Consider the following 57671-nt stretch of genomic DNA (forward strand, 5'->3'; position numbering starts at 1 on the left):
ATTTGCTGGGACGCGCTGGTCTGTTTGGTCTTGTAGCCGAGGCCATCGAGCAACACTTGGGTCATGGCGCTGGTGGCGATCACGTCGGTCCAGTTCACCACGCCCATACGCACGTTCTGGCAGGATGGCGCGTCGGCCGCGAAGACGCTGGTACTCAAGATGGCGCTGGCGCTGAAGGCGAGCACGCAGCGGCTGATCAGTCGGTTCATGGTGGTTCCCTCGGCAGGTCGTTATTGTGGGGGCCGGCGTCTTTGTGCGCCGTGGGGTCACGTTACGCAGCTTGAGGGGCGACAAAACGCACGGCGGCGACCCGCTCTTGCACTGCAGCGACCTGTGCTCTTGAATGGGCCGTTGAACTGGCGTATCACAGTGACCACGCTGCCGGTCCTACGAGAGCGCACCATGTCCCAGGATTTCTACTTTCTGCTGATGCCAGGGTTCTCGGCCATCGGCTTTATCTCCGCGCTCGAACCGCTGCGCGTGGCCAACCGCTTTCGTGGCGAGTTGTACCGCTGGCATGTGTTGAGCGCCGACGGCGGCGCGGTGCTGGCGAGCAATGGCATGTCGGTCAACGCCGACGCGGCGCTGGAGCCGCTGAAAAAAGGCGCGACGCTGATGGTGGTCGCCGGTTTCGAACCGCTTGAATTCGCCACCCCGGCCCTCGAACATTGGCTGCGCCGCCTCGACCATGACGGTGTGACCCTCGGCGCCATCGACACCGGAGCCTGCATCCTGGCCGAGGCCGGGCTGCTCGACGGCCACCGCCTGACCCTGCACTGGGAAGCCATCGACGCCTTCAAGGAAGCCTATCCGCACCTGAGCGTGACCCAGGAACTGTTCGAGATCGACCGCCGCCGCATTACCTGCGCCGGCGGTACCGCTTCCATCGACCTGATGCTCGACCTGATCGCCCAGGCCCATGGCCCCGACCTGGCGATCCAGGTCTCCGAGCAATTCGTGCTCGGGCGCATCCGCCCGCGCAAAGACCACCAGCGCATGCAGATCGCCACGCGCTACGGCATCAACAACAAGAAGTTGGTGCAGGTGATCGGCGAGATGGAACAACACACCGAACCGCCGCTGAGCACCCTGGCCCTGGCCGAGGCGATCAAAGTCACGCGGCGTCAGTTGGAGCGGCTGTTTCGCCTGCATCTGAACGACACGCCGAGCAACTTCTACCTCGGCCTGCGCCTGGAAAAAGCGCGGCAGTTGTTGCGCCAGAGCGACATGAGCGTGCTGGAGGTGAGCCTTGCCTGCGGCTTTGAGTCGCCGTCGTATTTCACCCGCAGCTATCGGGCGCGATTTGCCAAGTGTCCGCGGGAGGATCGGCGACGGGAGGTGGTTTGATCGGCGATTATAGTCAATTATACTCACGACTATAATTTATAGTTAGTTCAATAATTGAGTATAAAAGCATGTCCAAGCCCAGCGGTTTTGTGTTCCGCCGCCCCACCCTGGCAAGCAGTATTGCCGATGGCCTGGTGGGCGTGGGTATCCAGGATTTCACCTCTGGCCTGTTTCTCGCGGCGCCGCGTCGTACCGGCAAAAGTACTTTTCTGCGCGAAGACCTTCTCCCCGAGTGCCAGGCTCGGGGTTGGCTGACGGTGTATGTGGACCTGTGGGCCGACAAGGAGAAAGATCCCGCCGAGCTGATTTCCAGCGCCATTGCCGGTGCGTTGGTGCCTTTCGAAAAGGGCATCCGCAAACTGGCGAAGAACATCGGCATCGAAAAACTCAGCTTCCTGCGCACCTTGTCCTGGGACTTCACCAAGCCTCAACTGCCCGTGGGCGCGACCCTTACGCAAGCACTGGAATTACTTCACCGCGCCGCCGAGAAAACCGTGGTGCTGGTGATTGATGAAGCCCAGCACGCGCTCACCACCGAAGCGGGCATCAACGCCATGTTCGCCCTCAAGGCCGCACGCGACCAGCTCAACCAGGGCCGCGAAGGCGAGGGCAGTGGCTTACACCTGGTGTTCACCGGCTCCAACCGCGACAAGCTCGCTCATTTGGTGCTGGGCAAAAGCCAGCCGTTCTTCGGCTCCAGCATCACGCCGTTTCCGTTGCTGGGTAAGGCGTTCACTCAGGCTTACACCGCGCATCTCAACGCGCACCTGGCCAAGACCAACCAATTCAACGCGGCGGATATCGACGAAGCATTTGAGTTGGTAGGCCGGCGCCCCGAGATGCTGCGCACCATCATCGGTGAAGTGGCCCTGGAGTTGGGCGAGGCAAGCAACCTGGGCCAGTTGCTGCACAGCCGCGCGGAAGTGCTGCGCGCTGGCGTCTGGAACGAATTCGAAAGCGCCTGGAACGCCCTCACCCTTGCGCAACGTGCCGTGCTGCAAGTGATGGTGGAGCGTTCGCAACACAATCAACCCTTCGCCCCGTTCACCGACAGCACCCTCATTGCGGTCAGCAAGGCGCTGGAGGAGATGGGCAGCGACGTGGTGCCCGGCACTCAGACCATCCAGGCGTGTATCGATGCCCTGCGTGACAAGGAACTGGTATGGAAGTCCAGCCGCGGCGGTTATGCCCTGGAAGACAAGTCCTTCGGCGACTGGCTGCTGCACAAGCACCGTACACCCGGCTAAACACACCACAAAGCCAATGTGGGAGGGGGCTTGCCCCCGATGACGGTGGATCAGCGGCACCTGAGTGGCTGACACACCGCCATCGGGGGCAAGCCCCCTCCCACAGTGAATTGTCGGTGTGCTTATTGCTTTATCAGGGCCGAACACGCCGCCTTGAAGGCTTCCTGCTGGTACTACACCCCTTCACCTGTAAGCGACAAAGATCAAATGTGGGAGGGGGCTTGCCCCCGATGACGGTGGGTCAGCGGTACCTGAGTGGCTGACACACCGCCATCGGGGGCAAGCCCCCTCCCACAGTAAATTGTCGGTGTGCTTATTGCTGTATCAGGGCCGAACACGCTGCCTTGAAGGCTTCATGCTGGTACTACACCCCTTCACCTGTAAGCGACCAAGATCAAATGTGGGAGGGGGCTTGCCCCCGATGACGGTGGATCAGCGGCATCTGAGTGGCTGACACACCGCCATCGGGGGCAAGCCCCCTCCCACAGTAAATTGTCGGTGTGCCTATTGCTTTATCAGGGCCGAACACGCCGCCTTGAAGGCTTCATGTTGGTACTTGTTCAGCGTCGCCGGCAGATCGAAATTGTGCTTCTTGTTCTGCGCATTGATGGTCTGCGGCGACAGCAGCGTCACTTCAACCCCCTCCAGCAGTTGAAACACCCCTTCAATCTTGAACGTGGTCGGGCCGCCGGCGAATTCGCCTTTTTTGCTGCGCTTTTTGATGGCGATGCGTTCGATGGCGTTGTCCCGCACGAACGCCTTCACCTGGGCGGCGAAGGCTTTGACGTTGGCCGCTTCATCGTCGTCTTCGAGGGCGATTTTCTTGGTGGCCAGGGCGACGTGGGTCAGCGTCTGATTGTTCAGGGAGGCAACGGCGATGATGGCTTCGCTGCCTTTGATTTCGATGCCGCAGAGAGTCATTGGGTCGCCTTGGGGCAAAAAAGAGAGGCCGCAATAGTATCAGGGTCGAGGGCTGAGACGGCCGCCGTCCACCCGTCGGGAACGTGCTTGACCTGTTATTTTTGACAGTAGACCGCCGCGTGCCCGGTCTCATAGATTCCCTGAAGGAGCCTGCCGAGGGTTCCGGCCTGTTCCATGGCTATTCCGACAAGGGAGTTATGCAATGAATATTCGCAAGGAAATTCGCGCACTGACCGCAACGGAACAACTGGAGTTTATCAACACGTTATTGGCGATGAAGCGTTCCGGTGTCTACGACAAGTATGTTCATTGGCATCACGCCGTCATGAAGGCCACGGTCTACCCGAACGAACCCCAAGATCCCAACTACCGTAACGGTGCTCACCGGGGGCCGGCATTTCTGCCGTGGCACCGTGAAATGTTGATGCAGTTCGAGGCGGATCTACAAGCGATCAACGTCGGCGTGACGTTGCCTTATTGGGACTGGACGCAGGATGCGGCCGCCCCTGAACAATCGCCGGTCTGGCGCCAGGGTTTCCTGGGAGGTGATGGCGACCCAGCCGATCAGTTTCGCGTGCAGGATGGGGTCTTTGCCCACAAATACGGGAACTGGCCCGTGCCGTCCTATGACGAAGAGGGTTTGCCCGGGCCAGGCCTCAAACGCCAGTTCGGGCAAGTGATCAGCTCACTGCCAACCGAGGACGACCTGCGAGTGGCGATGAACGAAAGCCTGTATGACGAACCCAATTACAACTCGAGCCCTTTCATCCGCGGTTTCAGAAACCGCCTGGAAGGCTGGATCACCCAGCGCGGCGATCCTGCTGTCAAAACCTCCGGTTCGCAGCTGCATAACCGTGTGCATTTGTGGATTGGCGGCAATATGTTGCCCATGACCTCACCGGATGACCCGGTGTTCTTCCTGCATCACTGTTTCATCGACAAGATCTGGGCGGACTGGCAGGCGCAGAAGCGCCTGGATGAGCCGGACCTGGCCCCGCACTATTGCCCCATGCAGGACGGTCCGCCGGGCCACAACTATGATGATGTGATTAATCCCTGGACCCGCCGGATCAGTGAGGTGATGGATATCGCCGCGCTGGGCTACAGCTATGCGCCCAGCCGCCCATTGACGAAAAGCCCGTTCAAGTCGCCCTTCATGGCCTGACGCCTGTGAAGCGTTCCTGCGTTCAATGCGCGGGGATGCTTCACTCCTGGCCGATCGACTCCAAAAACTCCGACCGCTCATCACTCATCCGCGCCAGGCAATCGTTCAGTTCGATCGCATAGGGCTTGGTGCCGGTCGCCGCCGGGAAGGTGTCCACCGCGCAATCGGCGTCACGTAATTTTTCCCACTTCTGCTGGGCATCCTTCAGACGAGCGGTAATGTCTGCCAGCTGTGACTTGTTGCTGCCATAGGTCGAACCCATGCGCTCCAGCAACCCTTGATAGTTATCCTTGAGCAATTGCTCGGCGGTGGTTTTGTTGTAGGTGGCGCATTCCAGGGTTTGCTTGTCGTTTTCGATGCCGTCGCACGGCGTGCTGTCGGTGTCTTCGGCCGCGTGGACGCCGGTTGCGATGAGTGCCAAAGCCAGGAAAATCGATTTCATTGCGCCGTCTCATATCGGTTGATGCGGGAATTCTGGCCCAAGCGTAAGACAAAGAACAGCCGCCAGACAGACCTGTCTTAGCGACCTTCGTCGCGGATTGACGCTTTCGGCAATTCCCCTGTCGTTTTTGCACCCGGTCCGCTCGGCCCCTCGGCATATGCTGGCCCCAAAGCGCCGGCAGACGATTCGGCGCACGAATCGCCAATAAGGGGACGCCTGATGAGCCCAGCGCAATTACACGCCGACAGCATCGTTATCGACGGGCTGATCATTGCCAAGTGGAACCGCGAGCTGTTCGAGGACATGCGCAAAGGCGGCCTGACCGCCGCCAACTGCACCGTGTCGGTGTGGGAAGGGTTCCAGGCGACGATCAATAACATCGTCGCCAGCCAGACCCTGATCCGCGAGAACAGCGACCTGGTGATCCCGGTGAAAACCACCGCCGACATCCGCAAGGCCAAGGAACAGGGCAAGACCGGCATCATCTTCGGCTTCCAGAACGCCCACGCGTTTGAAGACCAGCTCGGCTACGTCGAGATCTTCAAGCAGCTCGGCGTCGGTGTGGTGCAGATGTGCTACAACACCCAGAACCTGGTCGGCACCGGTTGCTACGAACGCGACGGCGGGCTGTCGGGCTTCGGTCGCGAGATCGTCGGCGAGATGAACCGCGTCGGCATCATGTGCGACCTGTCCCACGTCGGCTCCAAGACCAGCGAAGAAGTCATCCTCGAATCGAAAAAACCGGTGTGCTACTCCCACTGCCTGCCCTCCGGGCTCAAGGAACACCCGCGCAACAAGTCCGATGAAGAGCTGAAGTTCATCGCCGACCACGGCGGCTTTGTCGGCGTGACCATGTTCGCGCCGTTCCTGGCCAAGGGTATCGATTCGACCATCGACGACTACGCCGAAGCCATCGAGTACACCATGAACATCGTCGGCGAAGACGCCATCGGCATCGGCACCGACTTCACCCAGGGTCATGGCCAGGATTTCTTCGAAATGCTGACCCATGACAAGGGCTACGCCCGCCGTCTGACCAGCTTCGGCAAGATCATCAACCCGCTGGGCATCCGCACCGTGGGCGAGTTCCCCAACCTCACCGAGACCCTGCTCAAGCGCGGCCACAGCGAACGCGTGGTGCGCAAGATCATGGGCGAGAACTGGGTCAACGTCTTGAAGGACGTGTGGGGCGAATAAGCCAAACACCCACGGGCAACACCACTACGAATTTTCTGGAGTTAAGTTTCCATGGCCAAGATCGCCCCGCAATTGCCTATCGAAGTCGACAGCGAAACCGGTGTCTGGACCTCCGACGCCCTGCCGATGCTGTACGTACCGCGTCATTTCTTCGTCAACAATCACATGGGCATCGAAGAGGTACTCGGTGCCGAGGCCTACGCCGCGATCCTCTACAAGGCCGGCTACAAATCCGCCTGGCACTGGTGTGAAAAAGAAGCCGAATGCCATGGCCTTGAAGGCGTGGCGGTGTTCGAGCACTACATGAAGCGCCTGTCGCAACGCGGCTGGGGCCTGTTCAAGATCCAGGACATCGACCTCGACAAAGGCACCGCCAGCGTCAAGCTCGAACACTCGGCGTTCGTCTACGTGTACGGCAAGGTCGGGCGCAAGGTCGACTACATGTTCACCGGCTGGTTTGCCGGGGCCATGGACCAGATCCTGCAAGCGCGCGGCAGCACTATTCGCACCGTGGCCGAACAAGTCTACGGCGGCTCCGAAGAGGGCCATGACGACGGCCTGTTCACCGTCAAGCCGTTGTAAGTCGAGGAACCCTGCCATGGCTTTCGAAGCAATGTTCGCGCCGATCCAGATCGGCAAACTGACCATCCGCAACCGCGTGCTCAGTACCGCCCACGCCGAGGTGTATGCCACCGACGGCGGCATGACCACCGACCGCTATGTGAAGTACTACGAAGAGAAAGCCAAGGGCGGGATCGGCCTGGCCATCTGCGGCGGGTCTTCCAGCGTGGCGATCGACAGCCCGCAAGGCTGGTGGAAATCGGTGAACCTGGCCGACGACCGGATCATCCCGCACTTCCAGAACCTGGCCGATGCCATGCACAAGCATGGCGCCAAGATCATGATCCAGATTACCCACATGGGCCGCCGCTCGCGCTGGGACGGCGAGCATTGGCCGACCCTGCTGTCGCCCTCGGGCATCCGCGAGCCGGTACACCGTGCGACCTGCAAGACCATCGAGCCGGAAGAGATCTGGCGCGTGATCGGCAACTACGCCAGCGCGGCAGCGCGGGCGAAAGCCGGTGGCCTGGATGGCGTGGAGCTGTCGGCGGTGCATCAGCACATGATCGACCAGTTCTGGAGCCCGCGGGTCAACAAGCGCACCGACGAATGGGGCGGCAGCTTTGAAAACCGCATGCGTTTCGGCCTGGAAGTGCTCAAGGCGGTGCGGGCTGAAGTCGGCCCGGATTTCTGCGTCGGCATCCGCCTGTGCGGCGATGAGTTCCACCCGGACGGCTTGTCCCACGAGGACATGAAGCAGATCGCCAAGTATTACGACGACACCGGCATGCTCGATTTTATCGGTGTGGTCGGCTCAGGTTGCGATACCCACAACACCCTGGCCAACGTCATCCCGAACATGAGTTATCCACCGGAGCCGTTCCTGCATCTGGCGGCCGGGATCAAGGAAGTGGTCAAGGCCCCGGTGCTGCACGCGCAGAACATCAAGGACCCGAACCAGGCCACGCGCATCCTCGAAGGCGGCTATGTGGACATGGTCGGCATGACCCGCGCCCACATCGCCGACCCGCACCTGATCGCCAAGATCAAGATGGGCCAGATCGACCAGATCAAACAGTGCGTCGGCGCCAACTATTGCATCGACCGCCAGTACCAGGGCCTGGATGTGCTGTGCATTCAGAACGCCGCGACCTCCCGCGAATACATGGGCGTGCCGCACATCATCGAAAAATCCACCGGGCCCAAGCGCAAGGTGGTGGTGGTCGGCGCCGGGCCAGCGGGGATGGAGGCTGCGCGCGTCGCCGCCGAGCGTGGCCACGACGTGACCCTGTTCGAGAAAAAAGCCTTTATCGGCGGGCAAATCACTACCGCCTCCAAAGCCCCGCAGCGCGACCAGATCGCCGGGATCACCCGTTGGTTCCAGTTGGAATTGGCGCGGTTGAACGTCGACCTGCGCCTGGGCGTGGCGGCGGACGCGGCGGCCATCCTCGACCTGCGCCCGGATGTGGTGGTGCTGGCGGTGGGCGGGCATCCGTTCCTGGAGCAGAACGAACACTGGGGCGCGGCCGAAGGCCTTGTGGTCAGCAGTTGGGACGTGCTCGACGGCAAAGTCGCGCCGGGCAAGAACGTGCTGGTCTACGACACCATCTGCGAATTCACCGGCATGTCGGTGGCCGATTTCCTCGCGGACAAGGGCAGCCAGGTCGAGATCGTCACCGACGACATCAAGCCCGGCGTGGCCATCGGCGGTACGTCGTTCCCGACCTACTACCGCAGCATGTACCCCAAGGAAGTGATCATGACCGGCGACATGATGCTGGAAAAGGTCTACCGCGAAGGCGACAAGCTGGTGGCGGTGCTGGAGAACGAATACACCGGCGCCAAAGAGGAGCGGGTGGTCGATCAGGTGGTGGTGGAAAACGGCGTGCGTCCCGATGAGGAGATCTACTACGCCCTCAAGCCCGGCTCGCGCAACAAGGGGCAGATGGACATCGAAGCGCTGTTCGCGATCAAGCCGCAACCGTGCCTGAGCGAAGCGGGCGAGGGCTACTTGCTGTTCCGTATCGGTGACTGTGTGGCGCAGCGCAATACCCACGCCGCGATCTATGACGCCCTGCGCTTGTGCAAGGATTTCTGACCCGACACCGAACCAATGTGTACTCGGTCTGAAAATGTGGGAGGGGGGCTTGCCCCCGATGGCGGTGGGTCAGCTACAGCTGTATCAACTGACAGTCCGCCATCGGGAGCAAGCTCCCTCCCACATTCAGACCCGGTTTCACAGTAGATCCGTGTGGTCTGTGGGAGCTTCACCATGTTGAATACTCTTCTTCCGATTCTGCTGTTCGCGGCGCTGGGCCTTGCTGTTCTGGGCGCACTGCGGCGGGCAGCCATGTGGCGCCGTGGGCGGGCGTCGAAGGTCGACTTGATCAAAGGCCTGCTGGCCATGCCCAAGCGCTACATGGTCGACCTGCACCACGTGGTCGCCCGCGACAAATACATCGCCAACACCCACGTCGCTACGGCGCTGGGTTTTGTGCTGTCGGCGCTGCTGGCGGTCCTGGTGCATGGTTTCGGCCTGCATAACCGCATCCTCGGCGTTGCCTTGCTGCTGGCGTCGGTACTGATGTTTGTCGGCGCCACGTTTGTCTATCTGCGCCGGCGCAATCCGCCGTCGCGCCTGTCGAAAGGCCCGTGGATGCGCCTGCCGAAAAGCCTGATGGCGTTTTCTGTGAGCTTCTTCCTGGTGACGCTGCCGGTGGCCGGGGTGCTGCCCGCCGACTTCGGCGGCTGGTTGCTGGCCGCGTTGTTGAGCGTGGGTGTGCTGTGGGGCGTGTCGGAAATGTTCTTCGGCATGACCTGGGGCGGGCCGATGAAGCACGCCTTCGCCGGTGCCTTGCACCTGGCCTGGCACCGCCGCGCCGAGCGCTTCGGCGGGGGCCGTTCCACCGGTTTGAAACCGTTGGACCTGAACGATAAAAGCGCGCCCCTGGGCGTGGAAAAACCCAAGGACTTCACCTGGAACCAACTGCTCGGCTTCGACGCCTGCGTGCAGTGCGGCAAATGCGAAGCGGCGTGCCCGGCGTTCGCCGCCGGCCAGCCGCTGAACCCGAAAAAGCTGATTCAGGACATGGTGGTCGGCCTGGCCGGCGGCACCGATGCCAAGTTCGCCGGCAGCGCTTATCCTGGAAAACCGATCGGTGAACACCGCGGCAACCCGCACCAACCGATCGTCAACGGCCTGGTGGACGCCGACACGTTGTGGTCCTGCACCACCTGCCGCGCCTGTGTGGAAGAGTGCCCGATGATGATCGAGCACGTGGACGCCATCGTCGACATGCGCCGCCACCTCACCCTGGAAAAAGGCGCCACGCCGAACAAGGGCGCCGAAGTCCTCGAAAACCTGATCGCCACCGACAACCCCGGCGGCTTCGCACCGGGCGGCCGGCTGAACTGGGCGGCGGATCTGAACCTGCCGTTGCTCAGCGAAAAAGGTCGCTGCGAGGTGCTGTTCTGGGTCGGCGACGCTGCCTTCGACATGCGCAACCAGCGCACCCTGCGCGCCTTCGTCAAAGTGCTGAAAGCGGCCAAGGTCGACTTTGCCGTGCTCGGCCTGGAAGAGCGCGACAGCGGCGACGTCGCCCGCCGTTTGGGCGATGAAGCGACCTTCCAACTGCTGGCCACGCGCAATATCCAGACCTTGGCCAAGTACAACTTCACGCGCATCGTCACCTGCGACCCGCACAGTTTCCATGTGCTGAAAAACGAATACGGCGCCTTCAACGGTGACTATGTCGTACAGCACCACAGCACCTTCATGGCCGAGCTGATCGGCGACGGCGCGCTGAACCTGGGCCAGCACAAAGGCAGCAGCGTGACCTATCACGACCCGTGCTACCTGGGCCGCTACAACGGCGAATACGAGGCGCCGCGCCAGGTGCTGCGCGCGTTGGGGATCGAGGTCAAGGAGATGCAACGCTCGGGCTACCGCTCACGCTGCTGCGGTGGCGGTGGCGGCGCACCGATCACCGACATTCCGGGCAAGCAACGCATCCCCGATATGCGGATGGACGACATCCGCACAACCGGCGCCGAACTGGTGGCCGTGGGCTGCCCGCAATGCACTGCGATGCTCGAAGGCGTGGTCGAACCGCGTCCACTGATCAAGGACATCGCCGAGTTGGTGGCCGATGCCTTGCTCGACGAGCCGGCGCCGGCCAAAGCCCCGATCACGCGTGAACCCGCGGAGGTACACTGATGAGCGACATTATCCGCCGCGACCCACGCGCCGAATGGATCGCCCGTAACCGCCTGCACCCGCTGCATGCGGCGATGCAGCCGGTGCAACACAGTTGGATGGGGCCCAACGGCGTCATCCGCAAGAACGTCCATGGTGTCGGTTTTATCGGCCCCAACGGCATCAAGCGCATCGACCGCAGCGGTGCCCAGCAGGGCGGGGCGGCCAAGCGCACGGCGGCGGTGGCGGTGCAGTTGCCGCTGCATCAGGTGGCGGCGCCCGCGTTCTACATCAACGTGGTGCCGGACATGGTCGGCGGCCGCCTGAGCAGCCACGACCGTGACCTGCTCGGCCTGGCCCGGCAACTCGCCGGCAGCGACGGTGCGGTGCTGGCCGTGGTGTTTGGCGAACACAAGGAAAACACATTTGCCACGGCCGGCGTCGACCGCCTGCTGGTGCTCGAAGGTCATGCCTTCGACGGTTATTCACCGGAGCAACGCGTGCAGGGCCTGCGGGCTGTGGATAACCAGTTCAACCCGCGTCATTGGTTGCTGCCGGACAGTCGCAGCGGTGGCGGCGAACTCGGTCGGCGTTTTGCCGCCAGCCTCAACGAGCGCCCGGCCACGCGGGTCTGGCAGATCAAGGGCGAGCAGTGCATCGGCCGTGCCGGTGCCGGTCAGCAAGACGTGGCCCGGCCGCTGCCGCGCCTGATCCTGGCCGCCGCCGAATGCGCCGATCCGGTCAGCGACACTCGGCATGAAGTGCTGCCCGTGGAGTTATCCACAGCCCTGGCGCGCAGCCTGCCGCGTATCGAAGACCTCGGCGCGGTGGCGGTGGACCCGGCGGCGATTCCGATGGCTGAAGCCGAGTTTATTTTCTCCGGCGGCAACGGCGTGAAGGACTGGGCGCTGTTCCACCAGACCGCCGCCGCCCTGGGCGCCACCGAAGGCGCCTCGCGCGTCGCGGTGGACGATGGCTTCATGGCCCGCGATCGCCAGGTCGGCGCCAGCGGCACCTGGGTCACGGCGCGGGTGTATGTGGCCGTCGGTATCTCCGGGGCGATCCAGCACCTGCAAGGCATCGGCGCCTGCGACAAGGTGGTGGCGATCAACCTCGACCCCGGCTGCGACATGATCAAGCGTGCCGACCTGTCGGTGATCGGCGACAGCGCCGCGATTCTGCAAGCCTTGATCGCCGCGGTCGAGGCCTACCGCCACGGCGCCAAGCGCGATGCGGCTTAAGCAAAGGATAAGGGCATGAACACGCAGGTAATCAGTCTGGTCTCCATCGGCGCCCACCCCACCTCCGGGCGCCCGCGCCGCGCCGAGCAGGATGCGCGCGCGGTCGAGTTGGGCCTGCAAATGGCTGGGGATAAGTTGCAGGTGCTGCATGCCGGCGACATCGCCGAACCCACGCTACGCAGCTACCTGGGCATGGGGCTGGCGCAGTTGCATGTGCTCGAACAACCGCCTGGCGCCGATGCCTTGCCGGTGCTCAGTGAGTATCTGCGCGACGCCGGTGCCCAGGTGGTGCTCACCGGTAGCCAGGCCGAAACCGGCGAAGGTTCGGGGATGTTGCCGTTCCTGCTCGCCGAACACCTCGGCTGGCCGCTGATTGTCGGGCTGGCGCAGGTGGAGTCCATCGAGAGCGGCGTGGCCCTGGTGCTGCAAGCCTTGCCCCGTGGGCAGCGGCGGCGCTTGAAGGTGCGCCTGCCGTTTCTGGCCACGGTGGATAACGCCGCACCCAAGCCTCGGCAGAGCGCCTATGGCCCGGCGCAACGCGGCGAACTGGCGGCCCACGAGGTCGAGGTTGAAGCGGACGAGTTATTCACAGGCGCCGTGCTGCAACCGGCCAAGCCACGACCCAAGCGGCTCAAGGTGATCAAGGCCAAGAGCGGCGCGGACCGGATGAAGGCGGCCACGGCCAAGGCCAGTGGCGGCGGCGGGCAGGTACTCAAGGGCCTCAGCCCTGAAGCGGGTGCTGAAGCGATTCTCAAGTTGTTGCTTGAGGAAGGTGTGGTTCGCTGAGTCGCAACGGGGAGAGTGGCTTACCCACAATCCCTGTTGACCCGTCTGTGGATAACCTGTTCGCGGTTGTCCACACCCCCTGTAAATCAAGCCCTGCAGCCCTCCGTACAAAAAACGACCAGGCTAACCCTCGGTTTTTCCTTGGGTTTCTGTGTGATTACAGCGATTACCCCGCGCAGAGTTTCCCCCAAAGTCTGTTGGCGCTTCTGTGGATAAGATGTTCGCTTACCGCTGCAGCCCTTATAAATAAAGGCTTACGCTAGGTTGATCGAAATTTGATCAATTGCGCGCATTTGCCCGCTGAAACGCGTGGATAGCCCGGTTTATGAAGGTTTGAAGGGGTTTTCCACAGCCGCGTCAAAGTTGCCCCCAAAGTCTGTTGGTGCTTCTGTGGATAAGGTGTTCGCGTACCGCTACAGGGCACGGTTCATATGGCTTACACGGAGTTGTTCAAAAATTGATCAGTGGCGCTTTAAAACGGCCAAGTCGAATAAGTCACGGATTTTCTTGATTTAATTTCGACGGGCAGGCGCACTTGCGCACAATTGCTGTGGGTGGCTCTGTGGATAAGTTGTTGGGCAAAGGCTGGAGGGCAGGCGGCGAGAGGGGTTCAGTGTGCTTGAACAAATTTTGATCAGTGCGCAACCCAATGTGGGAGCGAGCAAGCCCGCTCCCACAGGGATGGTTACTGGGCGGCCACGCCTTTGAGGTAGGGCGCCGGCGCCGCGCCGAGGTTGCTCAGCATGCGCTCGCTGTACCAGTCGATGAAGTTCACCACGCCGAACTCATAGGTCTTGGAGTAGGGGCCCGGCTGGTAGGCGGTGGAGTTGATCCCGCGCTGGTTTTCTTCGGCCAGGCGACGGTCCTGGTCGTTGGTGGCGTCCCATACCTGGCGCATGCGCTCCACGTCGTAGTCCACGCCTTCGACCGCGTCCTTGTGGACCAGCCACTTGGTGGTGACCATGGTTTCCTGGGCGCTGATCGGCCACACGGTGAACACGATCACGTGGTCGCCCATGCAGTGGTTCCACGAGTGCGGCAGGTGCAGGATACGCATCGAGCCCAGGTCCGGGTTCTTGATGCGGCCCATCAACTTCTTGCAGCCCTGTTTGCCGTCCAGGGTCATCGACACGGTGCCTTTGAGCAGCGGCATACGCACGATGCGGTTGCGCAGGCCGAAGCTGGCGTGGGCGTAAGGGATTTTTTCGGCTTCCCAGGCCGCGGCGCTGGCGGCCACGTGGTCCTTGAAGGCCTGGTCGGCGCGCGGGTCGGTGACGTCGTCCCACTCGAGCAGGGTTTTCAACAGCTCGGGGTGCGAGGCGTTGCAGTGGTAGCACTCGCGGTTGTTTTCCAGCACCAGTTTCCAGTTGGCCTTTTCCATCAAGGTGGTTTGCACCGCCACCTTGGTGTTTTCCATGTCGTAGGGTTCCATGTAGTGGTTCAGGGTCGACAGGAAGTCATCGATGGCCGGCGGGTTCTGCGCCAGGCTGATGAAGATGTAGCCGCCGGCGGTCTTCACGTTGATCGGCTTGAGGCCGTACTGCTTCATGTCGAAGTCGGCGCCCATCTCGGTGCCGGCGAACAGCAGGCGGCCGTCCAGTTCGTAGGTCCACTGGTGGTACGGGCAGACCAGCTTGGCGACCTTGCCTTTGTCGCTGGTACACAAGCGCGAACCGCGGTGGCGGCAGACGTTGTGGAACGCATGCACCACGCCATCGGCGCCACGGATCACGATGATCGGGTTCTTGCCCACTTGCAGGGTCAGGAAGTTGCCCTTGGTGGGGATCTCGCAGGTCATGCCGGCGATCAACCATTCTTTCTGGAAGATCTCCTGCATATCGATATCAAACAACCGCTCATCAGAGTAGAACGGCTGTGGCAGCGAGAACGTGCGTTCGCGCTCTTGCAGCATCTGCGCGGTGGCCTTGCGTGCGGGTTCCAGCGGATCGCCCAAGCTTAAGGTTGCGGTGACGTCCATCGTGTGTGTCCTCATGGCCATTCTGTGTGGCCGGCGAAAGTGGCTACGGTTAGTGCAGTGCAAGGCGTAAAGAAAGTGTCGTTGTTGGCAGCGAGTGTGCGGCCGCCGTTGCGGTGAACCTTATCCATGGGCGACATGGCCCAATCTGTTCCCGACGCGCAACCCCCTGTCGTTGGGGGCTGGTCGCGATAAGTATGTGAATGTCGCAGATAGGTAAATGGGTGGTTCTCGCGTTACGCAGAATCGCCACCATAAGGCCGAGCCTCGGCGGTGGAGAACAGCATGTCCAGTAACTTCCTGAATCCGGTAACCACCCAGACCTGGGCCAATGGTCGGCACATTGTCCGTTGCGTCAAAGTCATCCAGGAAACCTGGGACGTTCGCACCTTCTGCTTCATGGCCGACCAGCCGATCCTGTTCTTTTTCAAGCCGGGGCAGTTCGTCACCCTGGAGCTGGAAATCGACGGCCAGCCGATCATGCGTTCCTACACCATCTCCAGCTCGCCGTCGGTGCCTTACAGCTTCTCGGTGACGATCAAGCGCGTGCCGGGCGGCAAGGTCTCCAACTGGCTGCACGACACCCTGCACGAGGGCCAGGAGCTGGCGGTCCACGGGCCGGTCGGGCTGTTCAATGCCATCGACTTCCCAAGCCCGAAGGTGCTGTACCTCAGCGGCGGCGTCGGGATTACCCCGGTGATGTCCATGGCGCGCTGGTTCTACGACACCAACGCCAACGTCGACATGACGTTTATCCACAGCGCGCGCTCGCCCAAAGACATCATCTACCACCGCGAACTGGAGCACATGGCCTCGCGGATCGACAACTTCAGCCTGCACCTGATCTGCGAGAAGCACGGCCTGGGCGAGCCCTGGGCCGGGTATCGCGGTTACCTGAACCACAAGATGCTCGAATTGATGGTGCCGGACTTCCTGGAGCGCGAAGTGTTCTGCTGCGGCCCCACGCCGTACATGACCGCAGTGAAGCGCCTGCTGGAAGCCGCCGGTTTCGACATGACGCGTTATCACGAAGAGTCCTTCGGCGCGACGCCAGCGGAAGCCCGCGCCGATGCGGTGGAACAGGCCGAACAAGCCGCCGATGCGCCGGAAATCGACCTGGCGGACCTGCATCAGGTCGAGTTCATCACCTCGGGCAAGAGCATCCGCGTGGCGCCGGGCGAAACCGTCCACGCCGCTGCGGCCAAGCTCGGCCTGCTGATTCCCAAGGCCTGCGGCATGGGGATTTGCGGCACATGCAAGGTGCTCAAGCTGGGCGGCGAGGTCGAGATGGACCACAACGGCGGGATTACCGAGGAAGACGAAGCCGAGGGCTACATCCTGTCGTGCTGCAGCGTGCCGAAGGGCGACGTGCGGATTGAGTTCTGACGCTCAGTACAGCCCAGGCCGACGATCCCGGTGAACGTGGTTGTGCTCGCTGATTGACTTGTTCCTGGCCTGCGCCAAGGGCAAGTCAGCCACCAATTGTTGTTCCGTCGGGTGGGCGCTTGCTCCGGCCAGCGGGTAGCCATCGGCGTCGACGATGACCGAGCCGCCCACCCAGTTGACGCCACGTTCTTCGCCATGGCGGTCGCACGCCGCGATGAACATGCGGTTGACCGCCGCATTGGCCTGGACTCGCACGATCTCTGCCGGCCGCTCACCCACGGGGCGCGGGCCGTCCGGCCAGTTCACCGGGGTGCAGAGCAAGTCGGCTTGCGCCAGCGCGGCCAGGCGTACCCACTCGGGCAGCTCCAGGTCGTAGCAGATCATCATGCCGATCCGCCCGACGGCGGTGTCGACCACCGGTGGCGGCGCATCACCGGCGGTGAAGATCAGCTTTTCACGGTCCCACAGATGCGCCTTGCGATACACCGTCAGCCTACCGTCGGGCTCAATCAACGCGGCGCTGTTGGCAACTCGGCCGGCACTCAGACGCTCGCAGAAGCCGGCGACGACGATCAAGCCCAACTCGATAGCCAGGGCTTTCCACAGACACAGCGTCGGGCCGTCGAGCGGTTCCGACACCGCTCTGGCTTCTGCCAGGTCATTGAACGCGTAGCCGCTTTGCATGAGTTCGGGCAGCACCACCACATGGGCGCCCAGGGCGGCGGCGCTGCGGATCGCCGTTTCACTCAGACGACGGTTGTAGTCGGTGTCGCCCAGGTGCGGTTCCAGTTGATGACAGACAACGCGTACCGGTGTCATGACTCTTCGCCTTCAAACAGGCGGTCGCTGGCTTCAATTGCGCGTTGCTCGGCGGTCAGGTCACGAGTACATGACAGCAGGCAGTAGGCGATTGCAGAAACTGCCAGGCCGACCACGAATGCAATATCGGCCCCGTCCAAAGCCGTCGCGATGGGCCCTTGGTAAAACCCCAGGGAGATGAACGGTGTCATCGCCCCCAGGCCCAGGAAATAGGAAATAAGCCCGGCACCCGACCAGCGGCCGTAGATACCGTTCGGGTTGAAGATGTCACTGATTGCGTATTGCCCCTTGCGTACAACATAGAAGTCCGCGAGGTTGACGGCGGTCCAGGGCACGAGGAAATACAACATCAGCAAGACGAAGGTATTGAAACTCTCCAGGTAGCTCTGCGGGATACTCAAGGCGATGGCGAAAATCGCGCCGCCCACCAGGCTGATTCCCACGATGCGCCCTTTGATGCCCGGTTTGATCGACACGAAGCCGTCAATCGCGCTGATACCGGTCAGCATGGCGCCGTAGCAGTTGACGGCCATGATGCCAACCAGTGCGGGCACTGCGATCAATACGGTAAAGGTGCCAAACCCCGGAAGCAGTTGGTTGCCCACAGCCTGCACACTGCCGATGGCGTCGGGTGAGGGCAGCGCCGAGGCGAGAAAGGCCCCCAGCGACATCAGCCACAGCGCCGAGCCGGCGGCGCCCAGGTACGTCCAGGCGATGACTTTGCGCGACGGCGTGTCATGGCGCAGGTAGCGCGAGTAATCCGAGACGTAGACGGCGTAGCTGATCTGGTAACCCGCGGCGGCTGAAAGCTGGATCAGAAAAGCCGGCCAGGAAAAATGGGCGTTGGCCACCGCCATGTCGGCCTGCAGGTTCATCACGGCAGCAACCGTGAGGACCGCGAACACACTGATCATCACGTAGGTCAGCCAGCGTTGCACGGTGTGCAGGAGGTCGTGGCCGATCACGGCAATCACCACGGCCAGGAGGATCATCAAGGCGTACCACGGTGCGCGGTTGCCGGGCAGCACGGTATTGATGGCGTCGGTCGCCAGAATCACGTTGAACACGTTAAAGCCGATGTACACGAACACCACCGCGATAAAGGGCACGATTGCCCCGCGCAGGCCGAACTGTGCCCGCGACTGGATCATCTGCGGCAAACCCATGCGCGGCCCCTGGTTGGCGTGGAATGCCATGGCGAACGTGCCCAGGCACACGCCGATGACAATCGCCAGGATCGCGTACACCAGGCTCAGCCCCAACGCTGCGCCGGTAAACCCGGTGACCAGGGTGGTCAGTACGAAGTTACCGGTGAACCAGAACGGTGCCTGATGCCAGACCTTGCCGTGGCGCTCATTACGCGGCACGTAGTCAATGGAGCGGGTTTCGATTTTCAGTGTGGTGGATGGCGGAGCAGCCGAACGGTTGGGGGGCGTGTTCATAGGCATCACGGTCTGTTTTTATTAAGTGAGACTATGAAGAGTCTTGTAACTAAAAAGATTATTGAATCGGCATTTGCAAATAATCACTTCACGAATTTCTGAACTGATTGCCTGAAGCCTTCTGAAGCAAGGCTTGTATTACGCATTGGCTTTTTATTTCCAAGTGATATAGAGCCATTTCCTACAATTATCTACGCTGAGCAGCACATACGTCGTATTCGCCCTTCGCATTGAAGCAGTAGGTGGACGTCCTGATTACATACCAAGGACGATTGCCATGTCTGCTATCCCCTCCCGCAGTAAAGGCGCAGCGCGCTTGCTTGCCAACGATGTCACTGCACTTGTTCCAGACTTTCCTTTTCATTACGCCCGGTTTCTCGATACGGCCGCCCGGAACGGCACGCCGTTGGCGCAGGTATCCCGCCAGGCCTATGGCAAGCAGGTCTTGATCGTCGGCGCCGGCGTCGCTGGAATGGTCGCGGCCTATGAGGCCATGCGCATGGGGTTGCACCCGGTGGTAGTAGAGGCCAGTGGCCGCATCGGTGGGCGCCTGTATTCCTATGTGGCGGGTGATCCGCAAGATCCGGATAACAGTGTTATCTGCGAAATGGGTGCCATGCGCTTTCCTGTTTCAGGCAAGGCGTTGATGCACTATTTCGACAAAGTTGGCATGCGGGCCAACTCGACGGATTTTCCCAATCCGGGGTCGCCTTTTACCCCCAGCACGGTCGTCGACTACCAGCAAAAACAGGTTTATTACGAAGGCGATAATCTGCCGGTTGATTACGCCGAGATCGAGCGCAAGCTATTCGAAGTATTTCTTGAGCAGGACCCGATCAAGTTCACTGAGATGGAAGCGGCAATGTCCGAGGGCAGCCTTGATCAGGCCCGGATCAAAGCCTTGTGGAACGCGATCCTTGATGCGGGTTGGGACAACCTCAGTTTTTTTGCCGCGATGGTCGAGCAGGCGGGTTGGAGTCGCGAAGATATCGATCTGTTCGGCCAGATCGGCTTCGGCACTGGCGGCTGGAATACCGATTACCCGAACTGCTTCCTGGAGGTGTTACGGGTGCTGTATACCGGGTTGGATACCAACCACAAGCTGATGTATGACGGCTCCAGCGAGCTGCCAAACCGGCTGTGGACGCGTGCCCCGGATACCTTCGGCGACGCCATGGTCCATTGGCCTGCGGGCACCACCGTCCAAGGCCTGACTACCCAGGTCATCGCTCAGCCTTTGAAACAGGAAGTGCGGCAGATCCTACGTCGGCCGGATGGCCAGTTCGACGTGTGGGTGTTTGATCACAATCTGGGAAGCGACCGCCAATACACCTTTCCTGCCGTGGTCTATACCCCGCACAAACGGGTCCTCGACAAATTCCGTTATATGGATGGCGCTGCCCGCTTCAACGCGATGAATGACCTGTTATCCGGCAAGGAATGGGAAGCGGTGATGTACACCCATTACATGCAGTCGGCAAAAATCTTCGCGCAAACCAAACGACCGTTCTGGACCGATATGGAGGCTGATTCGCAGTACAGGATGAGTGTGACGTTGTCGGATCGAATCACCCGCGGCACCTACCTGCTGGACTATAGCGAGAGCCAGGGGCCTCACAACGGCAGTGGCCTGTTTTTGTCTTACACCTGGAATGATGACGCCCTCAAATTCCTGGGTGATCGCAGTGCGCCGCTGCCGTCCCACGTGCAGTTATGCACAACCCTGCTGGACAGCGTGTATGCCCCTCATCAGTTGAATCTGGCCGCTGAGTTCGGCATGACCAACCCGTTTGTTGAAATCAACTGGGAAGAGCAGCCGTTTTTCCTGTGCGCGTTCAAAATGAACCTGCCGGGACAGTACGAGTACCAGCGCTTGTTGTTTTCTCAGTTCATGAACGGTGTGTCGAGCGCGAACCCCGACGGCTTCATTCTTGCGGGTGACGATGTTTCGTGGACGGGAGGCTGGGCGGAAGGGGCGGTGACGACGGCCTTGAACGCGGTAAATAAACTGGCGGTGAAATTCAACGGCGGGACCCTTCTCACCAACCGTGGCCCTATTGATGAATGGCAAGCGCTTCAGCCGAAGGCCTTGTGAGCATACGTGTGTGAGCGAGATGCGCGAGCGGTAGGCGCTGGGCGTTAAATCATGAGCCTGCAAGTTGCTGCAGGCCCGCGTCGCAGGTCATGAGTCTGCGACGCGGGCCGTCGTTTCACGCGCCCATCACTTCGCGAATATCCGCCGCCAGCTCGCGCACGCGTTCTTCCTCGGTGTCCCACGCACACATGAAGCGCGCGCCGCCTTTGCCGATGAAGGTGTAGAAGCGCCAGCCCTTGGCCGTCAGCGCGGCGATCGCCGGTTCCGAGAGTTGCAGGAACACGCCGTTGGCCTGCACCGGGAACATCAATTCCACGCCGGGAATATCCGCCACCAGGCTGCTCAACAACTGCGCGCAGTGGTTGGCGTGGCGCGCGTGTTTGAGCCAGGCGTCGTTTTCCAGCAGGCCCACCCACGGCGCAGAGAGGAAGCGCATCTTCGACGCGAGCTGGCCGGCCTGTTTGCAGCGGTAGTCGAAGTCTTCGGCCAGTGCGCGGTTGAAGAACAGAATCGCTTCGCCCACGGCCATGCCGTTTTTCGTGCCGCCGAAGCACAACACATCCACCCCGGCTTTCCAGGTCAGGTCGGCCGGCGAACAGCCGAGGAACGCGCAGGCGTTGGCGAAGCGCGCGCCGTCCATGTGCAGGTTCAGGCCGAGCTCTTTGCAGGTGGCGCTGATGGCGCGGATTTCGTCCGGGGTGTACACGCTGCCGACTTCAGTGGCCTGGGTCAGCGTCACCACGCGGGGTTTGGGGTAATGGATGTCCTGGCGCTTGAGGGCGATCTCGCGGATCGATTCCGGGGTCAGCTTGCCGTTTTCGGTGCGCGCGGTGAGCAGCTTGGAACCGTTGGAGAAAAACTCCGGGGCGCCGCATTCGTCGGTCTCGACGTGGGCGGTTTCCGAGCAGATCACGCTATGGTAGCTCTGGCACAGCGACGACAGCGCCAGGGAGTTGGCGGCGGTGCCGTTGAAGGCGAAGAACACTTCGCAGTCGGTCTCGAACAGGTTGCGGAAACCGTCGGCGGCGCGGTGGGTCCATTCGTCATCGCCATAGGCGCGCTGATGGCCGTGGTTGGCTTGTTCCATGGCAGCCCAGGCTTCCGGGCAGATGCCGGAATAGTTATCGCTGGCGAATTGTTGGCTCTTGTCGGTCATGGCCCATTCCTGTGGTCGATGTTGGTGCACACTTTAACCAAGATTGGTTGGGGTGCACACGCACTGTAAATGCAAAGTCACTGGGGAATTATGCACGCTACTGAAACGATTCCTGTCGGACGTGTCCGCGATGGCGCCTTGGATTTGCTCAAGTGGCTGGCGCTGCTGAGCATGGTGCTGGACCACTTGCGTTATGTCGGGTTGAGCCTGGATGGCCTGTATGTGCCGGGGCGCCTGGCGTTCCCGTGGTTTTGCCTGGCGATTGCGGCGAATGTGCATCGGGTGCGAGACGCGCCAGTGAGCGGCCGCTGGCGTTACCTGGGCTGGTTGCTGTTGTTCAGCCTGATCAGTGAAGTGCCGTACCGGCTGTTCATCGAAGATGCCGATACGTTGAATGTGTTGCCCACCTTGGCGTTGGGCTTGCTGGTTGCCCGAGGATGGCAGCAGAAGGCGCTGGTTGATCGAGGATTGGCGCTGATTGCCCTGGCGATAGGCGCTGTGTTTTCCACGCAGTTGATGTTCGGTTTCTTCGGTGTATTGCTGCCGTGGGCGATGGTGTTGGTGTTTCGTCGGCGATGGTATTTCAGCGTATTTCCGGGATTGCTGTGCGTGGCTGCCAATCAATGGCAGATTCTGCTCGATAGCGGCACGCCGGTGGCGCGGATGGGGTTGGCGGCATGCCTGATCGCGCCATTGGCCGGCCTGGTCCTGTTGCGACATGTCAAAAACGCCACGCCGCCGGCAATGCGGCGCTGGGCCTATGCCCTCTATCCTGTGCATTTCCTGCTGCTGCTACTCGTCCGTCAAATCATCGCCTAATCAGTGTGGGAGGGGCGGTGCGACGGTTCGACTTGCCCCCGATAGCGGTGTGTCAGCCACGGCATGTGCAAGCTGATCCACCGCTATCGGGGGCAAGTCGAACCGTCGCACCGCCCCTCCCACATTTGTTCTGCGTTGTTCCAGCAATGTCGTAAACGCACCTTTGCGTGGCGTCCGTAGGCATTTGACCTGCCGGCGCCAGCCCTACCATCGCATCAAAGGGCCCTGCACGGGCCTTAACAATACGAAAGGCTGGGAGAGACGCGATGTTCAGCAAACAAGACCAGATCCAGGGTTATGACGATGCACTGCTCGCGGCGATGAATGCCGAGGAGCAGCGGCAGGAAGATCATATCGAGCTGATCGCGTCGGAGAACTACACCAGCAAGCGCGTGATGCAAGCCCAGGGCAGCGGCCTGACCAACAAGTACGCCGAAGGCTACCCGGGCAAGCGCTACTACGGTGGTTGCGAGCATGTGGACAAGGTCGAAGCCCTGGCCATCGAGCGCGCCAATCAGTTGTTCGGCGCCGACTACGCCAACGTGCAGCCGCATTCCGGCTCATCCGCCAACAGCGCGGTGTACCTGGCGCTGTTGAACGCCGGTGACACCATCCTCGGCATGAGCCTGGCCCACGGCGGCCACCTGACCCACGGCGCCAAAGTGTCGTCCTCGGGCAAGCTGTACAACGCGGTGCAATACGGCATCAACACCGACACCGGGCTGATCGACTACGACGAAGTCGAACGCCTGGCCGTGGAGCACCAGCCGAAGATGGTGGTGGCCGGTTTCTCCGCCTACTCCAAGACCCTGGATTTCCCACGCTTTCGTCAGATCGCCGACAAGGTCGGTGCGCTGCTGTTCGTCGACATGGCCCACGTCGCCGGCCTGGTGGCCGCCGGTCTGTACCCGAACCCGCTGCCTTACGCCGACGTGGTCACCACCACCACCCACAAGACCCTGCGCGGTCCGCGTGGCGGCCTGATTCTGGCGCGTGCCAACGAAACGATCGAAAAGAAACTCAACGCCGCTGTATTCCCTGGCGCCCAGGGCGGCCCGCTGATGCACGTCATCGCCGGCAAGGCGGTGTGCTTCAAGGAAGCCCAGGAGCCTGGCTTCAAGGCCTATCAGCAGCAAGTGATCGACAACGCCCAGGCCATGGCCGGCGTGTTTATCAAACGCGGCTACGATGTAGTGTCCGGCGGCACCGATAACCATCTGTTCCTGGTCAGCCTGATTCGCCAGGGCCTCACCGGTAAAGACGCGGACGCCGCCCTCGGTCGCGCCCACATCACCGTCAACAAGAACGCCGTGCCGAATGACCCGCAGTCGCCGTTCGTGACGTCGGGCCTGCGTATCGGCACGCCGGCGGTGACCACGCGCGGTTTCAAGGTGCCGCAATGCATCGAGCTGGCCGGCTGGATCTGCGACATCCTCGACAACCTCGGCGACGCCGATGTCGAGGCCGACGTGGCCAAGCGCGTGTCGGCTCTGTGCGCTGATTTCCCGGTTTATCGCTGAGCGCGGTTTTGGAGTAATGACTATGCAACGCTACTCGGGCTTCGGCCTCTTCAAGCACTCACTCAGCCACCACGAAAACTGGCAGAAGATGTGGCGCACGCCGACCCCTAAAAAGGTGTACGACGTGGTCATCGTCGGCGGTGGCGGGCATGGTCTGGCGACCGCCTATTACCTGGCCAAGGAGCACGGCATCACCAATGTGGCCGTGGTCGAAAAGGGCTGGCTGGGCGGCGGTAACACCGCGCGCAACACCACCATCGTGCGTTCCAACTACCTGTGGGACGAGTCGGCGCACCTGTACGAACACGCGATGAAACTGTGGGAAGGGCTGTCCCAGGACCTGAACTACAACGTGATGTTCTCCCAGCGCGGCGTCTACAACCTGTGCCACACCCTGCAAGACATCCGCGATTCCGAACGTCGCGTCAGCGCCAACCGCCTCAACGGCGTGGACGGCGAACTGCTCAATGCCAAACAGGTCGCGGACGAGATTCCGTACCTGGATTGCTCGAAGAACACCCGCTACCCGGTGATGGGCGCCACCGTGCAACGACGCGGCGGCGTGGCCCGTCACGATGCCGTGGCCTGGGGCTTTGCCCGCGCCGCCGACGCCCTCGGAGTGGATTTGATCCAGCAGACCGAAGTGATCGGTTTCCGCAAGGAAAACGGCGTGTGCATCGGCGTCGAAACCAACAAGGGTTTTATCGGCGCCAAGCGCGTCGGTGTAGTCACGGCCGGTAACTCCGGGCACATGGCTTCGCTCGCCGGTTTCCGCCTGCCGATCGAATCGCACCCGCTGCAAGCACTGGTGTCGGAGCCGATCAAGCCGATTATCGACAGCGTGATCATGTCCAACGCCGTACACGGTTACATCAGCCAGTCCGACAAGGGCGACCTGGTGATCGGCGCCGGTATCGACGGCTACAACGGCTACGGCCAGCGCGGTTCGTACCCGGTGATCGAACACACCATCCAGGCCATCGTCGAGATGTTCCCGGTGCTCTCGCGCGTGCGTATGAACCGCCAGTGGGGCGGCATCGTCGACACCACGCCGGACGCCTGCCCGATCATCTCCAAGACCCCGGTGCCGAACATGTTCTTCAACTGCGGTTGGGGCACGGGCGGTTTCAAGGCCACTCCCGGTTCAGGCAACGTGTTTGCCGCGAGCCTGGCCAAGGGTGAAATGCACCCGCTGGCCGCACCTTTCTCCATCGACCGTTTCCACAACGGTGCGTTGATCGACGAACACGGCGCTGCGGCCGTCGCCCACTAACAGGAGAAACTCCCTATGTTGCATATCTTCTGTCCTCACTGTGGCGAACTGCGCTCCGAAGAGGAATTCCATGCCTCCGGCCAAGCGCACATCCCACGCCCGCTGGACCCCAACGCCTGCACCGATGAAGAGTGGGGCGACTACATGTTCTTCCGCGACAACCCCCGGGGCCTGCACCACGAGCTGTGGATTCACGCCGCCGGTTGCCGTCAGTACTTCAACGCGACCCGCGACACGCTGACCTACGAAATTCTTGAAACCTACAAAATCGGCACCAAGCCGCAATTCACCGCCAAGGCTGCTGGAGCGAAGGTATGAGCCAGATCAATCGCCTGTCCAACGGTGGCCGGATCGACCGTAACAAAGTCCTGACCTTCAGCTTCAACGGCCAGACCTACAAAGGCTTCGAAGGCGACACCCTGGCCGCCGCGCTGCTGGCCAACGGCGTCGACATCATCGGCCGCAGCTTCAAGTACTCGCGCCCACGCGGCATCTTTGCTGCCGGTGCCGAAGAGCCGAACGCGGTGCTGCAGATCGGCGCCACCGAAGCCACCCAGATTCCCAACGTGCGCGCCACGCAACAGGCGTTGTACCAGGGCCTCGTCGCCACCAGCACCAACGGCTGGCCGAGCGTGAACAACGACGTGATGGGCATTCTCGGCAAAGTCGGCGGCAAGCTGATGCCACCGGGTTTCTACTACAAAACCTTCATGTACCCGCAGTCGTTCTGGATGACCTACGAGAAGTACATCCGCAAGGCTGCGGGTTTAGGCCGCTCGCCGACCGAGAACGACCCGGACACCTACGACAACTTCAACCGGCATTGCGACGTGCTGGTGGTCGGTGCCGGCCCGGCCGGTCTGGCCGCTGCACTGGCCGCTGCGCGCAGTGGCGCCCGCGTGATCATCGCCGATGAGCAGGAAGAGTTCGGCGGCTCGTTGCTCGATTCGCGCGAAAGCCTCGACGGCAAGCCGGCCACCGAGTGGGTCGCCAGCGTCATCGCCGAACTCAAAGCCCTGCCGGACGTGGTGCTGCTGCCCCGCGCCACCGTCAACGGTTACCACGACCATAACTTCCTGACCATTCACGAGCGTCTCACCGATCACCTCGGCGACCGTGCGCCGATCGGCCAGGTGCGCCAGCGTATCCACCGTGTGCGTGCCAAGCGCGTGGTGCTGGCGACCGGTGCGTGCGAGCGTCCGCTGGTGTACGGCAACAACGACGTGCCGGGCAATATGCTCGCCGGTGCAGTCTCGACTTACGTGCGCCGTTACGGCGTGGCGCCGGGCAAGAAACTGGTGCTGTCGACCAACAACGACCACGCCTACCGCGTCGCCCTGGACTGGTTGGAAGCCGGCCTGAAAGTGGTGGCCGTGGCCGATGCCCGCCATAACCCACGCGGCGCGCTGGTGGAAGAAGCCCGCGCCAAAGGCATTCGTATCCTCACCGGCAGCGCCGTGATCGAAGCCCGTGGCAGCAAGCATGTGAGCGGCGCCCGTGTTGCCGCCATCGATGTCAAAGCGCATACCGTCACCAGCCCCGGCGAGTGGCTGGACTGCGACCTGGTGGCCAGCTCCGGCGGCTACAGCCCGGTGGTCCACCTGGCCTCGCACCTGGGCGGCAAGCCGACCTGGCGCGAAGACATCCTCGGTTTTGTACCGGGTGAAGCACCGCAAAAGCGCGTGTGCGTTGGCGGTATCAACGGCGTCTACGGCCTGGGCGATTCCCTGGCGGACGGTTTTGAAGGGGGCGTGCGCGCCGCCAGCGAAGCCGGTTTTAGCCCGGTGGAAGGCACGCTGCCCAAAGCCTTGAACCGCTTGGAAGAGCCGACGCTGGCGTTGTTCCAGGTGCCTCACGAGAAAGCCACTGCACGGGCGCCCAAGCAATTCGTCGACCTGCAGAACGACGTCACTGCGGCCGCCATCGAACTGGCGACCCGCGAAGGTTTCGAGTCGGTGGAACACGTCAAGCGCTATACCGCGCTGGGCTTCGGCACCGACCAGGGCAAGCTGGGTAACGTCAACGGCCTGGCCATTGCGGCGCGTTCGCTGAACGTGACCATCCCGCAGATGGGCACCACCATGTTCCGCCCCAACTACACGCCGGTGACCTTCGGCGCGGTTGCGGGGCGGCACTGTGGGCACATCTTCGAACCCGTTCGCTACACCGCGCTGCACGCCTGGCATGTGAAGAATGGCGCCGAGTTTGAAGACGTCGGCCAGTGGAAACGCCCGTGGTACTTCCCGCGCAACGGTGAAGACCTGCACGCGGCGGTCAAGCGCGAATGCCTGGCGGTGCGCGACAGCGTCGGCCTGCTGGATGCGTCGACCCTCGGCAAGATCGACATCCAGGGCCCGGATGCCCGCGAGTTCCTCAACCGCATCTACAGCAACGCCTGGACCAAGCTCGACGTGGGCAAGGCGCGCTACGGCCTGATGTGCAAAGAAGACGGCATGGTCTTCGACGACGGCGTGACCGCTTGCCTGGCCGACAACCACTTCCTGATGACCACCACCACCGGCGGCGCGGCCCGTGTGCTGCAATGGCTGGAAATCTACCAACAGACCGAATGGCCGGACCTCAAGGTCTACTTCACCTCGGTCACCGACCACTGGGCGACCATGACCCTGTCGGGCCCCAACAGCCGCAAGCTGCTGGCCGAAGTCACCGACATCGACCTGGACAAGGACGGCTTCCCGTTCATGACCTGGAAAGAAGGCCTGGTCGGCGGCGTACCGGCGCGGGTGTTCCGCATCTCGTTCACCGGCGAGCTGTCGTATGAAGTCAACGTGCAGGCCGACTACGCCATGGGCGTGCTGGAGCAAATCGTCGAGGCCGGCAAAAAGTACAACCTGACCCCGTATGGCACCGAAACCATGCACGTCCTGCGGGCCGAGAAGGGCTTCATCATCGTCGGCCAGGACACCGACGGCTCGATGACCCCGGACGACCTGAACATGGGCTGGTGCGTCGGCCGTACCAAGCCGTTCTCGTGGATCGGCTGGCGCGGGATGAACCGCGAAGACTGCGTGCGCGAAGATCGCAAGCAATTGGTCGGCCTCAAACCGATCGATCCCGCGGTGTGGCTGCCGGAAGGCGCGCAACTGGTGTTCGACGCCAAGCAGACGATCCCGATGAAGATGGTCGGCCACGTCACCTCCAGCTACGCGCATAACTCCCTCGGTTATTCGTTTGCGCTGGCGGTGGTCAAGGGCGGCTTGAAGCGCATCGGCGAGCGGGTGTTTTCGCCGCAAGCGGATGGCAGCGTGATCGAGGCGGAGATTGTGTCCTCGGTGTTCTTTGATCCGAAAGGCGACCGCCAGAACATCTGATAGACCGAGGCGCGCCATCGGGAGACAGGGGAATGCATTCCAAATGTGGGAGGGGGCTTGCCCCCGATGACGCCAGTAGCCACACAACAGAATTCAGCAAAGGTGCTCTATGACAGCAGCCAACGTATACCAACAACGCCCCACCACCGGGGCCAAGGCCGAGTCGTCGCTGCACCATGCCGACCTCGCCAGCCTGATCGGCAAGGGCCGCAAGAATGCCGGCGTGACCGTGCGTGAAAAGAAACTGCTCGGCCACCTGACTATTCGCGGCGACGGCCATGACGCCGCCTTCGCCGCTGGCGTCCACAAGGCCCTGGGCATCGAACTGCCCGGCGCGCTGACGGTGATCGTCAACGGCGACACCAGCCTGCAATGGCTCGGCCCGGACGAGTGGCTGCTGGTGGTGCCGAGCGGTGAAGAATTCGCCGCCGAACAAAACCTGCGTGCCGCCCTGGGCGATCTGCATATCCAGATCGTCAATGTCAGCGGCGGCCAACAGATCCTCGAACTGCGCGGCCCGAACGTGCGCGACGTGCTGATGAAGTCCACCAGCTACGACGTACACCCCAACAACTTCCCGGTGGGCAAGGCGGTGGGCACGGTGTTCGCCAAGTCGCAATTGGTGATCCGCCATACCGCCGAAGACACCTGGGAGCTGGTGATTCGTCGCAGCTTCTCGGATTACTGGTGGTTGTGGTTGCAGGATGCCTCGGCCGAATTCGGCCTGAGCGTTCAAGCCTGATATGACCCCCACCCCCCTCACCCGCCACCCTGTAGGAGCGAGCTTGCTCGCGAAAACCTCAAGGGCACCGCGGTCATCCAGGATGCCCGCGTTATCGTTGACGATTTTCGCGAGCAAGCTCGCTCCTACAGGGGTGGGTGAGGCCGGGCTTTGCTTGAGGAGTGACCTGTCATGAGCCGCGCACCCGATACATGGATTTTGACCGCCGACTGCCCCAGCGTGCTCGGCACGGTGGACGCGGTCACCCGCTACCTGTTCGAGCAGGGTTGCTACGTCACCGAGCACCACTCGTTCGATGACCGGCTGTCAGGGCGCTTTTTTATCCGCGTGGAGTTTCGTCAGCCGGAGGGTTTCGATGAGCAAGCGTTCCGCGATGGCCTGGCCGCGCGCGGGGAAGCCTTTGGCATGGTCTTCGAACTGACGGCGCCGAACTATCGGCCCAAAGTGGTGATCATGGTGTCCAAGGCCGATCACTGCCTGAACGACTTGCTGTACCGCCAGCGTATCGGCCAACTGTCGATGGACGTGGTCGCGGTGGTGTCCAACCACCCCGATCTGAAACCGTTGGCCGACTGGCACCAGATTCCCTACTACCACTTCGCCCTCGACCCCAACGACAAACCGTCCCAGGAACGTCAGGTGTGGCAAGTGATTGAAGACACCGGCGCGGAACTGGTGATCCTTGCGCGCTACATGCAAGTGCTGTCGCCGGAGCTGTGCCGCAAGCTGGATGGCAAGGCGATCAATATCCACCACTCGTTGTTGCCGGGGTTCAAGGGCGCCAAGCCGTATCACCAGGCGTACAACAAGGGTGTGAAGCTGGTCGGCGCGACGGCGCACTACATCAACAACGACCTGGATGAAGGCCCGATCATCGCCCAGGGTGTGGAGGTGGTGGATCACAGCCACTACCCTGAGGATCTGATTGCCAAGGGGCGCGATATCGAAGGGCTGACCCTGGCCCGGGCGGTGGGGTATCACATTGAACGGCGGGTGTTTTTGAATGCCAATAGAACGGTGGTGCTCTGACTGACGCCATCGGGGGCAAGCCCCCTCCCACAGTTGAATGTGTTCACAAATCAAAATGTGGGAGGGGGCTTGCCCCCGATGAGGCCCTAACAAACAACACAAGAAACAGCATCTGTACCCGAGCACTCAACGCGCTGCCCACCCACGGGCAACGCGCTTTCATAAAAACAACAGCGAGGTGAAAGCATGTCTGGTAATCGTGGTGTCGTGTATCTCGGCAACGGCAAGGTCGAAGTACAGAAAATCGACTATCCCAAAATGCAGGACCCCCGTGGCAGGAAGATTGAGCACGGCGTCATCCTGCGTGTGGTCTCCACCAACATCTGCGGCTCCGACCAGCACATGGTGCGCGGCCGCACCACTGCCCAGACCGGCCTGGTGCTCGGTCACGAGATCACCGGTGAAGTGATCGAGAAGGGCAGCGACGTCGAGAACCTGAAAATCGGCGACCTGGTGTCCGTGCCCTTCAACGTTGCCTGCGGCCGCTGCCGCTCCTGCAAAGAGCAACACACCGGCGTGTGCCTCACCGTCAACCCGGCCCGTGCCGGTGGCGCCTACGGCTATGTCGACATGGGCGACTGGACCGGCGGCCAGGCCGAATACGTGCTGGTGCCTTACGCCGACTTCAACCTGTTGAAACTGCCGGACCGCGACAAGGCCATGGAGAAAATCCGCGACCTGACCTGCCTCTCCGACATCCTGCCCACCGGCTACCACGGCGCCGTCACCGCCGGCGTTGGCCCTGGCAGCACCGTCTACATCGCCGGTGCCGGCCCGGTCGGCCTGGCCGCTGCCGCCTCCGCACGCCTGCTGGGCGCGGCGGTGGTGATCATCGGCGACGTCAACTCCATCCGCCTGGCTCACGCCAAGGCGCAAGGGTTTGAAGTGGTCGACCTGTCCACCGACACGCCGCTGCACGAACAGATCGCTGCCTTGCTCGGTGAGCCGGAAGTGGACTGCGCCGTCGACTGCGTGGGCTTCGAAGCACGCGGCCACGGGCATGACGGCGTCAAGCACGAAGCCCCGGCCACGGTGCTCAACTCACTGATGGGCGTGGTGCGCGTGGCGGGCAAGATCGGTATCCCCGGCCTGTACGTCACCGAAGACCCTGGCGCCGTCGACGCCGCCGCGAAGATGGGCAGCCTGAGCATCCGTTTTGGTCTGGGCTGGGCCAAATCCCACAGCTTCCACACCGGGCAAACGCCGGTGATGAAGTACAACCGCCAGTTGATGCAGGCGATCATGTGGGACCGCATTCACATTGCCGACATCGTCGGGGTCGAAGTCATCAGCTTGGATGACGCGCCGCGTGGGTATGGCGAGTTTGATGCGGGCGTGCCGAAGAAGTTTGTGATTGATCCGCATAAGTTGTTCAGCGCGGCGTAAACGCTAGAGCAAACAACAAGGGCGCCTCGACGGGCGCCCTTATCAATTAGAGTGGGGCCGAGAGTCGAAGGTTAGCGGTCGATTTTATAGTTTCTGGCTTGCCCTCTTCATTTTCCGTCTGTACTTCAAGTGTTTTTCCACCATAGTTGCAGAATAGCTTTCCGTTAGCCTCCTGAACCCTGACCACGTTTTGCCATTGCCATTGCCATTGCCATTGCCATTGCCATTGGCGGTGTACGAACGGGGTTGATTGGATGCCGGAGCAGCAGGGCACTGCGAAATCCGCGGTGCCCGTGGCTTAGCGAATCGCCAGCGCGCCTTGATACACCGTCGGCCCGGTCGGCTGCTTGCTCACCGATCCACCCTTGGTTTCCGAGCTCACCATCAAGCCCACCGGTTTGCTGATGGATTCCTGCTGGCGTGGATTCAAGCCGATGATGCCTTTGCCATCTTCCGGCAACAGGCCGAGGGATACCGGCGTGCCGTCCTCGGGGATGGCCCACAGTTCCAGGCTCTGATCTGGGGCAGGGGCCGTGGAGGCAATCGGCTGCACTTCCAGGTAGTCCTTGTGGGCCATGATCTGCGCTGCCGGCTGCTGGGTGGTGGTCACCAGGGTGGCGGCGGATTTGACGCTGTCCTGGGTGTAGAGCGCGCCGCCGATACCGGCGGCCACTACAGCGCAGGCGCCGATGAACAGGCGCGGGCGGCTCCAGAATGAAGGCTTGTGATCAATCACTTGGGGGTGGATCGTCGTCATAAGTCTCTTCCTGACAAATTTTGTAGTCAGTTCATGGACCGGCTTATCGCAGTTGGGTTCCGGAGCGGGTTTGGAACAAGTGACGAAAAGGCCAGTCAAACGCCTGCTTTCACCCCTACATCCAGAGGTTGTTTCGATGAAGATTTCACGCGGTTTCGCCCTTTCCTGCCTGATGACCCTGGCAGCCGGCCCGGTATTCGCCGCCGGGTTCAGCCTTGGCGATGCGGCCAATGCGATTTCCGGTATGCAGGGCGGCAACAACAAAGCCGCTGCCGTTGCGCCGTCGTCCGAAACGGCCGGTTTGCTGAGTGCCCTGACCTCACAATTGAATGTCACCCCCGAGCAAGCCGTCGGCGGCACCGGCGCCATGCTGGGCCTGGCCAGGAACCAACTGAGCAGCAGCGACTATTCGCAACTGGGGAAAAGCGTGCCGGGTCTCGATCAACTGTCGGGCAGCAATGCGTTGGGCAGCCTCGGCGCCTTGAGCGGGATGCTCGGCCAGAGCGGTGGCAGCAAGACCAGCGGCCTCGACGGCCTGCTGGGTAACGTGAAGAACACCAGCGACCTGAACACCGCGTTCAGCGCGCTGGGCATGGACAGCGGCATGATCGGCCAATTCGCCCCGGTGATCCTGCAATACCTGGGCGGCCAGGGTGCCAACAGTTCGCTGCTGGGCAAACTGGGCCAGGCTTGGGGCACCGGCAGCTAAGGCCGTGGTCCTTCAAAGCGGGTTCGCCCCCGCTTTGAAGTGGCCGGCAGGTTGCGGGGAACAGCGTTACGGTTGGTACTCAAAAGTACATTGGGAGGCGTCGATCGATACAGCGCCGCCTTGATTCCCGCAGCTGGTTTTGTTCCATGCTGTACCGGTCGCGGCCTTCGGGTTGTTAAACCGCAGGCCCAATTGAACATAGGGTTTGGAAACGTTGTTCACCGGCTCTGCGTTTTCTCTTTGTGTTGTACCGCCATAACTGCAGAGTATTTTCCCGTGGATCATTTCGGCACTGACTAACATCAGGTTGTATTTAGGTTCGAGGTAGGTCTCGCTTGTGGCCGTGGACTGGCCCTCCCACATCTGGCCACCGGGCCCGGGGGCTTCGTATTTGAAGCCTTGGTTGAAGTCCGGAGGAAGGTCCGGGTCGGTATACGGCGTAGCTTTTATTGAACTGACTGCAGGGCACGTGGCCATTTCTGCATGGGCAATGTTCGCTGCTGTCAGTAACGCCATGCCGGCGAAGAGGACTTTGATGGTCATGATCAGGGCACTCGACTGAGATGGAGTCCTTAGCCTAATCAGCCGCCCAAGGCGGGCGGAACTGTTAACTCTGACAGTTTTTTATGCGTTTTCAGACGATGCCCTATCGCGGGTTCGCTGCAGGGCAAGCGGGGCCAGGCGTGGGGCGCGGGTAGCCAAGGATTGAGTCAGCCCCTCGTTTGGCAATGCTGCGCAACAACTCCCTAGGAACTGTGTGGGATGTTTCACCACCTACGGGGACTGCTCCAGGAAAACCAACCCTCCTGGGGTGGATTCTTCAATCCGGTCAGGTAGGAGTCTTCCATGAACATCGTCAACACCTACAACGCTCTCGCTAGCGCTTCGTATCACGCCGCGACCCACAAGCCCGCTGCCGCAGAGCAAGGAAAAGCGCCCCACGACGCCAGCCAGGAGCAGGCTGATACCGTGAGCAGTCACGACACCATCGAGATAGCGCACGGGTGGCGTACCGGTGACGATTCGGCCACGTGGCCTAAGCGTCCGTAACGGTTACTTTGCCCATAAGGCCCCAGCGGTTTCGCCTCGCAGTTCCTGAATCCGCTGATCTTTCTCCATCCAGAGCCGGTTCACCCAGTTCTGTACGACCTGGCGAAACGCCGGGTCGTTTTCGTAGTCGCCCTGCCACAGCGCCGGGTCCAGCTCACGGGTGCGGATATCGATGATCACCTTCGGTACCGCCCCGCTGATCAGATCCCAGAACCCCGGCGTCTTCGCTTGCGGATAGACCACGGTCACGTCGAGCACGGCATCCAGTTGTTCGCCCAGTGCCGCCAACACAAACGCCACGCCGCCGGCCTTGGGCCTGAGCAGGTGGGCAAACGGTGAGCCTTGCTGGGCACGCTTGGCCTCGCTGAACCGGGTGCCTTCCAGGTAGTTGACCACCGTCACCGGCTGGCGCTTGAACAGCTCGCAGGCCTGGCGGGTGATCTTCAAGTCCTGGCCCGCCAGTTCCGGGTGCTTGGCTAGGAACGCCTTGGTGTAGCGCTTCATGAACGGATAATCCAGCGCCCACCAGGCCAGGCCCAGGAAGGGCACCCAGACCAGTTCTTTCTTCAGGAAGAACTTGAAGAACGGCGTGCGGCGGTTGAGGGCCTGGATCAGCGCGGGGATATCGACCCAGGATTGGTGGTTACTGATCACCAGGTACGAGGTGTCGCCGCGCAGGTCGTCTGCGCCGCGGATGTCCCATTGGGTCGGGATGCACAGCGCGAAGATCAGTTTGTCGATTTCGGCCCAGGTCTCGGCGATCCACATCACGGCCCATGACGCGTAATCGCGATAGCGACCGGGGGCCACCAGCTTGAGCAGGGCAAACACCGTCAGCGGCCCGATCAGGACCAGGGTGTTGAGCAGGAGCAGCAGCGAGACGAAACAGCCGGTGAGCAGGCGGCGCATAAGTAACTCTTGGAATCCTGTGGGCGGGACATAATAAGAGAGCGGCGTCTAGAGGCCAAATCGCAAATCGCCCGACGAATGTTTCACAATATGCCGGGTATGGTTGCAGAACTAACTAAGTGCTGCCTTTGCGGTCTAGAATTCGCCTACTTCTTTCCGAGGAAATCACTTCGTGAAACTGCTCCTTGCCTCGCTCGCCCTGGCGGCCTTGCCCGTCATGGCCGCCGAACCGACCGTTTACGGTCGCTACGAATACATCCAACTGCCGGAGATCGGCGAAACCTTCAAGGCCAAGATGGACACCGGCGCGCTGACCGCCTCGCTGTCGGCCCGTGACATCGAGACCTTCACCCGTGACGGCGACGATTGGGTGCGCTTCCGCGTCGGCGGCAAGGACGCCGGCAACAAAGTCTACGAACACAAGGTGGCGCGCATCAGCAAGATCAAGAGCCGCGCCGACGAAGACGAGGACAAGGAAGAAGCCACCGTGGCCACGCGCCCGGTGATCGACCTGGAAATGTGCCTGGGCAACGTCAAGCGCACCGTCGAGGTCAACCTCACCGACCGCAGCAGCTTCAACTACCCGCTGCTGATCGGCGCCAAGGCCCTGCGTGAGTTCGGCGCCGCGGTGAACCCGGCGCGTCGCTACACCGCCGACAAGCCGGACTGCTGACGGACCGCCATGCCGCATATCCTGATTGTCGAAGACGAAGCGGCGATAGCCGACACACTGGTTTTCGCCCTGCAAGGCGAGGGCTTTACCACCACCTGGCTGAGCCTCGGCCAGGAAGCGCTGGCCCACCAGCGCCAGACCCCGGCCGACCTGATCATCCTCGACATCGGCCTGCCCGACATCAGCGGCTTTGAAACCTGCAAGCAACTGCGGCGCTTCAGCGAAGTGCCGGTGATGTTTCTCAGTGCCCGCGATAGCGAGATCGACCGCGTGGTCGGGCTGGAGATCGGCGCCGACGATTATGTGGTCAAGCCGTTCAGCCCACGGGAAGTGGCGGCGCGGGTCAGGGCGATCCTCAAGCGCGTCGGCCCTGGCGTCGCTCCGGCGTTGTTCCAGGTCGACCTGGAGCGCATGCAGATCACCTACCGTGGCCTGGCACTGAGCCTGACCCGCCATGAGTTCCGCTTGCTGCAAAGCCTGCTGGAACAACCCGAGCGTGTGTTCAGCCGCGAACAACTGCTGGACGCGGTCGGCGTGCCGGCCGATGCCGGCTATGAGCGCAATATCGACAGCCATATCAAAAGCCTGCGCAGCAAATTACGCAGCGTGGCGGCGCAGGCCGAACCGATCCAGACCCATCGCGGCCTCGGCTACAGCTACAGCCCGAGCCACAGCTGATGCGCCTGGGGCTGCGGTTTTTCCTGGTCTACGCGCTGTTTATCGGCTTCACCGGTTACTTCGTGCTGAACACCGTGATGAAGGAAATCCGCCCCGGCGTGCGCCAGTCCACCGAAGAAACCCTGGTGGACACCGCCAACCTGCTGGCCGAAATCCTGCGCAACGACGTCAAGAACGGCACCCTCGCCCAAAGCCACTGGCCGGAGCTGCTCAAGGCCTACGGCACCCGTCAGCCGGGCGCGACCATCTGGGGCCTGCCGAAAAACCAGGTCAACCACCGCATCTACGTGACCGACGCCAACGGCATGGTGTTGCTCGACTCCAGCGGCGAAGCCGTGGGCCAGGACTACTCCAAATGGAACGACGTGTACCTGACCCTGCGCGGCGAGTACGGCGCGCGTTCCACCCGCAGCGCGCCGGATGATCCGGCCTCGTCGGTGATGCACGTGGGCGCGCCGATTCGCGACAACGGGCAGATCATCGGCGTGGTCACGGTGGCCAAGCCGAACAGTTCGCTGCAGCCTTATGTCGATCGCACCGAGCACCGGTTGCTGTGGTACGGCGCCGGCTTGGTGATCCTCGGCCTACTGCTCGGCGCGCTGTTGTCGTGGTGGTTGAGCGTGGCACTGCGCCGGCTTACCGCGTATGCCGAGGCGGTCAGCGAGGGGCGGCGCGCCGAATTGCCGCATTACCGTGGCGGCGAGCTGAAGCAGTTGTCCACCGCTGTGGAGCACATGCGGACACAGCTGGAGGGCAAGGCTTATGTGGAGCATTACGTCCACACCCTGACCCACGAATTGAAGAGCCCGCTGGCGGCGATTCGCGGCGCGGCCGAGCTGTTGCAGGGCGACATGAGCCGCGAGCAGCAACAGCGCTTTGTCGGCAACATCGACAGCGAAAGTACCCGCCTGCAGCAGTTGATCGAGCGCTTGCTGAACCTGGCCCAGGTCGAGCAACGCCAGGGCCTGGAGGCGCAAGCCAGCCTGCCGCTGGCCGCGCTGGTGGACGATGTGCTCAAGGCCCAATGCGCGCGCATCGAAGGTGCCGGCTTGCGCATCGAACAAACGATCGGCGCTGAGGTGAAGGTCTTCGGCGAACCGTTCCTGCTGCGCCAGGCCCTGGGCAACCTGCTCGACAACGCCCTGGACTTCACGCCGGCGGGCGGGGTGTTGCGGTTCAGCGCACAGACCCGGCACAACGCTGTGCAGGTCAGCCTGTTCAACCAGGCCGCGCCGATTCCCGACTACGCCTTGCCGCGCCTGAGCGAGCGTTTCTACTCGCTGCCGCGTCCGGCCAGCGGGCGCAAAAGCACCGGCCTGGGCCTCAACTTTGTCGAGGAAGTGATGAAGCTGCATGGCGGCACGTTGCAGATCGGCAACGTACACGGTGGCGTGCAAGTGGTGCTGCATCTCCACACAGTCTCCACACTGCCCACATAAATTTCCCACATGCGCGGCTCACGCTTTCCCCATCAAAACAGGGAGAGCCCCATGAACCGCAGCCTGCTTTTCAAACTTGGCGCGATTGCGCTATTGATCCTGCTATTGCTGATTCCATTGCTGATGATCAACGGCCTCATCGCCGACCGCCAATACACTCGCGACAGTGTCCTGATGGATATCGCCCGTAGCTCCAGCTACAGCCAGCGCCTCACCGGCCCGGTGATGGTGGTGCCGTACCGCAAGACTGTCCGCGAGTGGAAGCTCAATGAAAAACTCAACAAGCGCTACGAGGAAACCCGTGAAGTGCGCGGTCGTCTGTATTTCCTGCCGGAGCGTTTTGAGCTCGACGGGCGGGTGCAGACCGAACTGCGCGCGCGTGGCATCTACCAGGCCCGGCTGTTCCACGCCGACAACCGCATCAGCGGACGCTTCGTCTTGCCGGAGCAATGGGGCATCAAGGAAAATTTCGCCGATTACCGCTTTGAGCCGGCGTTTCTGGCGGTGGGTATCAGCGATATTCGCGGTATCGAAAACGCACTGAAGCTGGAGCTGGGCAGCCAGCGCCTGGAGTTTGCGCCAGGCACCCACGTCGAGTGGCTGGGCGAGGGGGTGCATGTGGCGCTGCCGGAGCAGGACAGCAAAACCCCGGCCGCGCTGGACTTCGCCTTCGACCTGCGCCTGCAAGGCACCGAGCAACTGCAAGTGGTGCCGGTGGGCAAGACCAGCCAGGTCACACTGGCCTCCAACTGGCCGCACCCGAGCTTCATCGGCAACTTCCTGCCGGCGCAACGGGAAGTCACCGACAAGGGCTTCAGCGCCAACTGGCAGACCTCATTCTTCTCCACCAACCTCGAAGAAGCCCTGCGCGGCTGCCTGGACGAACGCGGCTGTGACGACTTCAACAACCGCAGCTTCGGGGTGAACTTCATCGACCCGGTGGACCAGTACCTCAAGAGCGACCGCGCGATCAAATATGCGCTGCTGTTCATCGCCCTGACCTTTGCCGGTTTCTTCCTGTTCGAAGTGCTCAAGGGCTTGGCGGTGCATCCGATCCAGTACGCCCTGGTGGGGTTCGCCCTGGCGTTTTTCTACCTGTTGTTGCTGTCGTTGTCCGAGCACCTGGGCTTTGCCTTGGCGTACCTGATCTCGGCCAGTGCCTGTGTGTTGTTGATTGGTTTCTACGTGTGCCATGTGCTGCGCAGCGTCGCCCACGGCCTGGGGTTTTCGGCCGGGCTGGCGGCGTTGTATGGCTTGTTGTACGGGCTGTTGAGTGCCGAGGACTACGCGCTGCTGATGGGCTCGCTGTTGCTGTTCGGCCTGCTGGGGACGGTGATGGTGCTGACACGCAAACTGGATTGGTACGGCGTGGGCAAACGCAAGGCGGCCGAGCCTTTGGCATTTGATCTGGAGGCCGTGCAATGATCGGGTTGCGTGAGGACCAGCGGGAGCGAGCGCAGTTGGTGGCGAGGATTGTGGCGTTGTTTCCTGCGCCACCTATGCGCAGGGTCAAACCGGCGGCTGTGTCTCAAGCATCGAAGGGCGCTGGCTGACTTCGGCGTACCAGGCGGCAAGCTGGGGGTTGGCGTCGCGCCAGTGCAGGTCCGGGTGGCGGAAATCCAGGTAACCCAAGGCGCAGGCCACGCTGATCGCGGCGATATCGAAGTGGCTGGCCAGTTCGGCAATCGCATCCGCTTCCAGCTCCGCCAGGGTGCGCCGGATCTTGTGGCGCTGTTCGTCGAGCCACGGCGCCCAGTGTTTTTCCGGCGGGCGCAGGGCGCTCTCGTAACGCACCAGCACGGCGGCATCCATGATGGCGTCGGCCATCGAGGCCAGGGTCAGGCGACGCCAGCGGGCCGAGCCGTCACGCGGGATCAGCGGGTTGCCGACGTGCTGGTGGTCGAGGTAATCGAGGATCACCCGGCTGTCGTGCAACACCGTGCCATCGGCCAGGCGCAAGGCCGGGATCTTGCCCACCGGGTTTTCGTTGACCAGTTGCACGTCCGGGTTGACCGGTGTCGGCATGCAGAGCTGCAGGGCCACACGGTGCTGCTGGCCGGTTTCGGCCAGCAGCACGCGGACTTTGCGCACGAACGGCGAAGCGGGGTTGTGGAACAAGGTCATGCTGGGAGCGGACATAGGCATTCCTCTGGATGGGATGGGCAGTCGCTAGCCTAGTGGGTTGCGCGGTGGCTGGCGAGGGGGATTCCTGTGGTTCTTGAGGGCCTCATCGGGGGCAAGCCCCCTCCCACAGGGGAATGCATTCCAAATGTGGGAGGGGGCTTGCCCCCGATGGCGTCCTCAACCACGCCGCCTGAACAACGCCCAAGTCCCAATGTCCGCAGGAATACCCAACCCTACCCAACTCAGCGCATCCCACAGCCCATCCCTCTGGATGGGATGGGCAGTCGCTAGCCTAGTGGGTTGCGCCGTGGCTGGCGAGGGGGATTCCTGTGGTTCTTGAGGGCCTCATCGGGGGCAAGCCCCCTCCCACAGGGGAATGCATTCCAAATGTGCGAGGGGGCTTGCCCCCGATGGCGTCCTCAGCCACGCCGCCTGAACAACGCCCAAGTCCCAACGACCGCAGGAATACCCAACCCGACCCAACTCAGCGCATCCCACAGCCCATCCCTCTGGATGGGATGGGCAGTCGCTAGCCTAGTGGGTTGCGCGGTGGCTGGCGAGGGGGATTCCTGTGGTTCTTGAGGGCCTCATCGGGGGCAAGCCCCCTCCCACAGGGGAATGCATTCCAAATGTGGGAGGGGGCTTGCCCCCGATGGCGTCCTCAGCCACGCCGCCTGAACAACGCCCAAGTCCCAATGACCGCAGGAATACCCAACCCGACCCAACTCAGCGCATCCCACAGCCCATCCCTCTGGATGGGATGGGCAGTCGCTAGCCTAGTGGGTTGCGCGGTGGCTGGCGAGGGGGGCTGTGGTTCTTGAGGGCCTCATCGGGGGCAAGCCCCCTCCCACAGGGGAGTGCATTCCAATGTGGGAGGGGGCTTGCCCCCGATGGCGTCCTCAGCCACGCCGCCTGAACAACGCCCAAGTCCCAACGACCGCAGGAATACCCAACCCGACCCAACTCAGCGCATCCCACAGCCCATCCCCCAGCAACGCGGCAAACAAACCGACGGCGCTGAGCAGGCCGATCCCCAGCGGAATGCCGAACACCTTCCAGAAACTCGATTGACGCGGCCTCATGCCTTGCCCGCCTTGCGCCGAACCCACCACAGGTACACACCGCTGCCGAGCACGACGATGGTCAGCCCATCCAGCAGCGCCCAGAGGATTTTCATCGGCATGCCGCCGTAGTCGCCGAAGTGCAGCGGCTGCGACATGCCCATGGCGTCCATGTACCACGGCCGCTCGGCGATCGCGGTGACGGCCAGGCTGCTGGCGTCGATCAGCACCGGCGTGAGCAGGTGCGAGGTCAGGTGGGTGCTGCCCTTCATGAACACCGCGTAATGGTGCTCACTGGAAAAGCGCGTGCCGGGGAAGGCGATGAAGTCCGGCTGCATGCCGGGCGCGGCTGCGGCGGCGATCGTGAGCAGATCGTTGGCCGGTGCGCGCAGGGTCAGCGGCGGGGCGTGCTGGTACGGTTCGATCATTGCGCTGAGGCTGTCGTTGCGCCAGGCGGCGATGATCAGGTCGGCGCAGGCGCTGATCACGCCGGTCACGCCGACCACCAGCGCCCAGGTCAGGGTGACCACGCCGATCAGGTTGTGCAGGTCGAGCCAACGCAGGCGGGTGGATTTGTCCTGGCGCACGGTGGCGAACGTCAAGCGGCGCATGAACGGCAGGTAAAGCAGCGTGCCCGAGACAATCGCCAGCACAAACAACAGGCCCATGAACGCCAGCAGCCACTTGCCCGGCAGGCCGGCGAACATATCCACATGCAGGCGCAGCAGGAACAGCGTCAAGCCGCCGTTGGCCGACGGCATCTCCACGGTTGCGCCGGTGCGCGCGTCGAGCATGAACGTGTGCGACGCATTGGGTTCGGTGCCAGCGGTGGCGGCCATGATCGCGATCACGCCGTGCGGGTCGTCTTCGTCCCACGCCAGGTATTGCATGACTTCGCCAGGGCGATGCGCCTGGGCTTTGGCCACCAGTTGCTCGAGGTTCAGCTGTGGTGTGTCGGCGGGCATCTGCTGCAGCTCGGGTTCGTTGCCCAGCAGGTGATCGAGCTCGTGGTGGAAAATCAACGGCAGGCCGGTAAGGGCGAGCAACAGCAGGAACAAGGTGCAGATCAGGCTGGTCCAGGTGTGGATAAAGGACCAGCGGCGGATGGTTCGGCTTTTCATTTGTTGGCCTTCAGACACACCCAAGCCGCCCCTGCGGACGGCCGGGAGGTCAACTCAGTCGTTTACCACTGGTAGGTGGCGCTGGCGACCACACTGCGCTGGTCGCCGAAGTAGCAGTAGGAACCGTCACAGGTGGAGAGGTAGTCCTTGTCGAACAGGTTGGTCGCGTTCAGTTTCAGCGAGGCGCCTTTGAGACTGTTGTCCAGGCGGCCGAGGTCGTAATGCACGGCGGCGTCGAACACCGTGTAGGCGTTGGCCTTGCCCGTCCAGGTATTGCCCTGGTCGCCATAGGTATTGCCGGTGTAGCGGGCCCCGGCGCCAATGCCGAAACCGTCGAGCATGCCGCTGTGCCAGGTGTAGTCCGTCCACAGGGAGGCTTGCTGGTTCGGCATCAGCTGCAGGCGGTTGCCCTTGTATTGGCCTTTTTGCACTTCGGACTTGGCCAGGGTGTAGGCGGCTATCAGCTTGAGGTTTTCACTCACGTCAGACACGGCTTCGAGTTCCAGGCCCTTGACCTTCACTTCGCCGGTCTGGTCGGTCACCGATTCGCCCCCGGCGCCGAAGCTCGTGACCAGCACGTTTTTCTGGGTCAGGTCGTAAACCGCTGCGCTGAGCAATGTGTTGGAGCCGGGAGGCTGATACTTGACCCCCAGTTCCCATTGCTTGCCCTGCGTGGGCTTGTACGATTTGACCGGGTCGACGCTGGCATTGCTCGCCGGCTGGAAGGACTCGGCGTAGGACAGGTACGGCACGAAGCCCGAATCGAAGACATAGCTCAGCGCCGCGTTGCCACTGAAGTTCCGGCTGCGGTCGGTGTTGGTCGCGTCGTCCTTGTTGAAGTACGTGGTGCCCTGATGCACCCAGTCTTCACGCCCGCCGAGGGTCAGGCGCCATTTGTCGAGGGCCATCTGGTCTTGCACGTAGAGGCCGGTCTGTATGGTTTTCTGGTTGTAGTCGTAGTACGCGTCGGAGCGCGGCGGGCGGACGATCGTCTGGCCGTAGGTCGGGTTGAAGATATTGGTCGTCCCGGCGCTGCCGAAAATCGACAGATACGAAGTGTCGGTGCGTTGATGATCGAGACCCAGCAACAGCGTGTGCGTGATGTCAGCCGTGTTGAAGTCAGCCTGGAAATGGTTGTCGACCGCGAATTGGCCGATGTTTTCGTCAACGTTGGTCGACGAACGACCGATGTTGCCCGCAGCGTCGGCAGGGCCGTAGATCAGTGAGCCCACGGTCAGTTGCTGGAACGCCAGCTCCGACTTGGTGTAGCGCAGGTTCTGGCGGAACTGCCATGTATCGTTGAAGCGATGCTCGAACGCATAGCCCAGCGCGTAGTAGGTGCGGTCGTAAAATTCATAGTCCGGATCGCCCAGGTTCTTGTGGTGGGAGACCTCGCCCAGCGGCGATTTGATCTTGGTGCCCTGGATCGGCAGGAACTGGCTGGTGGTGCCGGTATCGTCGCGGGTGAACTGCGAGAGCAGGGTCAGCTTGGTGTCGGTGTCGATGTTCCAAGTCAGGCTGGGGGCGATGTTGTAGCGCTTGTTGTCGATATGGTCGACCTGGGTGCCAGCATCCCGGACCACGCCGCTGACGCCATAGAGGAACTGGCCTTCATCATCGATCTTGCCGGTGCTGGCGAAATTGATCTGGCGATAGTTGTCACTGCCGTATTGCACTTGAATGGCATGGCTCGACTCCGCGCTGGGGCGCCGGCTGACCATGTCCAGCAGGCCGCCCGGCGGGGTCTGGCCATAGACCGAGGAGGCTGGGCCACGCAGCAGGGCGAGGCGATCCAGGTTCCAGGTTTCGGCCTTGGGGTTGGCGTACACACCGCGTGGCAACGGCAGGCCGTCGAGGAATTGGGTCGGTTCGAAGCCGCGAACGCGCATCCAGTCGTAGCGGGTGTCGCTGCCGTAGCTGGCGGACACAATGCCGGGCATGTATTTGACGGCGTCATCCAGGTTCTGCACGTTGCGGTCCTGCATCTGCTCGCGGGTGGCGACGGAGATCGAGCGCGGTGCTTCGACCAGCGCGGTATCGGTCTTGGTGCCGGCGGCGGTGCGCGTCGCCAGGTAGCCCTGCACCGGGCCCCAGGCGCTTTCAGTGTTGCCCTGGGCAACGATGCTGGTTTGCGGCAACGCCACGACCCCGTCCGCAATCGCCACCAGCGTGTAAGTCCCCGCGCTGCTCTGCTCCACCTGCAAGCCGCTGCCGCGCAGTGCCTCGCGCAGTGCGCCCGGGGCGTCGAACTGGCCCTGGACCGGCGCCGAGGTTTTGCCCGCGGCCAGTGCCGGGCTGAGGGTCAGCGCGAGGCCGGCCTGGCTGGCGATCTGGTTCAGGGTGGCGGCCAATGGCGCGGCGGGCAGGTTGTAGGCGCGCACGCTGGACGCTTGCTCGGCGGCGATCAGCACGCTGCTGGTCAGCGGGGTGCTGAGGGCAATGGCCACGGCTAACAGGCTGGGGCGCAACAAGGTGTCTAGCGTGCGGGACATGGGGCGGCTCCTGAATGGAAGTAATTCGCAATTACCCCTGTGCCGAGCGAGATTTGAAAAGTGATAGGGCTTGGGGAAAATAATTGTTGCCTGGGGCTATTCGGTGTTCTTGAGGGCCTCATCGCGGGCAAGCCCGCTCCCACATTCGACCGCGTTCAGCCAGATGTAACGCGATCAAAGGTGGGAGCGGGCTTGCTCGCGATAGCAATATCCCAGACACCGCCGGACCTAGGGTCTACCCTTCACCGTCACCCACCACGGCGTGCGCTGTTCGATCCGCACCGGCAGCGTCGGCAGCAGTGCGTTGAGCGCCAGGGTGGTGTCGTGCAGCGGGAAGCTGCCGGTGATGCGCAGGTCGGCCACGGCGTTATCCACACCCAGGTAGCCGCGGCGATAACGGCTCAGTTCCTCGACCACATCGCCCAGGCGGGCGTTGTCCACCACCAGCATGCCGCGGGTCCAGGCGTCGGTGGCGGGGGTGACGGCGAGCAGCGGGCCGAGGCTGTCGCTGCGCATCAGCACTTGCTGGCCGGCCTTGAAGATCTGTTCCTGATGCAGCGCCTCGGGTTGTGCGGCCACCGCCGATTGCAGCACGCTCAGGCGCGTGGCGGCGTCCTCGCGCTTGACGATAAACCGCGTGCCCAGTGCGCGCAGGCTGCCGTCGCGGGTCTGCACATAGAACGGGCGCGCATCGTTGTGGCCGGTTTCGACGAGGATTTCGCCTTCCTGCAACACGATCAGCCGGCGTTTTTCATCGAAGCGCACATCGATGGCGCTGTGGGTGTTGAGGTTGATCTGCGTGCCGTCCGCCAGTGTCAGCGTGCGTTGTTCGCCGGTGGCGGTGCGTTGATCGGCCAGCCAATAGTGGAGCGGTACATAACGTTCCCCGGCAAACAAGGCCAGGCCGCAGACCAGTGCGATACTCGCCAGGCCGCTGCCGAGTTTGCGCACGCGCTGGCGAATGCCCTCGCGTGACTGCAACAACGCCGCCCGCGCCGGGCCCGAGGCCACGCTGAAGCGCTGGTCGAGCAGGCCCAGTTGGCGCCAGGCGCGGGCATGTTCTGCATCGCTGGCCAGCCATTTGGCGAACTCCTCCTGTTCCACGGCGCTGCCGTCCCCTGAGTCGAGGGACAGCTGCCAGGCAATCGCCGCATCCAGCACCCGAGCTGACACCGGTTTGCAACTGATCGCACTCACAGCGGCTCGCCATACAACGCGATGTAGCACTGACGGATGCCCTGGGCCAGGTACTGGCGCACGCGCGGCACCGACACGCCGAGGCGCCGGGCGATGTCGGCGTGGCCCAGGCCGTCGATGCGGTTGTAGAGGAACGCGGCGCGGGCCTTGCTCGACAGCGTGCCGAGCAGGCGGTCGATGGCCTTGAGGTCTTCGAGGATCAGTTGCTGGTCTTCCGGTGACGGCTGTTCGTTTTGCGGGATCAGCATCAATTCGCTGAGGTAGGCCTGTTCCAGGGCGGCGCGGCGGAAGTAGTCGAACAGCAAGCCTTTGGCGATCGCCACCAGGAAGGCGCGGGGCTCGCGGGGTTCGCGCAACCCGTCGCGGCCGAGCAAGCGCATGAAGGTGTCCTGGCTCAGGTCTTCGGCGCGGCTCGGGCAGGCCACATTGCGCCGCAGCCAGGCCAGCAGCCAGCCGCGATGGTCGCGATACAACGCACCGACAAGCTCACTGTGTGGGGTCTGGACCGACGACAAGGCATCACCGAATAAACAAGTTTAAACTAACGAGAATTATTCGCGATTGTGTCAGAGGCGTGCAGCGGGCGCAATTGGCGTCTGTCCGGCGGTGCTATTAAAACGATGGCGCCTGCTTGCGCCGTTTCCATTGGCTCAAACGTGCTTGCAGGGCGCGCGGTGTGTCGATGTGCTGCTGGCGCGCGCGGCTGAGCAGGATCAGCATCAGCTCCGCAGTGGCCAGGGCGTCGGCGCTGGCGTGATGGCGTTCGCCCACCTGCAGGTGGAAGTGGTCGATCCAGTCGTCCAGCCCGGCTTCGCGCAGCAGCGCCTCGGGGTACAGCAGCGGGGCGATGTCGGCCACGTCGAGGAAGGTATGGGCCAGGCGATAACCCAGGCTGTCCTTGAGCGCCCGGGCCAGCATGTGTTGATCGAACCGCGCATGGAAGGCCAGCAACGGGCTGTCGCCGACGAACTCCATGAAATCCAGCAACGCGTCCACCGGGTCACTGCCGGCGGCGATCGCGCTGGGGCCGAGACCGTGGATCAGCACGCTGGGGCTGAGTTTTGTTTCGGCGCGTTGCAGGGTGCGCTCGAACATCTGGGAAAAATCCACCGCGCCGTCCTCGATCACCACCGCACCGATGGACAACACCTGATCGCGGTTGAGGTTCAGGCCGCTGGTTTCCAGGTCCAGCACCACCCAGCGCTGGCTGCGCAATGCCGCGTCGCCCAGCGCGACCGGCTGGGGTAACTGCGCCAGGCGCTGCTGTTGTGTTGCGTCGAGATGGGGTTTGGCCGTGCGCAACCAACCAAATAAGTTCACAGCTGATACCGCACGGTCAGGCTGCTTTGCAGGCGCTGGGCCTGGCGCAGGGATTCGCGCAGGATGCGCCGGTCCAGATGGTTGAGGCTGTCGGGGTCGACGCGGTTGGAATACGGCTGGTTTTCCCGCATCTGCAATTGGTGCTGCTGCATGCGGGTTTGCTGGATAAAGTGGTACGCCTCTTCATAGGCGGCGCCATCCAGCGGCTCGATCACTTCCTTGACCACCAACTGGCGCAGGCGCTCCAGGGTGTTGATGGCGTGGACGTCGTTGGCCAGGGCCAGCAGGCGCGCGCCGTCGACAAAGGGCGTCAGGCCTTGCACCTTGAGGTCGAGGGTGGCTTTTTCGCCGCCTTTGCGCGTCAGCACGAAATCGCGGAAGCGCCCCACCGGCGGGCGCTGGCGCAAGGCGTTCTCCGCCAGCATGCGCTGGAACAGGCGGTTATCTGCGACCTGGTCGAGAATGCCCTGGCGCAGTTGTTCACAGCCCTGTTCATCGCCCCACACCACCCGCAGGTCGAAATAGATGGTCGACCCCAGCAGGTTCTCCGGTGTGGCTTCGCGGATGAACGCCGCAAACCGTCGCGCCCATTCGGCCCGCGACAGGCACAGCTCGGGGTTGCCGGCCATGATGTTGCCTTTGCACAAGGTGAAGCCGCACTGCGCCAGGCTCTGGTTGATCTGCTGCGCGAGGGGCAGCAGGCGCGCGCGGATCTCAGCCGCTTCGGCGGCGTTCTTGGCGTCGAACAGGATGCCGTTGTCCTGGTCGGTGTAGAGCGTCTGCTCGCGCCGGCCTTCGCTGCCGAAACACAGCCAGGTGAACGGCACGCCGGGGTCGCCTTTGTCGGCGAGGGTCAGCTCGATGACTCGGCACACGGTGTGATCGTTGAGCAGGGTAATGATGTGGGTGATCTGGGTCGACGACGCGCCATGGGCCAGCATGCGCTCCACCAACTGGCCGATCTCGCCGCGTATCGCCACCAGGTTTTCCACCTTGGGTGCGTTGCGGATGGTACGGGCCAGGTGGACCAGGTCCACGCGTTGCAGGGAAAACAGGTCGCGCTCGGACACCACGCCGCACAGACGCTGGTCTTTGACCAGGCACACGTGGGCGATATGCCGTTCGGTCATTGCGATGGCGGCGTCGAAGGCGCTGTGGTCCGGGGTGAGGAAGAACGGCGCATGGGTCATGTGCGCGTCGATCGGCAGGGTGAAGTCGCTGGTGCCGTCGGCCACCACCTGGCGCAGATCGCGCAGGGTGAAGATCCCCAGGGGCGCCTTGTGCTCATCCACGATCACAATGCTGCCGACCTGTTGCTCGTGCATCAGCGTCACCGCTTCGCGCAACGGCGTAGCCGGGCTGCACGTCACCGGGTGGCGCATGGCCAGCTCGCCGAGGCGGGTGTTCAAGGAGTATTGGGTGCCGAGGGTTTCCACGGCTTTTTGCTGCACTTGCTGGTTGACCTGATCGAGCAGGCTGCTGACGCCGCGCAAGGCGAAATCGCGGAACTCGCTGGACAGCGCGAACAGCTTGATAAACGCCGGCTTGTTCAGTTGCAGGCAGAAGGTGTCTTCGGCGGCCTTGTGCTCGGTGCGCGTCGCACGTTCGCCCAGCAGTGCCGCAAGGGGGAAGCACTCGCCGGTGGCAATCTCAAAGGTGGGCTCGGCCGAATCAGGCCGTTCGCCGATGACCCGGCCCTGCTTGACGATGTAAAAGTGCTCCACCGGCCCGGCCGACGGCTTGAGGATGCTTTCGCCGGGGCCATAAAAGCGCAATTGGCACTGCTCTACCAGGAACGCGAGGTGCGCGTTTTCCATTTGGTTGAACGGCGGGAAGCGTTGCAGGAACTGCAAGGTGCCGTGGATGTTCTGCAACACCGCAGTTTTTCCCGCCTGGGCGAATGCATCAGCTTTACTCATAACAATGACCGCGATGTTTTTGTCGTTATCGTCCTGCATGGTCGACTCCTGCACGGCGGGTGCCCATTGGACGTAAGTCTAGGTCGATGAAAACGGCGCATAACTAGGGAAAAACCTTACATGACGATCGTCCAAACCCCGTAGAACGCCCACTAGGCAAACTTTCCGACGAAGTGCACATTGTTCGCCCTTCCGCAGATGTCTGACGAGTGTGCTGGGAGATTGATGAGAGCTAGCTGAGAACCGTATGTCCGACCACGATATTTTGAGTGATGCCGAGCGCGAAGCGCTGAGCGCTGTGATGCTGAAGCCTGATTTACCGCCACAACGCGTGTTGATCGTCGACGACGACAAGGATGCGCGCGAACTGCTGGCGGAAATCCTGGGCCTGGACGGGATTCGCTGCATGACCGCCGAGAGTAGTGAGGCAGCCTTGAAACTCTTGAAGTCGAGCCGCTCCATTGGGTTGCTGATCACCGACCTGCGCATGGCGCCGAGCAACGGCCTCCAGTTGATTCGCGAAGTGCGCGAATCCGAGCGCGCGGCGTTGCCGATCATCGTTGTGTCCGGGAACGCCGGAGCGCTGGATGTGATCGATGCGATGCATTTGAGCGTGGTGGACTTTCTGCTCAAGCCGATTGATAGCGTGAAGTTGGCGAAGATGGTCAAGCGCGAGTTGGGGATGAGTTCCTGATTTTTGCGGTGTATGTAATGGCCTCATCGGGGGCAAGCCCCCTCCCACAGTTGACCGCGTACATCCTGTGGGAGGGGGCTTGCCCCCGATGAGGCCATTCCGGACACCACAAGCCTCAAAGAAAAAGCCCTGATCGCAAGACCAGGGCTTTTTCATTTACAGGCCGTTTTTAGCCTTGAACTCCCGACGCCTGCGATGCAACACCGGCTCGGTATAACCATTAGGCTGTTTGGTGCCTTCAATCACCAACTCCACCGCCGCCTGGAACGCGATATTGCTATCGAAGTCCGGCGCCAGCGGGCGGTACAACGCATCCCCGGCATTCTGACGGTCTACCACCGGCGCCATGCGCTTGAGGCTTTCCATCACCTGATCCTGAGTGACCACGCCGTGGCGCAGCCAGTTGGCGATGTGCTGGCTGGAAATGCGCAGGGTGGCGCGGTCTTCCATCAGGCCGATGTCGTTGATGTCCGGCACTTTCGAGCAGCCGACGCCCTGGTCGATCCAGCGCACCACATAACCGAGGATGCCCTGGGCGTTGTTGTCCAGCTCGTTGCGGATTTCTTCGTCCGACCAGTTAGGGTTGTTCGCCAGCGGGATGGTCAGGATATCGTCCAGCGACGCGCGCTCGCGCTTGGCCAGTTCGGCCTGGCGCGCGAACACATCGACCTTGTGGTAGTGCAACGCGTGCAACGCAGCCGCCGTCGGCGACGGCACCCAGGCGGTGTTGGCGCCGGCCAGCGGGTGGGCGATTTTCTGTTCGAGCATCGCCGCCATCAGGTCGGGCATGGCCCACATGCCTTTACCGATCTGCGCACGGCCTTGCAGGCCGGTAGCCAGGCCGATATCGACGTTCCAGTTTTCGTAGGCGCCGATCCATTTTTCCGTCTTCATCGCGGCCTTGCGCACCATCGCGCCGGCTTCCATGGAGGTGTGGATTTCATCGCCGGTGCGGTCGAGGAAGCCGGTGTTGATAAACACCACGCGCTCGCTGGCGGCCTTGATGCAGGCCTTGAGGTTGACCGTGGTACGGCGCTCCTCGTCCATGATCCCAACCTTGAGGGTGTTGCGCGGCAGGTTCAGCACGTCTTCGATGCGGCCGAACAGCTCGTTGGTGAACGCCGCTTCTTCCGGGCCGTGCATCTTCGGTTTCACGATGTACACGGAACCGGTGCGGCTGTTCTTGCGGCTGCTGTTGCCGTTGAGGCTGTGGATCGCCGCCAGGCTGGTGAGCAGGCCGTCGAGAATGCCTTCCGGTACTTCGTTGCCGTTTTTGTCGAGGATCGCGTCGATGGTCATCAAGTGGCCAACGTTGCGCACGAACAGCAGCGAGCGACCGTGCAGCGTCACGTCCTGGCCATTCACGCCGGTGTAGACGCGGTCGGCGTTCATGGTGCGGGTGAAGGTCTTGCCGCCTTTGGCCACTTCTTCGGCCAGGTCGCCTTTCATCAGGCCGAGCCAGTTGCGGTAGATCACCACTTTGTCGTCGGCATCGACGGCGGCGACGGAGTCTTCGCAGTCCATGATGGTGGTCAGCGCGGCTTCCATCAGCACGTCTTTGACGCCGGCCGCGTCGGTCTGGCCGACCGGGGTGCTGGCATCGATCTGGATTTCGAAATGCAGGCCGTTGTGTTTGAGCAGGATCGCAATCGGCTGGGCGCTGTCGCCCTGGAAACCGATCAACTGGGCATCGTCGCGCAGGCCGCTGTTGCTGCCGCCTTTGAGGCTGACCACGAGTTTGCCGTCAACGATCTTGTAGCCAGTGGAATCGACGTGGCTGCCGGCGCTGAGCGGCGCGGCTTCGTCGAGGAAGGCGCGGGCGAAGGCGATGACCTTGTCGCCGCGCACCTTGTTGTAGCCCTGGCCCTTTTCGGCGCCGTCGGCTTCGCTGATGGCGTCGGTGCCATACAGCGCGTCATACAGCGAGCCCCAGCGCGCATTGGAGGCGTTGAGGGCGAAACGGGCGTTCATCACCGGCACAACCAGCTGGGGGCCGGCCATGCGGGCGATTTCGTCATCGACGTTTTGGGTCGAGGCCTGGAAGTCTGCGGCTTCTGGCAGCAGGTATCCGATATCTTGCAGGAAGGCTTTGTAGGCCACCGGGTCATGCGCCTGGCCGGCGTGAGTCTGGTGCCAGGTGTCGATCCGCGCTTGGAAATCGTCGCGTTTGGCGAGTAGGGCTTTGTTCTTCGGTGCCAGGTCGTGGATGACCTTGTCGGCACCGGCCCAGAACTGGTCGGCAGTGATGCCGGTACCGGGAATGGCTTCGTTGTTCACGAAGTCGAACAGGACTTTGGCGACCTGCAGGCCACCGACTTGAACGTGTTCAGTCATTGCTTGCCTCACTCTGCGGAGCTTATGCGCTTTTCAGCTTTTCAATTTACCAATGAAGCCTCTGGCCATTTAAACCGCGGGCACGCTGCGCCGGTACATGCCTGTGAAGGCGGCTGGGCAGGCTGTGTCGCGGAGCATAGTTGCCGTGGCAGACATCGACCCAACGTTATGTAGTGCGCGATTGCGCATACTACATGATGACTTGCGCTTGTGAAAATTAGACTAAATACGTCGTTTAGCGACCCACTTTGGTCGTATGGTCACAGTGGGGTCTTGGATGTTCTCAAGAAACAGATGGATTGTTCCAGATAAATATAAAAATGGTACACGATTTGTTTTCGGGGGCATCTGCGTCCACCTTGTAGATTGAATTCCAGAGGGCTTCGCCATGGACCATCTTGTACTCACTATCATTGCCGCCGACAAACCCGGCCTGGTTGAACGCATTGCGCAGAACATCGCGGCCCACGGCGGCAACTGGCTGGAGAGCCGCATGGCGCACATGGCCGGGCAGTTTGCCGGGATTCTGAGGGTCAGCGTTCCCGCCGAGAACCGTCAGGCCCTGGTGAATGCGCTGGAGGACTTATCCACACACGGCATTCGCGTGCTGGTGGGCGAGAGCGGCGCCGGGCAGGCGGCGGCGTCCAAACCGATCACCATGACGCTGGTGGGCAACGACCGGCCGGGGATCGTGCGTGAGATTACCGCGCTGTTGAGCAAGCAGGGGGTGAACCTCGAACGCTTGAGCACCGACGTGCGCCCGGCGCCGATGAGCGGCGACCCGCTGTTCCACGCCGATGCATCACTGGCGGTGCCGTCTGGCTTGGCGCTGGACACCCTGCAAGCGGCCCTGGAAACCCTGGCCGACGACTTGATGGTGGAGTTGGAACTGCGCCGCGAGGAATAACCACCCACAAGGTTATGCATGGAAATCTTGCATGGGCCTGTGGATAACCTGTAGAGACCCGGCGCCAGGCCACGCCGGCCGTGCTTCTCCGTCAGCTGAGCAAAAAACGAGCAGTTTCAAGGGCTTGTACACAAATGGCGGGGATCAGGTTGTGGATAACCTTGGGGTGGATCTCTGCAAGCCATGCGGGCCGTGGCTTGCAGAGGTTTGTACGTTATTTGATCAGCGTTTGCGCACGGTCAGCCAGGCGTCCAGGCTGTAGACCACCAGGCCGGCCCAGATAAACGCGAAGGCGATCAGCGTGCTGGTTGCCAGTTGTTCACCAAACAGCAGCACCGCTTCGAGCAGCACCAGGGTCGGCGCCACGTACTGCAAAAAGCCCAGGGCGGTGTAGGGCAAATGCCGTGCGGCGGCGTTGAAGCACACCAGTGGGATCAGCGTCACCGGGCCGGCGGCCACCAGCCACCAGGCTTCGGATGTACTCCAGAATGCCAGCTGCGCGCTGTGCGCCGACGGGTTGAACAGCAACCAGGCGACGGCGATCGGCACCAACATCCAGGTTTCCACCACCAGCCCCGGCAGTGCCTTGACCGGCGCCTGCTTGCGGATCAGGCCATAGAAACCGAAGGTCAGCGCCAGCGCCAGCGACACCCACGGCAAACTGCCCACCTGCCACACCTGTTGCGCCACCCCCGCGGCGGCGAGACCGACGGCGAGCCATTGCAGGCGGCGCAGGCGTTCGCCGAGGAGCAGCATGCCGAGCAACACGTTCACCAGCGGGTTGATGTAGTAACCCAGGCTGGCTTCGAGCATGCGTCCGCTGTTCACCGACCACACATAGGTCAGCCAGTTAGCCGCAATCAACGCCCCGCTGAGCGCCAGGATCGCCAGGCGCCGCGGGTTATCGCGCAGTTCGCGGAACCAGCCGGGGTGTTTCCAGACCATCAGCAACAGCGTGCCGAACAGCGCCGACCAGAGCACGCGGTGTACGATGATTTCGGCGGCGGGGACACTGGCGATGGCTTTGAAATAGAGCGGGAACAGACCCCAGATGACATAGGCGCTCAGGCCCAGGATGTAGCCCTTGCGGGGGTTGGCGGCGTGCATTGCAGAATCCTTGCTTAGGCAGCTAACAAAGCGCGATTGTAAGGATATTTGTCCGCTCGTGGGGCCTGCAGTGCTTTATGTGGGAGGGGGCTTGCTCCCTCCCACAGGAAGCAACGCCGTCAGAACAGTTTCAGCGGTTCTTCGTTGAGCGCCGACAACTGTTCGCGCAACGCCAACACCTGATCACCCCAATACCGCTCGCTGCCGAACCACGGAAAGCTGTGGGGGAACGCCGGATCATCCCAGCGCCGCGCGAGCCAGGCGCTGTAGTGCATCAGGCGCAAGGCCCGCAGCGGTTCGATCAGCGCCAGTTCGCGCGGGTCGAAATCGTGGAATTCCTGGTAGCCGTCCATCAACTCCGACAGCTGGCCCAGACATTCCTGACGGTCGCCGGCGAGCATCATCCACAGGTCCTGTACGGCCGGGCCCATGCGGCAGTCATCGAGGTCGACGATGTGGAACATCTCGTCGCGGCACATCATGTTGCCGGGGTGGCAATCGCCGTGCATGCGGATGTTCTTGTGCGGCGTGGCCTTGTACACCTCTTCCACACGCTTGAGCAGGTCGCGGGCCACGGACTCGTAGGCCGGCAGCAGGCTTTTGGGAATGAAGTTGCCTTCGAGCAGGGTGGTCAGGGAGTCGTGGCCGAAGTTCTTCACGCCCAGGGCTTCGCGGTGTTCGAACGGGCGGGTCGCGCCGACCGCGTGCAAGCGCCCGAGCAACTGGCCAAGGCGATAGAGCTGGTCCAGATTGCCCGGCTCCGGCGCCCGGCCGCCACGGCGCGGGAACAGAGCGAAGCGGAAACCGGCGTGTTCGAACAGGCTTGAGCCGTTATGGATCATCGGCGCGACCACCGGCACATCGCACTCGGCCAGTTCGAAGGTGAAGCTGTGTTCTTCGAGGATCGCTTCGTTGCTCCAGCGCTGCGGTCGGTAGAACTTGGCGATCAGCGGCTCGGCGTCTTCGATGCCCACTTGATACACACGGTTTTCGTAGCTGTTGAGCGCCAATACGCGCGCATCGCTGAGGAAGCCGATACTTTCGACAGCATCGAGCACCAGGTCGGGGGTGAGTGTTTCAAACGGATGGGCCATGCGAACTCCTGCGCGCAGCAGGGCGCCGCGTCCGGCCGGGTATGGTAACGCACCGGGCTTGAGATAGGGGGCGGCTGTGCCATTGCTATCGGGGGTAAGCCCCCTCCCACAGTTGAAGGTATTCACAAATCAAAACGTGGCAGGAGGCTTGCCCCCTCCCACAGTTGAAGGTATTCACAAATCAACATGTGGCAGGGGGCTTGCCCCCTCTCACAGTTGAAGGTATTCACAAATCAAAATGTGGCAGGGGGCTTGCCCCCTCCCACAGTTGAAGGTATTCACAAATCAAAATGTGGCAGGAGGCTTGCCCCCTCTCACAGTTGAAGGTATTCACAAATCAAAATGTGGCAGGAGGCTTGCCCCCTCCCACAGTTGAAGGTATTCACAAATCAAAATGTGGCAGGGGGCTTGCCCCCTCTCACAGTTGAAGGTATTCACAAATCAACATGTGGGAGGGGGCTTGCCCCCGATAGCGGTCTGTCAGGCGCCCACGATCCCACCATCATCCCGCCGAATCGCCATCACCGACGAACGCGGTTTGCCATTGGGCAGATGCTCCGGCCACGTCGAACCACCGGTTTCGCCGGGATGCTGAATCCCCACGAACAAGGTCTTCTGATCCGGCGAGAAGCTGATCCCCGTCACCTCGCACGCCACCGGCCCGACCATGAAACGGCGGATTTCCCCGGTGTTGGGGTCGGCGCAGAGCATCTGGTTATTGCCCATGCCGGCGAAGTCGCCGCCGTTGCTGTAGTCACCGTCGGTCAGAATCCACAGGCGCCCGGCTTTGTCGAAACCCAGGCCATCGGGGCTGTTGAACATGTTCTGCGGGTTGATGTTCGACGAGCCGCCCTTCGGCGTACCGGCATGCACGCCGGGGTTGCCCGCGACCACAAACAGATCCCAGGTGAAATCGGCGGCGCCGTGGTTATCGGCGTTGGGCTTCCAGCGCAGGATCTGGCCGTAGACGTTTTTCTCGCGTGGGTTGGGCCCACCGACCGGCTGGCCGTCTTCGCCGCGCTTGGCGTTGTTGGTCAGGGTGCAATAGACCTGGCCGTCGGTGGGGCTGACCACGATCCATTCCGGGCGGTCCATGCGCGTGGCTTTCACCACACTGGCAGCCAGGCGTGCATGGATCAGCACTTCGGCCTGGCTGGCGAAACCGGTGCTGGCGTCGATGCCGTTCTTGCCATGGGTCAACTCGACCCACTGGCCGTTGCCCTTGGGGTGGTCGGCGTTGCCGTCGCCAGCGTCGAAGATCGCCACAAACAACGTGCCATGGTCGAGCAGGTCTTTGTTGGCCTTGGGGTTCTGGTGGTCGATCGGGTCGCGGCTGACGAACTTGTAGATGAATTCGCCGCGCTCGTCGTCGCCCATGTACACCACGGCGCGGCCGTCGCGGGTTTCCGCGAGGGCCGCGTTTTCATGCTTGAAGCGGCCAAGGGCGGTGCGTTTGACGGGGGTGGAGTGCGGGTCGAACGGGTCGATTTCCACCACCCAGCCATGGCGATTGAGTTCGTTGGGATTCTTGGCCATATCGAAACGCGGGTCGTGCAGGTGCCAGTTGATCTCCTTGCTCGCCGCCACCACGCCGTAGCGCTTTTGCCCGGCGTCGAAGGTTTGTTGTGGGTTGCTGCTGCCGAAGCAGTCGGTGAAGTTCTCTTCGCACGTCAGATAAGTGCCCCACGGCGTCTTGCCGTTGGCGCAGTTCTGGAAGGTGCCGAGGGCTTTTTTGCCGGATTTGTCGGCGCTGGTTTTCAGCCAGTCATGGCCGGCCGCCGGGCCGCTCAGGCGGATCGGCGAGTTGCCGTGGATGCGCCGGTTGTAGCGCGAGTCCTGGACGAACTGCCAGGTGTCGCCCTGGCGGCGCACTTCGATCACCGACACACCTTCGCTGGCCTGGGCCTTGCGCACGTCTTCGGCCGATTGCGGCGCGCCGCCGTGGGCGAAGAGGTAGCGGTAGTTGGTGTATTCGTTATTGATCGCCATCAGCGCGCGGTTGTCGTCGCC

Annotated in this window: 49 protein-coding genes (2 of these 49 cut by a window edge); 27 read left to right on the forward strand and 22 right to left on the reverse strand. The window is 62.3% G+C overall.

Annotated features, from left to right (window positions below; all coding sequences use genetic code 11):
• Nucleotides 1–209, reverse strand: the 5' portion of a protein-coding gene (locus C8K66_RS12055) for a choline ABC transporter substrate-binding protein (RefSeq protein WP_017844926.1). The gene continues 736 nt to the left of window position 1, outside the view; the window shows 209 of its 945 coding nt (coding positions 1–209); the start codon lies at nt 207–209; the stop codon falls past the left edge of the window.
• A 193-nt stretch (nt 210–402) separates the two neighbouring features.
• Here C8K66_RS12055 and C8K66_RS12060 point away from each other — a divergent pair, with 193 nt between their 5' ends.
• Entirely contained in the window at nt 403–1347 is a 945-nt protein-coding gene (locus C8K66_RS12060) for a GlxA family transcriptional regulator (RefSeq protein ID WP_017844925.1), read from the forward strand.
• 68 nt (nt 1348–1415) lie between these two features.
• Nucleotides 1416–2594, forward strand: a complete 1179-nt coding sequence (locus tag C8K66_RS12065) for an AAA family ATPase (protein WP_046381803.1) — start codon at nt 1416–1418, stop codon at nt 2592–2594.
• A 504-nt stretch (nt 2595–3098) separates the two neighbouring features.
• On the opposite strand, the gene C8K66_RS12070 is transcribed toward C8K66_RS12065, so the two are convergent.
• The gene (locus C8K66_RS12070) at nt 3099–3515 is read right to left on the reverse strand and encodes a DUF3010 family protein (protein ID WP_108524915.1); all 417 of its coding nucleotides are present in this window, start codon (nt 3513–3515) and stop codon (nt 3099–3101) included.
• A gap of 202 nt (nt 3516–3717) precedes the next feature.
• On the opposite strand from C8K66_RS12070, the gene C8K66_RS12075 reads away from it, so the two are divergent.
• On the forward strand, nt 3718–4680 hold the full coding sequence (locus C8K66_RS12075) for a tyrosinase family protein (RefSeq protein ID WP_108524917.1): 963 nt from the start codon (nt 3718–3720) through the stop codon (nt 4678–4680).
• 40 nt (nt 4681–4720) lie between these two features.
• On the opposite strand, the gene C8K66_RS12080 is transcribed toward C8K66_RS12075, so the two are convergent.
• The gene (locus C8K66_RS12080) at nt 4721–5122 is read right to left on the reverse strand and encodes a lysozyme inhibitor LprI family protein (protein ID WP_046381806.1); all 402 of its coding nucleotides are present in this window, start codon (nt 5120–5122) and stop codon (nt 4721–4723) included.
• A gap of 219 nt (nt 5123–5341) precedes the next feature.
• Between C8K66_RS12080 and C8K66_RS12090 the strand changes: the two genes are divergently transcribed.
• From C8K66_RS12090 to C8K66_RS12115, 6 genes are all read left to right on the forward strand, one after another.
• Nucleotides 5342–6319 carry a dipeptidase gene (locus tag C8K66_RS12090; RefSeq protein WP_017849539.1) on the forward strand — a complete coding sequence of 326 codons (978 nt, stop codon included), beginning with the start codon at nt 5342–5344 and terminating at the stop codon, nt 6317–6319.
• 51 nt (nt 6320–6370) lie between these two features.
• Nucleotides 6371–6901 (forward strand): DUF5943 domain-containing protein, encoded by a 531-nt coding sequence (locus tag C8K66_RS12095; protein WP_017849540.1) that lies wholly within the window; start codon nt 6371–6373, stop codon nt 6899–6901.
• A gap of 16 nt (nt 6902–6917) precedes the next feature.
• Nucleotides 6918–8978, forward strand: coding sequence for a dimethylglycine demethylation protein DgcA (dgcA, locus tag C8K66_RS12100; protein WP_017849541.1), 2061 nt, complete (start codon nt 6918–6920; stop codon nt 8976–8978).
• A 174-nt stretch (nt 8979–9152) separates the two neighbouring features.
• A complete protein-coding gene (gene dgcB, locus C8K66_RS12105) occupies nt 9153–11096 on the forward strand; it encodes a dimethylglycine demethylation protein DgcB (RefSeq protein WP_079444843.1) in 1944 nt (647 codons plus the stop codon).
• Nucleotides 11096–12316 (forward strand): electron transfer flavoprotein subunit alpha/FixB family protein, encoded by a 1221-nt coding sequence (locus C8K66_RS12110; RefSeq protein ID WP_108524919.1) that lies wholly within the window; start codon nt 11096–11098, stop codon nt 12314–12316. The genes dgcB and C8K66_RS12110 overlap by 1 nt, the downstream gene beginning before the upstream one ends.
• A 15-nt stretch (nt 12317–12331) precedes the next feature.
• On the forward strand, nt 12332–13102 hold the full coding sequence (locus C8K66_RS12115) for an electron transfer flavoprotein subunit beta (RefSeq protein WP_046487910.1): 771 nt from the start codon (nt 12332–12334) through the stop codon (nt 13100–13102).
• Nucleotides 13103–13787: 685 nt separating this feature from the next.
• Here C8K66_RS12115 and gbcA read toward each other — a convergent pair.
• Nucleotides 13788–15080 (reverse strand): glycine-betaine demethylase subunit GbcA, encoded by a 1293-nt coding sequence (gene gbcA, locus C8K66_RS12120; protein ID WP_017847882.1) that lies wholly within the window; start codon nt 15078–15080, stop codon nt 13788–13790.
• Between the two features lie 282 nt (nt 15081–15362).
• On the opposite strand from gbcA, the gene gbcB reads away from it, so the two are divergent.
• Nucleotides 15363–16463: a glycine-betaine demethylase subunit GbcB gene (gene gbcB / locus C8K66_RS12130; protein WP_017847881.1), complete on the forward strand. Its 1101-nt coding sequence runs from the start codon at nt 15363–15365 to the stop codon at nt 16461–16463.
• Between the two features lie 3 nt (nt 16464–16466).
• Here gbcB and C8K66_RS12135 read toward each other — a convergent pair whose 3' ends face one another.
• Entirely contained in the window at nt 16467–17282 is an 816-nt protein-coding gene (locus C8K66_RS12135) for a nitrilase-related carbon-nitrogen hydrolase (protein ID WP_046381812.1), read from the reverse strand.
• Entirely contained in the window at nt 17279–18724 is a 1446-nt protein-coding gene (locus tag C8K66_RS12140) for a cytosine permease (protein ID WP_046381813.1), read from the reverse strand. Before C8K66_RS12140 ends, C8K66_RS12135 begins: the two co-directional genes overlap by 4 nt.
• Before the next feature lie 277 nt (nt 18725–19001).
• Between C8K66_RS12140 and C8K66_RS12145 the strand changes: the two genes are divergently transcribed.
• Complete coding sequence (locus C8K66_RS12145) at nt 19002–20819, forward strand: NAD(P)/FAD-dependent oxidoreductase (protein ID WP_108524921.1); 1818 nt, start codon at nt 19002–19004, stop codon at nt 20817–20819.
• A 115-nt stretch (nt 20820–20934) separates the two neighbouring features.
• Here C8K66_RS12145 and C8K66_RS12150 read toward each other — a convergent pair whose 3' ends face one another.
• A complete protein-coding gene (locus C8K66_RS12150; protein WP_017847880.1) occupies nt 20935–21975 on the reverse strand; it encodes a low specificity L-threonine aldolase in 1041 nt (346 codons plus the stop codon).
• 90 nt (nt 21976–22065) lie between these two features.
• Between C8K66_RS12150 and C8K66_RS12155 the strand changes: the two genes are divergently transcribed.
• The 8 genes from C8K66_RS12155 to fdhA all read left to right on the forward strand — a co-directional run bounded on the left by C8K66_RS12155 (nt 22066) and on the right by fdhA (nt 32076).
• A complete protein-coding gene (locus tag C8K66_RS12155; RefSeq protein ID WP_057003920.1) occupies nt 22066–22794 on the forward strand; it encodes a TraX family protein in 729 nt (242 codons plus the stop codon).
• A gap of 266 nt (nt 22795–23060) precedes the next feature.
• The gene (glyA, locus tag C8K66_RS12160) at nt 23061–24314 is read left to right on the forward strand and encodes a serine hydroxymethyltransferase (RefSeq protein ID WP_108524923.1); all 1254 of its coding nucleotides are present in this window, start codon (nt 23061–23063) and stop codon (nt 24312–24314) included.
• A gap of 22 nt (nt 24315–24336) precedes the next feature.
• A complete protein-coding gene (locus C8K66_RS12165) occupies nt 24337–25587 on the forward strand; it encodes a sarcosine oxidase subunit beta (protein ID WP_003209185.1) in 1251 nt (416 codons plus the stop codon).
• A 15-nt stretch (nt 25588–25602) separates the two neighbouring features.
• Nucleotides 25603–25905 (forward strand): sarcosine oxidase subunit delta, encoded by a 303-nt coding sequence (locus tag C8K66_RS12170; protein WP_017847877.1) that lies wholly within the window; start codon nt 25603–25605, stop codon nt 25903–25905.
• Nucleotides 25902–28919, forward strand: coding sequence for a sarcosine oxidase subunit alpha (locus tag C8K66_RS12175; protein ID WP_046381816.1), 3018 nt, complete (start codon nt 25902–25904; stop codon nt 28917–28919). The genes C8K66_RS12170 and C8K66_RS12175 overlap by 4 nt, the downstream gene beginning before the upstream one ends.
• Nucleotides 28920–29028: 109 nt before the next feature.
• A complete protein-coding gene (locus C8K66_RS12180; protein ID WP_046381817.1) occupies nt 29029–29661 on the forward strand; it encodes a sarcosine oxidase subunit gamma in 633 nt (210 codons plus the stop codon).
• 171 nt (nt 29662–29832) lie between these two features.
• Entirely contained in the window at nt 29833–30690 is an 858-nt protein-coding gene (gene purU, locus C8K66_RS12185) for a formyltetrahydrofolate deformylase (protein ID WP_017847874.1), read from the forward strand.
• A gap of 186 nt (nt 30691–30876) precedes the next feature.
• Nucleotides 30877–32076: a formaldehyde dehydrogenase, glutathione-independent gene (gene fdhA / locus C8K66_RS12190; protein ID WP_017847873.1), complete on the forward strand. Its 1200-nt coding sequence runs from the start codon at nt 30877–30879 to the stop codon at nt 32074–32076.
• A gap of 298 nt (nt 32077–32374) precedes the next feature.
• Here the strand turns inward: fdhA and C8K66_RS12195 are convergent, their stop codons facing one another.
• Nucleotides 32375–32833, reverse strand: coding sequence for an anti-sigma factor domain-containing protein (locus C8K66_RS12195; protein ID WP_057003918.1), 459 nt, complete (start codon nt 32831–32833; stop codon nt 32375–32377).
• A 136-nt stretch (nt 32834–32969) separates the two neighbouring features.
• On the opposite strand from C8K66_RS12195, the gene C8K66_RS12200 reads away from it, so the two are divergent.
• The gene (locus C8K66_RS12200) at nt 32970–33542 is read left to right on the forward strand and encodes a DUF2780 domain-containing protein (RefSeq protein ID WP_017847870.1); all 573 of its coding nucleotides are present in this window, start codon (nt 32970–32972) and stop codon (nt 33540–33542) included.
• Nucleotides 33543–33608: 66 nt separating this feature from the next.
• Here the strand turns inward: C8K66_RS12200 and C8K66_RS12205 are convergent, their stop codons facing one another.
• On the reverse strand, nt 33609–34085 hold the full coding sequence (locus tag C8K66_RS12205) for a hypothetical protein (RefSeq protein WP_108524925.1): 477 nt from the start codon (nt 34083–34085) through the stop codon (nt 33609–33611).
• Nucleotides 34086–34388: 303 nt separating this feature from the next.
• Between C8K66_RS12205 and C8K66_RS12210 the strand changes: the two genes are divergently transcribed.
• Nucleotides 34389–34592: a hypothetical protein gene (locus C8K66_RS12210; RefSeq protein WP_017847868.1), complete on the forward strand. Its 204-nt coding sequence runs from the start codon at nt 34389–34391 to the stop codon at nt 34590–34592.
• 3 nt (nt 34593–34595) lie between these two features.
• On the opposite strand, the gene C8K66_RS12215 is transcribed toward C8K66_RS12210, so the two are convergent.
• The gene (locus C8K66_RS12215) at nt 34596–35501 is read right to left on the reverse strand and encodes an acyltransferase (RefSeq protein ID WP_057003916.1); all 906 of its coding nucleotides are present in this window, start codon (nt 35499–35501) and stop codon (nt 34596–34598) included.
• A gap of 172 nt (nt 35502–35673) precedes the next feature.
• Between C8K66_RS12215 and C8K66_RS12220 the strand changes: the two genes are divergently transcribed.
• The 4 genes from C8K66_RS12220 to creD are packed head-to-tail and all read left to right on the forward strand — an operon-like array spanning nt 35674 to nt 39716.
• The gene (locus tag C8K66_RS12220) at nt 35674–36174 is read left to right on the forward strand and encodes an ATP-dependent zinc protease (protein ID WP_046381822.1); all 501 of its coding nucleotides are present in this window, start codon (nt 35674–35676) and stop codon (nt 36172–36174) included.
• Nucleotides 36175–36183: 9 nt separating this feature from the next.
• Nucleotides 36184–36852: a two-component system response regulator CreB gene (creB, locus tag C8K66_RS12225; RefSeq protein WP_057003915.1), complete on the forward strand. Its 669-nt coding sequence runs from the start codon at nt 36184–36186 to the stop codon at nt 36850–36852.
• Nucleotides 36852–38291: a two-component system sensor histidine kinase CreC gene (gene creC / locus C8K66_RS12230; RefSeq protein WP_046381824.1), complete on the forward strand. Its 1440-nt coding sequence runs from the start codon at nt 36852–36854 to the stop codon at nt 38289–38291. The genes creB and creC overlap by 1 nt, the downstream gene beginning before the upstream one ends.
• A 51-nt stretch (nt 38292–38342) precedes the next feature.
• Nucleotides 38343–39716: a cell envelope integrity protein CreD gene (creD, locus tag C8K66_RS12235; protein ID WP_057003913.1), complete on the forward strand. Its 1374-nt coding sequence runs from the start codon at nt 38343–38345 to the stop codon at nt 39714–39716.
• Nucleotides 39717–39800: 84 nt separating this feature from the next.
• Here creD and C8K66_RS12240 read toward each other — a convergent pair whose 3' ends face one another.
• The 8 genes from C8K66_RS12240 to C8K66_RS12285 all read right to left on the reverse strand — a co-directional run bounded on the left by C8K66_RS12240 (nt 39801) and on the right by C8K66_RS12285 (nt 49525).
• Nucleotides 39801–40430: a glutathione S-transferase gene (locus C8K66_RS12240; RefSeq protein WP_108524927.1), complete on the reverse strand. Its 630-nt coding sequence runs from the start codon at nt 40428–40430 to the stop codon at nt 39801–39803.
• Nucleotides 40431–41314: 884 nt separating this feature from the next.
• Complete coding sequence (locus C8K66_RS12255) at nt 41315–41497, reverse strand: hypothetical protein (RefSeq protein ID WP_079444832.1); 183 nt, start codon at nt 41495–41497, stop codon at nt 41315–41317.
• Nucleotides 41494–42597, reverse strand: coding sequence for a PepSY domain-containing protein (locus C8K66_RS12260; RefSeq protein WP_079444831.1), 1104 nt, complete (start codon nt 42595–42597; stop codon nt 41494–41496). The genes C8K66_RS12255 and C8K66_RS12260 overlap by 4 nt, the downstream gene beginning before the upstream one ends.
• A 62-nt stretch (nt 42598–42659) precedes the next feature.
• Nucleotides 42660–45089, reverse strand: a complete 2430-nt coding sequence (locus C8K66_RS12265; RefSeq protein WP_108524933.1) for a TonB-dependent siderophore receptor — start codon at nt 45087–45089, stop codon at nt 42660–42662.
• Nucleotides 45090–45317: 228 nt separating this feature from the next.
• Nucleotides 45318–46286: a FecR domain-containing protein gene (locus C8K66_RS12270; protein WP_046381829.1), complete on the reverse strand. Its 969-nt coding sequence runs from the start codon at nt 46284–46286 to the stop codon at nt 45318–45320.
• Entirely contained in the window at nt 46283–46801 is a 519-nt protein-coding gene (locus tag C8K66_RS12275) for an RNA polymerase sigma factor (RefSeq protein WP_108524935.1), read from the reverse strand. The genes C8K66_RS12270 and C8K66_RS12275 overlap by 4 nt, the downstream gene beginning before the upstream one ends.
• Nucleotides 46802–46898: 97 nt before the next feature.
• A complete protein-coding gene (locus tag C8K66_RS12280; protein ID WP_017847856.1) occupies nt 46899–47606 on the reverse strand; it encodes a PolC-type DNA polymerase III in 708 nt (235 codons plus the stop codon).
• On the reverse strand, nt 47603–49525 hold the full coding sequence (locus tag C8K66_RS12285; RefSeq protein WP_178087547.1) for a DUF294 nucleotidyltransferase-like domain-containing protein: 1923 nt from the start codon (nt 49523–49525) through the stop codon (nt 47603–47605). Before C8K66_RS12285 ends, C8K66_RS12280 begins: the two co-directional genes overlap by 4 nt.
• A gap of 247 nt (nt 49526–49772) precedes the next feature.
• Between C8K66_RS12285 and C8K66_RS12290 the strand changes: the two genes are divergently transcribed.
• On the forward strand, nt 49773–50219 hold the full coding sequence (locus C8K66_RS12290) for a response regulator (protein ID WP_108524939.1): 447 nt from the start codon (nt 49773–49775) through the stop codon (nt 50217–50219).
• 156 nt (nt 50220–50375) lie between these two features.
• Here C8K66_RS12290 and C8K66_RS12295 read toward each other — a convergent pair whose 3' ends face one another.
• Nucleotides 50376–52553: a malate synthase G gene (locus tag C8K66_RS12295; protein WP_046489083.1), complete on the reverse strand. Its 2178-nt coding sequence runs from the start codon at nt 52551–52553 to the stop codon at nt 50376–50378.
• A 388-nt stretch (nt 52554–52941) separates the two neighbouring features.
• Here C8K66_RS12295 and C8K66_RS12300 point away from each other — a divergent pair, with 388 nt between their 5' ends.
• Nucleotides 52942–53460, forward strand: coding sequence for a glycine cleavage system protein R (locus C8K66_RS12300; protein ID WP_017847852.1), 519 nt, complete (start codon nt 52942–52944; stop codon nt 53458–53460).
• A 222-nt stretch (nt 53461–53682) separates the two neighbouring features.
• Here the strand turns inward: C8K66_RS12300 and rarD are convergent, their stop codons facing one another.
• From rarD to C8K66_RS12315, 3 genes are all read right to left on the reverse strand, one after another.
• The gene (gene rarD / locus C8K66_RS12305) at nt 53683–54567 is read right to left on the reverse strand and encodes an EamA family transporter RarD (RefSeq protein ID WP_017847851.1); all 885 of its coding nucleotides are present in this window, start codon (nt 54565–54567) and stop codon (nt 53683–53685) included.
• A gap of 119 nt (nt 54568–54686) precedes the next feature.
• Nucleotides 54687–55661 (reverse strand): serine/threonine protein kinase, encoded by a 975-nt coding sequence (locus C8K66_RS12310; protein WP_017847850.1) that lies wholly within the window; start codon nt 55659–55661, stop codon nt 54687–54689.
• Between the two features lie 480 nt (nt 55662–56141).
• Nucleotides 56142–57671 carry the 3' portion of a PhoX family phosphatase gene (locus C8K66_RS12315; protein ID WP_046489087.1) on the reverse strand. The gene runs 369 nt beyond the window's last position, so only the last 1530 of its 1899 coding nucleotides appear in the window; its start codon lies beyond the right edge, outside the window; its stop codon occupies nt 56142–56144.

The sequence above is a fragment of the Pseudomonas sp. GV105 genome, assembly GCF_003058185.1.
Lineage (GTDB): Bacteria > Pseudomonadota > Gammaproteobacteria > Pseudomonadales > Pseudomonadaceae > Aquipseudomonas > Aquipseudomonas veronii.

Coding starts and splice junctions, on each gene's coding strand:
- C8K66_RS12060 (WP_017844925.1), top strand. CDS start 403: ATGTCCCAGGATTTCTACTTTCTGCTGATGCCAGGGTTCTCGGCCATC.
- C8K66_RS12065 (WP_046381803.1), top strand. CDS start 1,416: ATGTCCAAGCCCAGCGGTTTTGTGTTCCGCCGCCCCACCCTGGCAAGC.
- C8K66_RS12070 (WP_108524915.1), bottom strand. CDS start 3,515: ATGACTCTCTGCGGCATCGAAATCAAAGGCAGCGAAGCCATCATCGCC.
- C8K66_RS12075 (WP_108524917.1), top strand. CDS start 3,718: ATGAATATTCGCAAGGAAATTCGCGCACTGACCGCAACGGAACAACTG.
- C8K66_RS12080 (WP_046381806.1), bottom strand. CDS start 5,122: ATGAAATCGATTTTCCTGGCTTTGGCACTCATCGCAACCGGCGTCCAC.
- C8K66_RS12090 (WP_017849539.1), top strand. CDS start 5,342: ATGAGCCCAGCGCAATTACACGCCGACAGCATCGTTATCGACGGGCTG.
- C8K66_RS12095 (WP_017849540.1), top strand. CDS start 6,371: ATGGCCAAGATCGCCCCGCAATTGCCTATCGAAGTCGACAGCGAAACC.
- dgcA (WP_017849541.1), top strand. CDS start 6,918: ATGGCTTTCGAAGCAATGTTCGCGCCGATCCAGATCGGCAAACTGACC.
- dgcB (WP_079444843.1), top strand. CDS start 9,153: ATGTTGAATACTCTTCTTCCGATTCTGCTGTTCGCGGCGCTGGGCCTT.
- C8K66_RS12110 (WP_108524919.1), top strand. CDS start 11,096: ATGAGCGACATTATCCGCCGCGACCCACGCGCCGAATGGATCGCCCGT.
- C8K66_RS12115 (WP_046487910.1), top strand. CDS start 12,332: ATGAACACGCAGGTAATCAGTCTGGTCTCCATCGGCGCCCACCCCACC.
- gbcA (WP_017847882.1), bottom strand. CDS start 15,080: ATGGACGTCACCGCAACCTTAAGCTTGGGCGATCCGCTGGAACCCGCA.
- gbcB (WP_017847881.1), top strand. CDS start 15,363: ATGTCCAGTAACTTCCTGAATCCGGTAACCACCCAGACCTGGGCCAAT.
- C8K66_RS12135 (WP_046381812.1), bottom strand. CDS start 17,282: ATGACACCGGTACGCGTTGTCTGTCATCAACTGGAACCGCACCTGGGC.
- C8K66_RS12140 (WP_046381813.1), bottom strand. CDS start 18,724: ATGAACACGCCCCCCAACCGTTCGGCTGCTCCGCCATCCACCACACTG.
- C8K66_RS12145 (WP_108524921.1), top strand. CDS start 19,002: ATGTCTGCTATCCCCTCCCGCAGTAAAGGCGCAGCGCGCTTGCTTGCC.
- C8K66_RS12150 (WP_017847880.1), bottom strand. CDS start 21,975: ATGACCGACAAGAGCCAACAATTCGCCAGCGATAACTATTCCGGCATC.
- C8K66_RS12155 (WP_057003920.1), top strand. CDS start 22,066: ATGCACGCTACTGAAACGATTCCTGTCGGACGTGTCCGCGATGGCGCC.
- glyA (WP_108524923.1), top strand. CDS start 23,061: ATGTTCAGCAAACAAGACCAGATCCAGGGTTATGACGATGCACTGCTC.
- C8K66_RS12165 (WP_003209185.1), top strand. CDS start 24,337: ATGCAACGCTACTCGGGCTTCGGCCTCTTCAAGCACTCACTCAGCCAC.
- C8K66_RS12170 (WP_017847877.1), top strand. CDS start 25,603: ATGTTGCATATCTTCTGTCCTCACTGTGGCGAACTGCGCTCCGAAGAG.
- C8K66_RS12175 (WP_046381816.1), top strand. CDS start 25,902: ATGAGCCAGATCAATCGCCTGTCCAACGGTGGCCGGATCGACCGTAAC.
- C8K66_RS12180 (WP_046381817.1), top strand. CDS start 29,029: ATGACAGCAGCCAACGTATACCAACAACGCCCCACCACCGGGGCCAAG.
- purU (WP_017847874.1), top strand. CDS start 29,833: ATGAGCCGCGCACCCGATACATGGATTTTGACCGCCGACTGCCCCAGC.
- fdhA (WP_017847873.1), top strand. CDS start 30,877: ATGTCTGGTAATCGTGGTGTCGTGTATCTCGGCAACGGCAAGGTCGAA.
- C8K66_RS12195 (WP_057003918.1), bottom strand. CDS start 32,833: ATGACGACGATCCACCCCCAAGTGATTGATCACAAGCCTTCATTCTGG.
- C8K66_RS12200 (WP_017847870.1), top strand. CDS start 32,970: ATGAAGATTTCACGCGGTTTCGCCCTTTCCTGCCTGATGACCCTGGCA.
- C8K66_RS12205 (WP_108524925.1), bottom strand. CDS start 34,085: ATGACCATCAAAGTCCTCTTCGCCGGCATGGCGTTACTGACAGCAGCG.
- C8K66_RS12210 (WP_017847868.1), top strand. CDS start 34,389: ATGAACATCGTCAACACCTACAACGCTCTCGCTAGCGCTTCGTATCAC.
- C8K66_RS12215 (WP_057003916.1), bottom strand. CDS start 35,501: ATGCGCCGCCTGCTCACCGGCTGTTTCGTCTCGCTGCTGCTCCTGCTC.
- creB (WP_057003915.1), top strand. CDS start 36,184: ATGCCGCATATCCTGATTGTCGAAGACGAAGCGGCGATAGCCGACACA.
- creC (WP_046381824.1), top strand. CDS start 36,852: ATGCGCCTGGGGCTGCGGTTTTTCCTGGTCTACGCGCTGTTTATCGGC.
- creD (WP_057003913.1), top strand. CDS start 38,343: ATGAACCGCAGCCTGCTTTTCAAACTTGGCGCGATTGCGCTATTGATC.
- C8K66_RS12240 (WP_108524927.1), bottom strand. CDS start 40,430: ATGTCCGCTCCCAGCATGACCTTGTTCCACAACCCCGCTTCGCCGTTC.
- C8K66_RS12255 (WP_079444832.1), bottom strand. CDS start 41,497: ATGAGGCCGCGTCAATCGAGTTTCTGGAAGGTGTTCGGCATTCCGCTG.
- C8K66_RS12260 (WP_079444831.1), bottom strand. CDS start 42,597: ATGAAAAGCCGAACCATCCGCCGCTGGTCCTTTATCCACACCTGGACC.
- C8K66_RS12265 (WP_108524933.1), bottom strand. CDS start 45,089: ATGTCCCGCACGCTAGACACCTTGTTGCGCCCCAGCCTGTTAGCCGTG.
- C8K66_RS12285 (WP_178087547.1), bottom strand. CDS start 49,525: ATGAGTAAAGCTGATGCATTCGCCCAGGCGGGAAAAACTGCGGTGTTG.
- C8K66_RS12290 (WP_108524939.1), top strand. CDS start 49,773: ATGTCCGACCACGATATTTTGAGTGATGCCGAGCGCGAAGCGCTGAGC.
- C8K66_RS12295 (WP_046489083.1), bottom strand. CDS start 52,553: ATGACTGAACACGTTCAAGTCGGTGGCCTGCAGGTCGCCAAAGTCCTG.
- C8K66_RS12300 (WP_017847852.1), top strand. CDS start 52,942: ATGGACCATCTTGTACTCACTATCATTGCCGCCGACAAACCCGGCCTG.
- rarD (WP_017847851.1), bottom strand. CDS start 54,567: ATGCACGCCGCCAACCCCCGCAAGGGCTACATCCTGGGCCTGAGCGCC.
- C8K66_RS12310 (WP_017847850.1), bottom strand. CDS start 55,661: ATGGCCCATCCGTTTGAAACACTCACCCCCGACCTGGTGCTCGATGCT.